Raw genomic sequence first — 50599 nt, 5'->3', positions numbered from 1 at the left:
CGGGCCCGACGGCCCGGCACGGCTCCGCTCCCGACGAGGCGGGGCACCCGCCCCCAGGAGGCAGACATGTCGCAGGTGGATGAGACGCTGGCCGCCTACGAGAGCATCGCGGCCCGCTACGACGAGCTGAACGCGCGGATGGACACCTCCAGCCTCGTGGCCCGCTTCGTGGAGGCGGTCGATCGGTACGGATCAGGCGGTCGGCGGCTGCTGGACGCCGGCTGCGGAACCGGCCGCAGCAGTGTGGCCTTCCGCGAGCGCGGGTTCGAGGTGACCGGCTACGACCTGTCCCCCGCGATGGTCGCGATGGCCCGCCGCCGGCCCGGGGCCGAGGAGATCGGGTTCCTGGTGGGACGGCTGCAGGAGCCCCCACCCGGGCTGACCGGCTTCGACGTGGTCGCCTGCGTGGACGTGCCGATGGCGTACCTGACCGGCACGGACCAGCTGCGACAGGCGCTGACGGCCGCTCGCGACCAGCTCGCCGAGGACGGGGTGCTGGTCTTCGACCTGAACACCATCGGCTACTACCGCCGCATGTTCAGCGTCCCCACGGTCGCCGACCGGGGCGACCGGTACGTGGTCTGGTTCGCACAGTCCCCGCGGATCGAGGCCGACGCGGTCGTGGTCACGCAGTTCGACCTGTTCGAACGGAACGGCGCGGGCTGGGAGCGGCTGTCGATGCGCCACGTGCAGCAGCACCATTCCGACCGGACGGTGCGCAAGGTGGCCGAGCAGTCCGGACTGCACGTCGTGGCCGCCCACGGGCTGGTGGGGACGTCGACGCGGGACCCGGCCGACGAGACCGACCACGAACGCATCCTGTACGTCGCCCGCCGGGCCGGCTGACGTCGGCCGGCAAGGCCGTCGCCGACCAGGACGAGAAGGCCGGGCTCACATCGGATCAGCTACTGCCTGCTCTCTTGACGAGGCGTCCCCAACGTGGTGAGCGGCCGAAGTTTTGAGCTATTGCCAAGCCGCTTGGAATCCTGCCTTGCTGATCGCGATTCGCCTGCGCCCATTGCCAGGCCGTGAGCTGGAGTGTGCGAGCGGGCTCCGCGCGGGATGGGGGAGTGCGTTGATGACAGTGCTTTCCCGCGTCCGTATCTGACCCACGTTGCGTGAGCATCCTGACCTGGCTCATCAGTATTTCGTACGCGCGCCGATGAGGGCGAAGCTCGGCCAGCCGGCGATCAGGCGGGCGACGAATGACGAGCATGATCCATGGCAGTGCGCCGCCACGGCGGCCGGCGCGGCTGGCCAGCAGAAGGGACATGGAGGCGACGACGATGGTTCCGTCGACCGGGAGGGGGACGAGGGCTGCTGCGATCTCGTCTTCGCCGTGCTTCAGGGCCGGCTCATGCATGTGCCGGAACGAGACGACTGCAGCTGTCGCCGCCAGCAGAAGCACGCTTGCCGTAGTCGTCTGTCGTATCCGTGACTCGAACCGGGAAGAGAGCGCACTCTTCGAGCCACCAGCCGAGGACGGAGTTGGCGCGTTCTCCGAAGTGATCTCAGGCATCCCGAGATCGCCTGCCTGCTGTGAGCCGCCCACAAGTACTGGGACCAGTTTGGGACCACACGCGCTTCACGCACCGGTACGAACGTGATGCGCTACCGGTGCTAGGCGTTTGACCAGCGGAAACCCATCGCGATCTTGAACTGGGATCGACCGCGTGTTCGGGTGCAGGCAGCGCTGGGTCGTGCTCAGCAACCCGTGACCAGCGATCTTGCGGAGCACGCGTACGGGGACACCCGCCTCGGCCATCCACGTCAGTCCGGTGTGAGGCAGATCGTGACGCCGCAGGTGCTCGAACCCGAGACTGGTGACCACCTCGTCCCAGTGCGTGGCATCCCGCAGCACGGCGGTGGCGCTGCGTCCGCCGCGAGGGCCGGTGAACAGCCTGGCGGACGGCTCGTGGTCCACCTCGGCCATGCGGCGGGCGTCGAGGTCGCCGACCCGCACGCCCGAGGTCTCACCGATTCGGGCCGCGGTGGCGGCGGTGAAGATCACGACATCACCCCAGATATGGCGTGGGACCGGGACGCTGAGGTCATCCGGACGGTGCTGCGCGAGGCAGGGCGTCGGGAGTTCAGCGAGCGCCATGGCAGATTCATGCTCCGCGAGCTATATGAGGCCTGGCAGCAGGATTCGGTGCCGGCTCTCGTAGACTCGGCGGTCATGACAGAACGATGGCCCTTCATCCACCACGTGACCTTCATCGCCGCGGACCTCGAGGCGAGCACGCGCTTCTACACCGCCGCGCTCAAGCCTCTGGGGGTTGTCGGAGAGGCGGCTGACGGCGGAACGGAGTTCTGGGAAGAGGAGGTGGACACCCCTTCCTTCGGTCTGTATCCCGTTGGCGACGCCACGGTGACACGCGGTGCGCACATCGCGTTCACCGCCCGCGACCGGGCCGCGGTCGACGCCTTCCACGAGGCCGCGCTGGCGGCAGGCGGCAAGTCCCGGCACGAACCCCGGCTCTGGCCCGAATACCGCGCCTATTGCGCGTTCGTCGATGACCCGGACGGCAACAACGTCGAGGCGGTGTACAAGGAGCAGGCGTAGGGCCGGCACCTGGCGGTATCGCGGTAGTGGCGCGGTTGGCCGAGCGGCCGAGACGAGACCGCACCAGGTACCGGCGTCACTGGAGGTCGAAGACCGCCTTCCCCTCGCGCGGCGGCCGCGCAGCGCGCCGGTCGTCTCGGTGAAGCGCTCCCAGGAGGCGCGCCGGCCGATCTCGGGCGCCAGGGTCCGGTCGGCCGTCAGCCTCCGCGCGCGACAGGCTGGGCGTGGTGGCGTGGTGGCGTGGTGGCGTGGTCGCGGTCGACCGGCGGGCGTGTGAGGCCGGCCAGCGGGTTGCGGGTGCCGACGTCGTGCGGCAGCAGGTAGCCGTACCCGGACGACACACGCGGCTATGGCGAGGTCTCTTTCGCTGGCGCGAAGTTCTCCGGTCGGCGACGTCTTCTTCACCGGCGCGACGTTCGCCGACAGCCACGTCTCCTTCACCGGTGGACGTTCTCCAGGGGCTTGCTGGACCTGTCCGCGGCCGCCGCTCGGCAGGTACCGCCGATGGGATTGCCGCAGACAGCACCGCCTGGACCGGTGCTTCCCCAGAAGCGGCCCAACGGCGGCGGACAGCAGGGCCCGGCCGGCGCCGGACGAGCGGGCGGAAATCCGGGAGAGCCAGGCAGAAATGTGCGCCAGCCGTAGTTCGGGCAGCACCCATCGAGGGCTGCGTACAACCTCCGGCATGCGGAAACGGGACCCTCGAAAGCCGCTGCTCGATTCTCACCTCCCGTAGCGCCCGATCATCGCCGGCACTGCCTCTTCGCCGCCGGCTTGGTGGAGCGCCGCGGGCGGCTCCGGCGTCGGCGTCCGGCCGCCCAGCCGACCAGAGCGGTGGCGAAGTTCAGGGCGCTGACGGCCAGGGGGATCCAGTGGGGCAGGTCCTGCATGGCGGGCTCCTTCGCTGTGGACCGTTGGAGCCTCAGGGGATCGGGGATGGCGGGGGTCCGGCAGCAGATGCGTACCGATCCGGACAAACGCCTGCACCGCTGTGATCGGAGAGAGAGGCTGAGCAGCAGAAGGTCGGCAGCGCTGGTCGTCTGCGGGGAGGCGTTCGGCATCGTCCGGAGAGGGAGCCGGACGGCCTCGCGCCGCGCATGTCAGGGGAAGGAGAGGCGATGGCCCCCGATCCGGGCCAGGTGCACACGGCGGCCGAACTCGCGCTCGCGTTGAAGGAGATGGCCGGCGGGCGCTCTTACGCCGAGCTGCACCGGGCCGCACGGCCGGACAGGCTGCCGAAGGCCACGCTGACGGACATGTTCGGCAAGGGCCGGCCCAGCGAGGAGACGCTGGAGGTGTTCCTGCGGGCCTGCGGCGTACCGCGCGAGGACCGGGCGGCCTGGCGGCAGGCGCGCCGGCGCGCCCTGACCGCGGACCCGGATCTCGACGGGCTGATCAGGGTGGCGCAGGCCGATCCGCGACGCCTGGGTGTGCATGCGCCGATCGATGCCCCGGGCGCCGCCGAGGACCTGCCGGCCTACATCCAGCGCGACGTCGACGACGGCCCGCGCGGCGTGCGAGAGCTGGTCGACCAGGCCGCACAGCGGGGCGGCCTGGTGGTCCTGGTGGGCGGCTCCTCGGTGGGCAAGACCCGCTGCGCCTACGAGGCGATCCGCGACCTGCTGCCCGAGTGGTGGCTGCTGCATCCGGCCGGCGCCCGCCACATCGAGCAGGCCGCGGCTGCGGGGCCGGAGCGGCTGGTGGTGTGGCTGGACGAGTTGCAGCGCTACCTCGACGGCTCCCGCCCGTTGACCGCCGCCACGGTCCGCACCCTGTTGCACCGCCGCGCGGTGCTGATCGCCACTCTGTGGCCCGACCGGTACACCACCTACACCCAGCCGCCCAAGCCCGACCGGCCCGACCCGCACGCCGACGCCCGCGAGCTGCTCGGCCCGGCCGAGGTCGTCCACCTCGACGCCGAGCTGAGTCCTGCTGAGCACGAACGCGCCCGTACCGCAGCCGAAGCTGGAGACGCGCGCATCACATTGGGACTGGAGTCGGACGACTACGGCCTGTTCCAGGTCATCGCCGCTGCCCCGCAGCTGATCGACCGCTGGCGCGGCGCCGACCCGTACGCGGCCGCGGTGCTGACCGCGGCCGTCGATGCCACCCGCCTGGGGGTACGCTCGCCACTGAGCGCCGAGCTGCTGCGGGAGGCCGCCCCTGGCTACTGCGACGCCCGCCAGCGCGGCAACGCCCCAGCCAACTGGTTCGAGGCGTCGCTGGCGTACCTGACCCAGGAACTCCACGGCGCGGCCGCTGTGCTGGCCCCCATCGCTGCTCCGGGGACGATGGGCCGCCCGGTGGGCTACCAGCTCGCCGACTACCTGCAACAGCACCTCGGAGAACGGCGCCGCACCGCCAAGGTACCCGCCACCACGTGGCACGCTCTCGCTTCCCACTTGACCGATCCGGACGACCAGGTCAGAACATGTGTGGCGGCCCTCAATCGGCTGTTGTACGACTACGTCCTTCAGGTCCTGCCATCGTCGCCGCACACCGGTGACTTGCCCGCCGTCGACCGGCTGGCCCACCTCTTGGCCGAACACGGGCGCATGGAAGAGGCGATAGCCCTCTTGACCAGTCAAGCCGACGCCGGTAATCGGTACGCTGCCCAGGATCTGGCCGACCTTCTGGTCCGATACGGACGGGAGGACCAACTACGTGCCCGCGCCGACGCCGGCGACCGGTTCGCCCTTCACCGACTCGCTGACCTGGTAGCCGAACAGGGACGGGAAGAAGAACTCCGAGCCCGTGCTGACGCCGGCGACCGGCACGCCGCCGAGCGGCTGGCCGAACTGCTCGCCGAGCACGGGCATGTGGAAGAGGCCATCACCATCCTGCGCACCGCCGACCCCGACGACGGGGGAGCCGCCGCGCAGTTGGCCACTCTGCTCGCCGCGCACGGCCGCGAGGCCGAACTTCGTGCCCGCGCCGACACCGGCGACAGTTCCGCCGCCCAACGTCTGATGGAACTACTGGTCGAGCAGGGACGGGAAGGAGAACTCCGCGCCCGCGCCGACACTGGCGACCAATACGCCGTCAAGCGGCTGGCCGAGCTGCTGGCCAAGCAGGGGCACGCCGAAGAGGCCATGACCGTCCTGCGCACCGCCGACCCCGACGACATGGACGCTGCCACACAGCTGGCCGGTCTGCTGCTCGCGCAGGATCGGGCAGAGGAGGCGCTTGCTCACCTGCGCGCACAAGCAGACGCCGGCCGCTGGCTCGCCCATGGACCGTTGGCAGGCCTCCTGGCCATCTGCGGACAGGAGGAGGAACTGCGTGCCCGCGCCGACGCCGGCGACTGGGCTGCCGCCGCACATCTGGCAGACCTGCTGGGCAAGCACGGGCGGTTCGAGGAACTGCGCGCCCGAGTCGACGCGGGGGACGAGCCCGCCGCCCGAAGGCTGGCCACCGCCCTGGCGAAAGCAGGACGGACAGCGGAGGCCGAGCGGGTGCGCCGCTTCGGGCTGCCGCTGGAGGACGGTTGAGACAGGCTTGTGACCGCTTGCGGGAACGAGATGTGCACGACGTCGATGGCCGAACGACGAGAGCGGGTTCATCAGCACGTACTGGGCGCCGACCTCGACGGCGAAGGAGCACAGTGCGGCGAGCTCCTCGACGTCGGTGAGTGCGTTCGGCGTCGACGGCACCCAGTCGGTCTCCAGTCCCTGCGGTGGTGCATCGACGGCAATCGGATGGCCCACCGCACGCCCGTAGGCGGTGTGCCCGTCCAGTTTCGGCGCTCGGCGGGCGACCGGAAGCCACTCCTTGGGCAGGTAGCGCGCCCAGGAGGCGACCCGCGTTCCCGACCCTCCGGCGGCGACCACGACGCGGGCCGGGCGGATGGCCGGCTCTGCCACGGCGGGCTGCGGTACGTTGCCCGGGTGCTGAAGGTACGCGTCACCGGCGTCCTGATCGAGGACGATCGCATTCTGCTGCTGGACCAGGACACCGACACCGGCCGCACCTGGTCCCTGCCCGGCGGGAAGGTCGAGCACGGCGAGCCTCTCAATGCGGCGCTGGCGCGGGAGATGCGGGAGGAGACCGGCGTCGAGGTGAACGTCGGCCGGCTGCTGTACCTGTGCGACCACCTGCCGGGCGGCGACACCCACGTTGTTCACATCACCTTCGAGGCGACGCGGACCGGCGGCAGCCTCGGCGCCATCGACGAGGGCGCGGACACCAGACCGATCCGGGGCGTGCGGTTCGTGCCCATCGGCGACCTGCCGTCGCTGGGATTCAGCCGCCGCTTCACCGAGCTCGCCCAGGCCGGATTCCCCGAAGCCGGCTCCTACATGGGCGCCAAGTCCAACATCGGGCTGTGAACCGAGCACGTCAAGAGCGCTGACGATACGGCCGTCCAGAACGGGCAGGGGCTGCTCACGCTCGGCCAAGCCGGCCATCCACGCGCGCAGCACCATCGCGATCTGATGCATCCCGCGGTCGTGCGGTTGTGGTGGCGCTCGTTCTGAGCTATTCGGTCTGGTCGCGTACGTGGGCGGCGCGCGCTCGGCCATGCTGGTCACCTAAGGCGTCGAAAATCTTCCGTGCCTCCTCGGCGAGCTCACGCGCCCGACCGGAGGCGCCCTCGGCCAGGCTGACCTCGGCCAGCGTCATCAGTGATCGCGCGTCCAGCAGGCGGTCGCCCAGGCGTGTCGCGATCCCTCGCGCCTCCTGGCTGCTCTGTCTGGCGTCGGCGATCCGGTGTTGTGACAGCCGTACCGCGGCCAGATCGAGCAGCGCGTCGGCGCGCCTGTGCCGGTCGCCGAGGTCGGCGAGCAGCGCGGCGGCGGTCTCCAGCTGGGTCGCCGCCTCGTCCAGACGGCCGGCCCTGCGCAGGACGGCGCCCAGAGCGCCGCGGGCGTCGGCGGAGCCACGCGCGTCGCCGCCGAACGCGGCGAGGCTGGCGGTGAGGCTCCGCTCGGCGTCGGCCAGCCGGCCTTGTTCCAGGTAGACCGATCCCAGCCGGCGCCTGGTGTGAGCGGCGTCCGAAGCGCTGCCCTGACGCAGGAACATGCCCAGCGCCACTTTGAGCCGGTCCTGCGCCCGCTCCCACTGCCGCTCGGCGCGGTGCAGGTCGCCCTGGTCGCGCAGCGTCAACGCCTCGCCTCGGGCGTCACCCGCTCGGCGGGCGGCATCGAGCGCGAGTTCGGCGGTCGAGTTCCAGTCGTCGAGGAACCGGTGGCGCTCGAAGAACGGCGTGAGCAGGTGCGCGAGCCGCCAGGCGCCGTCCCACAGTTCGGCCTCGTGGAGGTCCGCGACGAGGCGTACCAGGAAGGCGCGTTCGGCGAGCAGCCACTCCACCGACTGCCTGATGTCCGTGGTCGCGAAGGGAAGGGCCACGGCTGGATCGCCGGAGACCAGGGGGAAGCGCGATGCGCGCACCCGGGTCGTCACCACAGCCAGCAGATCCGCGAGAGGCCTCCTGATCCCTTCCTCTTCAAGCAGCCGCTCCCGCGCGTACAGGCGGGTCAGATCGTGCAGCCGATAGCGGAGCTGACCCGCCACGTCGACCACGTGCGTCTCCAACAGGCCCGCCTCGACCAGCGCCTCCGCCTGGGCGCCGAACAGCTCGGCCACCCAGTCGGCGAGGTCGGGCGCGGAGTGCGCGGCAAGCAGGCGCAGCGCGCGCCTGGCCGGTTCCGGCAGCCCTTCGTAGCCGATCGAGTAGACGCTGCGAACTGTCTGATCGCCGGAGTGCAGGTGGTCGAGGCGCCCGTGTTCGTCCTCCAGCAGACGGACCAGGTGGTCGACCGTCCAGCTGGGGCGCGCGGCCAGGCGGGATCCGGCGATCCGGAGGGCTATCGGCAGGCCGCCGCAGAAGCGGGCGAGCCGCTCGGTCGCCAGCGGATCGGCCTTCGCCCGCTCGGCGCCCACCAACCTGACGAGCAGATCGACGCCGGCGTCGTCGTCCAGCACGCCCACGTGCAGCCGGGTGGCGTCGGTGAGCCCACCCAGGGCGGACCTGCTCGTGATGACCGTCGCGCACGAGGTCAGCAGGGGACGGGCCTGCTCCTCGTCCGAGACGTTGTCGAGAAGCACGAGCAGCCGCCGGTTGGCCGTGTAGGCGCGCAGCAGCTGTTGCCGCTGGTCGGCGCCGGCCGGGATCGTCTGGGCGGGGCAGCCGAGCCAGCGCAGGAAGTCCTGGGCAACCGCGGCCGGAGCACTGGATTCCCCGCGCAGGTCGGCGTAGAGAATCCCGTCGGGGAAGCGTTCCTTGTGACGCCAGGCGGCGTGCACGGCGAGCGCCGACTTGCCCGCTCCGGCCTGGCCATGGATCACGATCCTGGTCCCGTCGAGCATCGCCTCGTCCAGGATGCCGAGCAGGTCCTGACGGCCCGTGAAGTCGGAGACGTCGTGCGGCACGAGCACCGGCGGCCCGACGGAGACGTGCAACGAGACATCGTCGTGGAGCATGCGGTGGTAGAGGTGTTGCAGCTCGGGATCGGGGGCTATGGCATGACCCTCGTCGAGCACCTCACGTAACCCGTGATACATCTCCAGCGCCTCGACCCTGCGCCCGCTGCGGTACAGGGCGAGCATGCACTGACCGCGAAAGCGCTGCCACAACGGGTGCTGCCCGACCAGCCGCCGCAGCTCGGCGATGACTTGACGGTGACGCCCCTCCTCCAGGTCGAGGTCGATGCGGCGCTCCACGGCGAGCAGGCGTAGCTCCTCCAACTCCTCGCGCAGCCGCGCCGTCTCACGCCAGCGGGTTCCGTCCGGATCGACGTCCTCGAACACCACCCCCCGCCACAGGGCAAGCGCCTCGCTCAGGCTCGCGCGGCGCTGAGCACCGGATCCGGTCACGCCGCGCTCCACCAGCCGCCTGAAGCGCTCCACGTCCACCTGGTCGGCATCGACGGCCAGGGTGTACGTGCCCGACACCGTGGTGATGACGTCCTTGCCGAGAAGTCGTCTGAGATGGCCGACGTACCCGCGCACAAGCGAGTCGGATCGCTCGCCGTCCTCGTGCGGCCACAGCAGCTGCCGCAACCGCGCCACCGTCATGGGCCTTCGAGCGTTGAGCACGAGCACCGCGAGGAGATCCCGATGCTTGGCCGCGGTGGGGGTACGGTTGCTCGTACCGTCACGCACCTCCAGTGCGCCCATGATCCGAAATTCCATGGCTAAATCCTCGGACGGCAAGCGGAAGATCAACGGACGACCCAGAATTTCACACATGTCGCCTGTTCCGCTCACCCCTTCGGATCCGCACCGGCTCGGCGGCTACTGGCTGGCGGGACGGCTGGGCGCGGGCGGCCAAGGCGTGGTCTACGAGGCCTACGGCGAGGCCGGCCAGCGGGTGGCGGTCAAGGTGCCCAGGTTGAGCGACGCCGCCTCGCGCGCCCGGCTGAGCAAGGAGGCGGCAGCCGCCCAGCGGGTGTCGTCGTTCTGCACCGCCCGGGTGATCGAGGTCAGAACCGACGTCGCCGAGCCGTACATCGTCAGCGAGTACGTGCCCGGACCCACCCTGCGCCAGGTGGTCGGGGAGGCCGGGCCGTACGGAGGCGACGCGCTGCGGCGGCTGGCCATCGGTGTCGCCACCGCGCTGACGGCCATCCACGAAGTGGGCGTCGTCCATCGCGACCTCAAGCCGGACAACATCATCTTGGGCCCTGACGGACCGAGAGTGATCGACTTCGGGGTGGCCCGAGAGGTCGGGCCACTGACGACGACCGGTCCGATCATGGGCACGCCCAACTACATGGCGCCGGAGGTCTTCGCGGGGAGCGGGGTCGCGGCGGCCGCCGACATGTGGGCCTGGGCACTGGTCGTCCTCTTCGCCGCACTGGGCCGCGACCCGATCCCGGGGCAGGAGCCGCTGTCGGTGGTCAACACCGTGCTCGGCTTCCGGCCCGATCCGGGCGTCCTGCCCGAGCCGCTCGGTGGGCTGGTCGCGGCGGCGACCTCCAGGAATCCGGATGAGCGGCCCTCGGCCAGAGCGGTTCTGCTCGGCCTGCTCGACGTCCGCGACGACGACCGGCTGCTGGTGGAGGGCGGCAGCGTCGCCGCGGCGGTGCGGGCGCCGCTACCGACCGAGCCAGACCTGGGCACCATCGCGGAGGAGCTGTTCGAGGAGCTCTCCGACGGGGAGCGGACCGTCGCACCCGATCTCTTCCTCCGGATGGTGGGTCTCACGGAGGAGGACGACGAGACCATCAGGCACGTCACCCGCGACGAGCTGGAGGCGACCGGCCCTGTCGAGTCACTGCTGTCCGTGTACGTCGCCGCTGGTCTCATCACCGAGGCCGACTCCGCTTACACCCTGGCCAGCCCAGCTCTGATGCAGGCATGGCCGCGGCTGCGGCACTGGGTGGCGGACAACCGCGCGGGCCTGCACATCCATCGGCGGCTCAGCGCGGCCGCCCGGCTCTGGGACGAGCACGGCCGCAAGCCCGCCGACCTGCTGCACGGCTCCAGCCTCGACAGGACGCTGCGCTGGGCTGCCACCGAGCGCCGGGACATCACGCTGCGGGCGCTGGAGCGCGAGTTCCTCGATGTCGCGGCCAAGCAGGCCAGGCGGCAGTCCAAGCGCCGTGGCCTGATCGCCGCCACGCTCGTCGTGCTGCTCGTGGCGACGCTCGGCGGGCTCGGCCTGGCGGAGCACCTGCGGGACGTCTCCAGCCGCCAGCGCGACGAGGCGACGGCTCGATCGCTCCTGCTGCGCGCGGCCGACCTGCGCCGGCGTGACCCCCGGCTCGCCATGCGGCTGAGCGTGGCGGCATGGCGGCTCAGCCCCTCGATCCCCCAGTCGCTCGGCGGCCTGTACGACTCGCTGTCGGACGGTGGACTCGACTCGTTCACCGATCCCGATGTGACCGCCGACACCGTCTACGCGACCAGCCAGGACGGGCGCACGCTGGTGAGCATCAGGGCCGGTCTGGCGAGGCTCTGGGACGTACGCGAACACCGAAAGGTCGGCGAGTTCTCGGGCGTGAGCCCTACGGCGGTGATGGGGGCGCTGAGTCCCGGTGGACGGGTCCTGGCGGTCCAGGATGACCGCCAGGTGCGGTTGTGGGACGTCCCGACCGGTACGGCGATGGGGGACGGCTTCGCGAGCGGAGCGAGCCGGGGCAACACGGACAGACTGGCTTTCGACCCCACGGGGCGGTTTCTCTCCGTCCCCGACCTCTCACGCAGCCGCACCGGTGCGCACTGGTGGGACCTGGCCACCCGTCGCCAGATCCGTGCCGGATCCGGCGCGGGCGTGGACGCGGTGAACGCCGACGGCACCCTGGGCGTCGTCTTCTCCACCGGAGACGGACGGGCGGAGCTGTGGGACCTGAAGACGAACCGAGTGCTCCCGGCGGACTGGCTGCCTCAGAAGAAGAACGTCCAAGATGCCGTGTTCGGCGATAGCGGCCGGACACTGGCCGTCACGGCATCGGTCCCTCCTCTGCCTGGTCAGGGTGGTGTGGCGGGATACAAGCTGTTGTTGAGACAGGTGCCCTCGGGAGCCGCGCTCAAGGGGGACGGAGCGGGACCGGCAGGGAAGATCTACGCCTTCGGCTACAACGACCGGTTTCTCGCCTACGGAGGTGAGGGCTCGAAGAGCCTGACCGTGCGGCGACTCACGGACGGCCAGGAAGTCGTGCGGCGCGAACTCGGCGCGCCGATCGACCAGGTCCGTTTCGATGAGCCGGACCACGTCATGAGGATCCGCCTGACGAGCACCGTGTCGACGATGGATCTGAGGAGCCTGCAAGACCGCCCCGCCCTGCCCGGAACAGCTGGGGGCAAAGCCCTCCTCGGACCGGGGGGTCGGATAGTCGCCCTGTACGGAGCCGGCCAGGTGCGGTTATGGGACGTGGCCGGTCGGAGAAGTATCGGTCAACCGATCAAGGTGGACGAAGGGGCGTTGTACCGTCCTGCGCTCGCTTTCAGCAGGGATGGGAGAAAACTCGCCATAGGCGGCATGATACGCACGGCGGAATCCCCCGGCGCCCACGCCGGGGTGGTGGTCGTGGACACGTCCACAGCCCTGCCGATCAGCTCTGTCCGGGTCGCGAGCAAGCAGGCGGACAGCGTCGCCGGTCTCGCCTTCAGTCCTGACGGCACCACGCTCGCAGTCGCTCCCGCTCATTGGACGGTGGACGGGGCCATGTCCTCCCCGCTCGAACTGTGGACTCCGGCCTCCTCCACGGTGAGGACGGTGAAGGATGTGAACGGATCGGAGAACATGGCCTACCGTCCTGACGGAAAGCTGCTGGTGGCCGGATCCGCACCCGAGATCACGCTGGTGGACCCGCTGCGCGGCGCCCGGTTGCCGCGGCCGGAAGGGGCGGGAAGCCTGCCCAGCGGGCCGTACGCGTTCAGCCCTGACGGCGGACGCGTGGCCGTCAGCATGGACGGCGAGCCACTGTCGCTCTGGAATCCGGACTTCACCGGCACCAGCGGCCTCCGGTTTCCGGCTGTGGGTGAGGGTGGGTTCTACACCCTCGTATGGTCTCCGGACGGACGGACCATCGCCACGTACGCAGCCGGCGACAGAATCCGGCTGTGGGACGCGGACACGCGGCAACCCCTCGGGATGATCTTCGACGGCCATACCGACGTGGGCTTCGAGAGCAGCGCGACGCTGGCGTTCAGCGCGGATGGCCGGACGCTGTTCAGCGCCACGCCGGACGGCGTGGTGCGCGCGCATGTCCTCGACGGTGAGCGAGTCGCCACGGCGGTCTGCGACCGGGCACGCGGACCGTTGAGTCCTGACGAGTGGAAGAGATACCTCCACGAGGTCGAGTACTTCAACACGTGCGAACAGGCCGCCGGCCGATCAGAGTAGCCGCATGCGGGCTTGACGTCGGGTGAGTGGCTGCCGGACCGCGGAAGAGCGGTCCGGACGAGGCCGTCGGGTGTGCGTACCGCTGTGCCGCTCGATGGGAGCGTCGAGGTCCGCTGCGTCGAGGTCGAGGTGGCGGACCCGTGGCGTGGCCTTGTTCCGCTGTCGCAGGCCAGGGCGAGCATGGCAAGGGTGATGTGTCGGGTGGCGCTCGCCTGAGCCGACAAGCACATGCCGAGTTCAAGGCCGGTGTCGTTCTCGAACCGATCCCATGAATCTCCCGCAGGAATTTGACATATTCGCCGTTCCGTGCTCTCTTCTTTTACCCTCAGAGCGCCTCGAATTAATTTGTCAAATCGGCTCCATGGAGGCGTGGACGCTCGAAATAGGGGGCTACCGTAAATGCATGGAATTTCGTCGACTTGGCCGCAGCGGCCTCTCCGTCAGCGCGATCTCCTACGGGCACTGGCTCTCTCACGACGCCGCGGACCAGGAAGAACGGGCGCGGGCGTGCGTCGCGGCGGCGCTGGACGTGGGCATCACCACGTTCATCACCGCGGACGCGTACGCGAACACCGCAGCCGAGTCCGTGCTCGGCCGCGCTCTTAAAGGACAGCGGCGGGAAAGTCTGGAGATATCCACGAAGGTGTTCTGGCCCACCGGGCCGGGCGGGCCGAATGACAAAGGCCTTGGCCGCAAGCACGTCATGGAGTCGGCGCGCGCGTCGCTGCGACGGCTGGGCACCGACTATCTCGACGTGTACCAGGCGCATCGATTTGACCGGACGGTCCCGCTGGAGGAGACCATGCTGGCGTTTGCCGACCTGGTCCGGCAGGGCCACGTGCTCTATGTCGGCGTCTCCGAATGGACGGCCGAGCAGATCACCAGGGGCGCCGCACTCGCCCGGGACCTGCACGTGCCGTTGGTCTCCAACGAGGCGCAGTACAGCGCGTTGTGGCGGGTGATCGAGGCCGAGGTCGTACCAGCGTGCGAACGAGAAGGGATCGGGCAGCTCGCCTGGTCCCCTCTCGCGCAGGGCGTGCTGACAGGCAAGTATCGGCCGGGGCGACCACCGCCCTCGGGATCGCGCGGCGCGGACGTGAGCGGTGCGGGCAGTTTCGTCCAGCCCTTCCTGCGTGAGGACGTACTGGCACGGGTGCAGCGGCTCTGTCCCCTGGCCGACGAGGCCGGGCTCTCCCTGGGACAACTCGCGCTGGCCTGGGTGTTGCACAACCCCAACGTGGCCTCGGCGATCATTGGGGCGTCGCGGCCCGAGCAGGTGCGGGAGAACGCCGGAGCGGCCGGCGTCCGGCTCGACGCCGGACTTCTGGGCCGCGTCGATCAGGCGCTCGACGGCGTCGTCGAAACGAACCCGGCGCTGACGACGAGCCCGTAAGGGGACGGGGGAAGATCGAGAACGGCGGCCCGATCTCCACGATCGGGCACGCGGGCCACGCACGCGCCAGCTTCAACGCCTCGTCCAGGTGCGCCATCTCGAGCTCGACGAACCCGCTGACCACCTCCTTGCCGTCGACGAAGGGACCGTCGGTGACCACCGGTTCCCCGCCGCCCAGCGGGACGGTGCTGGCGGCTTCGGCGGGTGTCAGGTGCACTCTTGTCCCGTGCCGGCCTCGGTGCCGGCGGCGCGGAGGCCGTCGATGATGAGAGCCGCGAAACGGCGTACTGCTGCGTCGCGCGTGGAGGCGGGTGCGGCGGTGAGTCCGCGGCCGGCGAGGAGGATGACGGCGAAGTCATCGAACACGAAGTCCGGACGTAGCCGACCTGCAGCCTGCGCGCGGCGGATGATGGTCGAGACGACACGGCCCAGCTTCTCGCGGTGTGCCGCGAAGTCGACGACGTCGGGGTGCGCCGACATGAACGCGTCCGTGAAGCCCTGGTTGCGCGCGTTGAGGAGCAGGACGCGCTCGACGACGTCGCAGAGCCCGCGCCACGGATCCGGGTCGGCGCTGCCGTCGTAGACGATTGAGCTGCACTCGGCGAGCTCGTCCTCGAACGCCTCCAGCACCAGGTCCTGCTTCGTCGGGAACCGGCGGTACAGGGTCGCGGGCCCGACGTCCGCACGCCGGGCGATCTGTCGCATCGTCACCTCCAGCCCGGACTCCGCGAACAGCTCCCGGGCCGCGGCGAGCACACGGTCGCGATTTTCCCTCGCGTCGGCACGCAACAGGTGAGTCATCTTTCCGGCAATCTCTCTCACATCAGCAAGTGGACGCATGCGTCCGTTACGTTCGATCGTACGGGAGCCAACCGGCTCGAACCAGTCAGGAGCGATGCATGCGAGCAGTCTCGATCCGTACCTTCGGCAGCCCGGACGGCATGGAGGTCGTCGATGTCCCGGTCCCCAGCCCGAGCGCGGGCGAGGTCGTCATCCGAACCGCGGCGATCGGGGTCGGCGGAGTCGACGCGGTGATCCGGCGCGGCACGCTGGGCGCGCTCGGCCCGGCCATGCCTCGCGACGGTCTGGTGCCGGGAAGCGAGGTGGCTGGGACGATCACGGCCGTGGGAGCGGGCGTCGAGGCGTCGTGGCTCAACCGACGTGTCTGGGCGTTCACCGGCCTCTCTGGCGGCTACGCCGAGCACGCGGTCGCGCGGATCGAGAACGTCACGCCCCTTCCCGCCGACCTGACGCCCGTCGACGCGGTGACACTCGGCAGCGCGGCCCCGGTGGCGCACTTCGCCCTGCGGCAGGCGCACTTCGCCAAGGACGAGACCGTGCTGGTACGTGGCGCGGCCGGCAGCATCGGCATCGCAGCCGTCGAGCTCGCGGCCCGAGCCGGCGCACGGGCAGTCGCGGTGACCACGTCGTCGGCCGAGCGGGGGGAGCGGCTGATGAAGTACGGCGCGACACACGTGCTCGACCGTGAGGGGAACAGTACGCGCGGTCTCGAGCCGGCCGGCTTCGATGTGATCGTCGACATCGTCGCCGGGCCGGCGCTGCCCTCGTTCCTCGCGCGGCTCGCACCCCATGGTCGACTGGTGCTGGTCGGCCTCGTCGCCGGGCCTCCCCCGGCGGACTTCGGATCGGCGCTGCTGAGCCGGTTCCGGCAGTCGGTGTCGGTCGCGACCTTCAGTCTGGACACGGTGCCGCGAGCTGACCTGGCCCGGGTACGCGCCGACCAGTTCGAAACCGCGGCGCGGGGCGACCTCAGCGCCGTCGTCCACGCCGTCCTCCCGCTCGAAGCCGCAGCAGACGCCCACCGGCGGATGGATGCCGGCGAGGTCTTCGGGCGTGTCGTCCTGACACCGTGACCTCCTGCCGCCCGGTCTCGGTCTGGTGCGCAGCCGATCGACACCGCGGTGCCGCCGGGCGCTGGGTGAGCACCGAAGTCGTCTGCCGGGCACATGCGCGCGAGCTCCTGGAGCGTGGAGCGGCTGGGCAGGACACGCGGTCGGCTACCGCTGTCGAGATCGTGATCGGTCTCCTCGATGCCGCCGGCCACGCGCCGCTCAGGCGGCCCATCCAGAAGACCTCGACTGGTCTGACGCCATCTTCGCCTGTCCCGGCCTGACGAAGTTCGCCCGGCTCGACGAGCTCGGTCTGGAAGTCACCGGGCAGCGAGTTGAGTTCGATCGTGCTGTTCTCGCCGGCCGGGTCGTCGGGGCCGATCAGTGGTGCCGCCGCTGCGGCTGCGAGGGCGTACCGCGCGACCCGGTCACTTGCCGTTCGGCGCTCCAAGCAGGGGAGAAGGTGGAGGTCGTCGCGATGGACGGGTTCACCGGGTTCAAGACCGCGGCTGCCGAGGAGCTGCCCGACGCCGCACCGGACCGGTGCCGGTACCGTCCCGGCATCTCCAGCGGCCCAACGGAGGCGATCAACGGCAGGCTCGAACACCTCCGCGGCTCTGCGCTGGGTTTCCGCAACCTGACCAGCTACATCGCCAGATCCCTGCCGGAGAAGCCAACTGCACTTCCTTCACCTGGTTGATCATGGCTCTCCATGTTGCGATCAAGGAGTGTAAGTGGTGTTCGGTCTCGTTCGACCCGAGGCATGTCTCACCGATCATGCAGCATTCGCATGGGTACCTCAGAGGGCGCCCTAGTAGTCTCAGGGAAATATCTGTCGGACGGCGCGGAGGCCATGAATGATGCGGTTGGAGCGGGGTTCGAGTCGGCTGTACGCCATGATGCTCGTGCTGGCCGCGGTGGTCCTTGTCGTGGATCAGCTCACCAAGCTCTGGGCGGTCTCCACGCTGTCCGGGAGTGAGCGCGTCGCCGTGATTCCCCCTCTGATTCACTTCCGGCTGTTCTACAACGCCGGAGCCGCGTTCTCCGTAGGTTCCGGCGCGACATGGCTGTTCGCCCTGGCGGCGACAGCCGCAGTGGTCGGCGTTCTCTACATCGCGCGTCGGCTGGCCTCCCCTGGCTGGGCGCTCGCACTGGGGGCGCTGCTTGGTGGGGCGGTGTCTCACCTGGGCGATCGGCTCTTCCGCGAGCCCGGCTTCGCCCGCGGGCACGTCGTGGACTTCATCGACTACGGCGTGTTCGTGGGTAACGTCGCCGACATCGCGCTCACCTGCGGGTGTGTTGCGATGGTACTGCTCAGCCTGCGGGGTGTGCCGCTCGCCAGGGTGCCCAGGGAAGAGCCCGCCTAGCTTCTGGCCCAGGACCATCTGCCGGCTTTGTTCGCCTGGAGTAGCAGGCATGAGGCTGTTACGCAGAACGTCGGCCCGCTCATGTCCAGCACCAGCCCGTGGACGCCGCACTCCGCCGCCGCGTCCCCATCGTCACCGGCCGGCCCTTCGCGACGGGGGCGCGCGCCGCCTCGACCGGCTGCGCCGCGACGAGTTCGAGGGCCGCTTCCCCGGTCTGCTCACTCTCGTCCTGGCCGAGGAGCCGGCCGAGACCGGCGATGGGGAGGCGGACGGCTGACGGTCTCAGAGGGGGCGGTGGTCCGGAGGAGCCTGGGAGGCGGGTGACCCGTCAGACGCCGCCGGCGGGGGAGGCAGGGTTCCCTGGCGCCGCGTGCGCGAGACCATGAGGCGGAGCGCCGGAATCGCGCCGAGGCCGCCGATGGCCGCCGCCGTGAGGAGCATCGCGCCCAGGCCGTCCAGCTGGTACGGGACGCCGAGGACGGCGACGCCCGCGGCGACGCCGACCTGCTTGGCCGTGTTGGCGATGCCCGCGGCCACGCCCGCGCGTCCGGCGGGCGCCGACGCCAGCGCCGTTCGGCCGGTGACGAGGTTGCCGATCCCGATGCTCGTCCCGCCGACCACGAATCCGGGCACCATCGCGGGCCAGGAATGCAGCTCGTAGGTGGCGGCCAGCAGGAGCGAGGAGACGGCGGCCAGCGCCGGTCCGGCCGCGACCAGCAGGGCGGAGGGGAGCCGGTGCATGATCCGTCCGAGCAGCACCGGCGCGGCCAGGGCAGGAACGCTGAAGGTGAGGAACCAGAGTCCCGCCTGGGCGGGGCGGGCGCCCATCGGCCCCTGGACGTACAGCGAGAAGTAGGCCAGGGCTCCGGCGCCGGCGGCGTGGAAGGCCAGCGCGGCGGCGGTGTTCGCCGCATACAGCCGGTCGCGCAGCAGCGACAGGTCGATCATGGGGTCCGCGACGCGGCGCAGCGCCAGGACGGCCGTGGCCGCCGTGGCCACGGCGACACAGGTGATCGTCCCGGGCGCCGTCCAGCCGATGCGCGGTCCTTCGATCAGCGCCCACATGACTCCTCCGAGTCCGGCGGTCAGGCACGCCGTCGCGACCGGATCGAGGGGGCGGGGCCGGGCATCGCGGGACTCGGCCAGCACCCGAGGGGCGATGACGAGGGCGAGCACGCCGACCGGCACGTTGAGGAAGAAGATCGCACGCCAGCCGAACACCTCGGTGAGCGCGCCGCCGAGCAGCGGGCCCGTGGCGATGGCCGCACCTGAGGCCGCCGCGAACATGCCGAGGGCATGGTCGCGCCGGCGGCCCGGTGGGTAGGCGGCTGCCAGAAGAGGCGAGGCCGTCCCGAACAGGATCGCCGCTCCGCAGCCTTGCGCGGCCCGGAAGAGGTCCAGCGCCAACGCGCCGGGCGCCAGGGCGCACGCCAGGGACCCGGCCGTGAACACGCCGAGGCCGGCCAGGAAGAGGCGGCGGCGACCCCACCGGTCGGCCAGCGCGCCGGCGGTCAGGAGCAGCACGGCCAGCGTCAGGGCGTAGGCGTCGACGGCCCACTGCACCTCGCCCAGCCCCGCGCCGAGATCGTCCCGCATGGCGGGCAGCGCGACGTTCACCCCGGTGAGGTCCAGGACGAGCAGGTAGCCGGCGGTCGCCGCCATGGCGAGGGTCCAGCCGGGACGGCGGGCGACAGGGCTGGGCAACTCCGGGCTCCTTCGGTGAGGCTCGTTAATATACGGCGTAGATATACGGCGTATATTAACGGTTAGACTGGGATCCGTGAAGACCCCGGCCCAGCGCGGTCGCGGCACCCGCGGGCTGACCCGCGACGAGGTGCTCGACGCCACCCTCGAACTCGCCGAAGAGCGCGGCCTGCCCGCGGTCAGCATGCGCGCGGTCGCCGACCGGCTCGGCGTCACCCCGATGGCGCTCTATCGCTATGTCGGCGACAAGCAGGGGCTTCTGGACGGCCTGGTGGAACGGCTCCTGCAGGAGATGCCGGACGACGATCCCGCGTTGCCGTGGCAGGACCGGCTGCGCGCGTTCGGCGCGGGTGCCCGCGAGGTGGCACGGCGTCATCCGGAGCTGTTCCTGCTGCTGTTCACACGCCCGACGGTCACGCCCGAGGCTCGGCGCCCGCGCAACTCCGTCCAGGCGATGCTGCGGGACGCCGGCGTGCCGGAGGAGATCGTCAGCCCGCTCCAGCGCCTGCTGGACACGGTCGGCATGGGCTTGGCCGCCTCCGAGGCGGGGGGCCGCTTCACCGCCGCCCCGCAGGAGATCGACGAGCTCTACGCCCTGGCCGAGGACATGTTCATCAGCGCCATCGAGGGCTACGCCGCACGCGGCCGAGATCTGCCGAGCATCGGTTCCCCAGCGGATCGGTGACTCGGTCGCGTACGGCGTCGGCGACGGCGTCGGCACCCCGCCAGGCCGCGACGCCCTCGCTCAGGCGCGGGGCCGGCACGCCCGCCGTCGAGGCGGAGGGGCTGGGGGACGGCTGGTCTCCCGGGACGGGCTTGGGCTCACCGCTGAGCCGGCTCAGTCGATGACCGCGGTGACCTCGGCCTCGACGAGGATGCCGGGCTCGAAGAGGATGTCGACCCCGATCAGCGCGGCCGGTGGCGTGGCGAGGTCGAACTCGCGCGCCGCCTGCTCGACGCCCGCGTTGAAAGCGTCGTACATCTCCCTCTTCCAGCCCGCGGCGTACCACGTGAAGCGGACGACGTCGTGGAACGTCGCCCCCGCCGCGCCGAGCGCCCTGGCCACGTTGCGGTAGACCTGGGCGACCTGCCCGGCCAGGTCGCCAGGCGCCACCAGTTCGCCGTTCTCGTCCCAGGCCACCTGGCCCGCGATGTGGACCTGTCTGCTTCCCGTCGCCACCGCGACGTGGTGGTAGATCGGCACGCGGACATGCCCGTCGGGGTTGATGAGCGTAACAGCCACGATCTCCTCCATCGTTACTCTCTTGTAGTTACTCCGGAACTGTAGGAGAGTGTTCGCTGACGTGGAAGAACGCACTTTTCAGTGACTGGGGAACCTGATGGTGACCAAAGAGCTCAGCAACCTGTCCGACGAGGCGGACCTGAGGCGCGCCGACTCCCTGGCGCGGGAGATCTTCTCGGACGTCGCCAACAAGTGGGCGTTGCTGATCATCGAGGCGCTCGGCGAGCGCACCCTGCGTTTCAGTCAGCTGCGCAGCGAGGTGGAGGGCATCAGCCACAAGATGCTCACCCAGAACCTGCGGATGCTGGAGCGCAACGGCCTGGCCGAGCGGAAGGTGTACCCCACGGTGCCGCCGCGGGTCGAATACACCCTCACCGAGCCCGGCCGGGCCCTGCGCGCCACGGTGGATCTGATCTGCGGCTGGACCCACGAGTACTTCGGTCACATCGAATCCGCCCGCCGCAGCTTCGACACCTGACGGGATCGGTTCCCCGGTCACACACACCGACAAGGGGGGTGCGGAGGATGTCGGGTGACCGGGGCCGGTGTCGCCGCACCAGGGGGCATGGATGGCACGACCTTGGTATCCCGTTTCCTGCGCGACGGCTTCGTGAAGCTGGAGGGCGCCGTCGCGCCGCGCGTGGCCGCGGCCTGTGCCCGGCTGCTGTGGCGGGAGACGGGCTGCGACCCGGACGACCCGTCGACGTGGACGCGGCCCGTGCACTGGGTGGGCGTTCGGCACGGGCCCGGCCCCGGACCCGGATACCGTCGCCCGGTTCGTGGCCGCGGTGCGGCACTTCGGCGTTCAGGTGGTGGCGATGAACCTCTTCGCCGGTGACATGCCGAAGGGTGAGCGCGGGGTGCTGTCCCACCCCCGAGAATGTCACCGCCCTCCGCCGCAGCGTCGAGACGGCCATGGAGATCGGCGAGCAGTTGGGCATCCGCCTGTTCAACGCGCCATACGGCCATCGACGGCCCGGCGAGTCCATCGAGATGCAGGACGAGATCGCCGCCGGGAGCATTGCCTTCGCGATGAAAGCCGCTCGCCATCTTGGGGGAACCATTCTTCTGATGGAGCCGCTGAGCGGTATGCCGCGGTACCCGCGGAAGAAAGCGGGCTGGACAACCCGTGTTTCATAAGGCGTTGAGCCACTCGCCGGCGAAGATCGGGGGAGACAAGGGCAGTATGTGAAGACGCCCGTACTTGACCAAGATGGGAGCTGGGATGGGCATACGTGCGCAAGTGGAGTGGGTGGACTCCCGGGAGAGATTGCCAAGGGACGGAATACCTGTGGCCGCCGCGATCACCGGCCGTTTCCCATCCGACGATGCGGACGAGCGCGATCCACATGCGGGGCAGGATTTCTGGCTGGTGAGGCCGATGTACTTCACGACCCGTCACTTCGATGAGGACGGGCGTGAGTACCACGACTGCTTCGTCGATTCCGACGGCGTCGTCCGTCCGCCCTACGGCCGAGATGGTGACAACCTGCAGGACGATGACGACCCGATCACCCACTGGGCCTATCTGCCTACTTTGCCGGGTACGACCGTGCACTACCTGACGGGCGAGGAGGCGAAGACCGCTCGCGCGAACGCCCTGGGTGATGGGGCATGACGGAAACCGCCGATTCCGGCATCCCGGACGCAAGCGGCTCGATGACCGGCTGGCTCTTCAGGGCATCTTGCCGGCCTCCGCTCGGGTCTGCGTCACCAGCCGCAGAGTAACGCGCGCTGGCGACACGTCAATGCCCCCTCGGTGCCTCGGGAACCGCACATCACCGGCATCTATGGAGCTGTCTCACGGCTGCCATGCCCAACTGTCGGCCGAGCCCGGAGGTCGCGCCCGCGAACGGGGCCGCCGCGCCATGAGGGAAGGGCGCGGCGGCCGTTGGCGGTGTCGAACGCGGCGCCTGCCAGGAGGCGAGTGGAATCGAGGGTGGGCAGCGGGGAGACGTCCGGCGTCACCAGGAGCGGAATCCCAGTGCACGCCTATGAACTCACAGGTGCCACGTCCGGTGAGTGCACATGAGCGCCTCCCAGCCAGGGCCGACAGATCCGGTTGAGGACCCGAGGTCGGTCAGCCGATGGGTCGGACGCCGGCGGGAAGCGCTCACCTACATCATCCTCTTAGGATCAGGCGCGTGGACTTCCTGCGGGTGCGTGCGGACGGGCCGCTGGAGGCGCCGGTGGCCGTGTTCGAAGAGCAGCGGCCGCGCTTGTTCGGGCTGGCCTATCGGTTGCTCGGTTCCGCCGCCGAGGCTGAGGACATGGTGCAGGAGACGTTCCTGCGCTGGAACCAGGCCGGCCCGGTCGACGTACCGGCCGCCTGGCTGACCACGGTGCTCACCCATCTGTGTCTGAATCAGCTCGCCTCGGCGCGACGGCAGCGGGAGAGCTATGTGGGGCCGTGGCTGCCCGAGCCGGTGCTCACCGGCGACGGCGCCCTCGGTCCGCTGGAAACCGTCGAGCAGCGTGAGTCGGTGTCGCTGGGCCTGCTGGTCCTGCTGGAGCGCTTGACTCCGACCGAGCGGGCCGTTTTCGTGCTGCGCGAGGCTTTTGGACATAGTCATGCCGAGATCGGGAAGATCGTCGGCATCGACGAGGCGTACTCTCGCCAACTTCACCGCCGAGCCAAGGCGCACGTCGGCGAGGCCCGCAAGCGTTTCGACGCCGACCGCGAACAGCACCGGCACATCGTCGAGAGGTTCCTGGCCGCGACCCTGCACGGCGACGTGGCAGGGCTGGAAGAGCTGCTGGCCGCAGATGTGGTCGCCTGGGCGGACGGCGGCGGATCGACCGTGGCACGACGGCCCGTGCTCGGGCGCCAGAGGGTCCTGCGCTACGTGCGCGGTCTCAGCGGCCGGCCGGAGGCGGCCGCCGTGACCGCCGCGATCGCCGAGATCAACGGCGAGTTCGCCGTGCTCCTGCGATACGGGGGCGACCTGCGCGCAGTCATGGCCGTGGAGATCAGCGACGGCCGGATCAGCGCTGTACGGACCATGGTGAATCCAGCCAAGCTGGCTTTCGCCGCCACTCAGCTCATGTGAGCACGATCACACTCATGTGAGCACGATCACATACGAGCGGTGTCACGAATCGGCCGGCCTGCCGGTTCACATGGGGACTCGATCGGAGGACCCCATGACAAAGCGCATCGTAGTGCTGGGCGCCGGCTACGCGGGGCTGGGCGCCGCCAAGCGCGCCGCGCGGCGCCTGCGCGGCACCGACGCCCAGGTGACGCTGGTGAACGCGAGCGACCGGTTCGTGGAACGGGTGCGACTCCACCAGCTCGCAGCCGGGCAATCGCTACCCGACCTGCCCCTTTCCACGCTGCTCGATGGCACCGGCGTCGACCTGGCGGTGGCCCGGGTGACGGGAATCGATCTCGGTGCACACGTTGTACGGCTCGACGCCGTCCCGTACGAACTGACCTACGACGTACTGATCTACGCCCTCGGCAGCGGCGCCGACCTGGACGTCGTACCCGGAACAGCCGAGCACGCGTTCACTCTCGCCACGGCGGGAGAGGCGACCCGCTTGCGGTCCCGTCTGGCCGAGGCCCGGTCGGTCGCCGTGGTGGGTGGCGGGCTGACCGGGATCGAGGCCGCGACCGAGATCGCGGAGGCGTATCCGCGGCTGGATGTTCGACTGATCTCCGGCGGCCGGATCGGGAACGGGCTGTCCGACAGGCCCCGCCGTCACCTCCACAAGGCTTTCGCACGGCTGGGCGTCGCCGTGCGCGAGCACACACCGGTCGCCAAGATCGGCCCTGACGGGCTGCTCCTGGACGACGGTCGCGAGGTGTCCGCCGATACGGTGGTGTGGGCAGCCGGCTTCCGCGTCCCCGGCCTGGCCGCGGCCTGCGGGCTGGCCACCGACGAGGACGGCCGCATGCTGGTCGATGCGACTCTTCGCTCCCTGTCGCATCCCGAGGTGTTCGGCGTCGGGGATGCCGCGGCGGCGCGGACCCCCGGCGGGCGCTCGCGGATGTCCTGCCAGACCGGCCTGCCGATGGGCCTGCAGGCGGGCGCTGCGGTGGCCGACCTGCTGGCCGGGCGAAAGCCGCGCCCGGCCCGAATCCGCTACGTCTGGCAGAACATAAGCCTGGGCCGCCGCGACGGTGTCACCCAGTTCACGCATGCCGACGACAGCCCGCTCGGCGTCGTACTGACCGGCCGCGCCTCAGCGCTCTTCAAGGAGGCGATCACCCGCAGCACGGTCTGGCGAATGCGTCATCCCGGGCCCTAGCCGGAGTCTCGCTTGCCGGAGGTACGGGTGACGGCTCCGCCAAGACCCTTTCCGAGATCGTTCGTCGGAGGCCGAGAACACCTTCTCAGCAGCGCGCACCTTCGTGCATGTCCAGGAGAGGCAGGCCCGCCGCGTACCGCCGGAAGAAGCCGGCGGTCGGGGTGTCCGCGGTCGCGACGGCGTCCGGGGTGCCCTCCGCGACCACCGCACCCCCGTCCGGACCGGCTCCCGGCCCAAGGTCGATCACCCAGTCCGCGGACGCGGCGACGGGGATGTCGTGTTCGGCCACGACGACGGTGTTGCCCGAGTCCAGCAGCACGTCGAGCGCGTCCACCACACGCTGGATGTCAGACGGGTGCAGGCCCGAGACGGGTTCGTCGAGGACGACGAGGCCCGCCTTGCGGCCTGCGGCGCCGCGCTGGATGGCGGAGGCCAGCCTCAGCCGCTGCGCCTCACCGCCGGACAGCTCTGTGGCGCTCTGGCCGAGCTGGAGATAGCCGAGTCCGACCTGGTTCAAGGCTCCGAGGGTTTCCGCGAGTTGCCGGGGCTGGGAGAACTGCTCCACAGCCTCGGCGACGGTCAGCTCCAGCACCTGATCGATGGCCAGCCCCTGATATCTGATCTCCAGAGCCTCCGGCTTGTAGCGCCGGCCCTCGCACGCGTCGCAGACCACCCACACATCTGGCAGGAAGTGCATGTCGACCAGCTTGCGGCCATAACCGGTGCAGGTCTCGCAACGGCCGCCGCCCGCGGTGTTGAAGCTGAACCAGGAGGCATTGACGCCGCGTCCGCGCGCCGCGTCGGTCTCGGCGAACAGCTTGCGGACCATGTCGAACGCCTTGCTGTAGGTGGCCGGGTTGGAGCGCGGCGTCCGCCCGAGTGGTTCCTGATCGACGACGGCGACCCAGTCGAACCCCTCCAGGCCGATCACCTGCCGTACCGTGTCGGTCATCGTCCCGTTCAGGGCGGCCTCCACACTCACCGCGAGCGCGCCGAGCAGGCTGCTCTTGCCGCTGCCGCTCACCCCGGTCAGGCAGGTGAGCCGACCGGCGGGGAAACGCACCAGGTCGGCGGTCACGTTGTGAGCGCGCAGGCCGTGCAGCTCCACCCAGCGGGTTCCGTCCCCGATCGGACGGCGGGTCCGACGCAGCCGCGGCCCCTCACCGGCCAGATAGCGTCCGGTCAGCGACGTCGGGTGGGCGGCCACGTCGGCGGGAGGCCCCGACACCAGAACCTCACCGCCGAGACGGCCCGCACCGGGCCCCATATCGATCACCCAGTCGGTCCGGGCGATCAGTTCAGGGTCGTGCTCGACCAGGAGCACCGTGTTGCCGGCCTTGCGCAGCTCCAGGGCGATGTCCAGCAGGTGCGCCTTGTCCGCCGGATGCAGCCCGGTCCCGGGCTCGTCCAGGACGAAGACGAGGCCGCTCAGCTCGGTGCTGAGCTGAGCGGCGAGCCGGGTTCGCTGCAACTCACCCCCGGACAGCGTCGCCGCACTCCGCGACAGCTGGAGATGGGCCAGGCCGAGCCGGTCGAGGATTCCCAGCCTGCGGCCCAGGTCCTGGAGCAGCGGCTCACCCACCTCGCGCTGCCGGGCGTCCAGGTCGTCCGCCACGCGCTTCGCCCAGCTGCGCACCTCCCGTACTTCTACCTCGATCAGGTCGGGATAGGTAAGCCCGCCGAGCCGCACGGATCGGGCCACCTGGTCGTACCCGCTGCCGCCGCAGGTGCCGCACGGCTGCTTGCGCATGTACGGCAGGTAGCGCTGCTTGGCGCTGGAGGTCTGGGCGTTCACGAACACCCGCTCCACCTCGGCGAGCGCGCCCCGCAGCGGCTGGCTCGAGGTGTAGGTCACCGAGACCGTCTCCTTCTTGTTCGACATGTCGACGGTGGCCTCGACCTTCTCCTCCCCGGTGCCGTACAGCACACAGCGGCGGAACTCCTCAGGCAGCGACTGCCACGGCCGGCCGAGGTCCACTCCCCGCTTCTTGGCAAGGGCCGGCACGAACGCGTGCTCCCCCGACCGCCACTTCGCGTACCAAGGGGAGGCCCCCTCGAAGAGCGGAAGCTCCGGATGGGTGATGACCAGGTCCTCCTGCGCCTGCCACCGCCCGCCCACCCCGTGGCAGTCCGAACAGCTCCCTTCCGGCGTATTGCGGTCGAAATGAGCGGTCGTCAGATGGCCGTCCCCGTTCTCCGCCGCCGGGTCCGCGCCGATCGCGGGAAGGCGCGAGTACAGCAGCCCCAGATGCCCGTCGATGCCGGTGATCGTCGCGACCGTGGACCGGGGGTTGCGGTTCAGACGGCGCTGGTCGACCGCGAGCGTCGGGCCGAGTCCCAGGATGCGGTCGACCTTCGGCCGATTGCGCTGGGTGATGTACTGCCGCACGAACGGCGAGAGTCCCTCCAGGTACCGCAGCTGGGCCTCGTTGTGCAGGGTTTCGATGGCCAGCGAGGTCTTGCCGCTGCCGCTCACTCCGGTGAAGGCGATGAGCCGCCCCTTGGGGATGCTCACCGACACGTCCCGCAGATTGTTGGTACGAGCTCCCACCACCTCGATGGCGTCGTACTCCATACTCACAACGTCCCGTACGAACGCAGTCAACCTTCGTCCTTCCTCTCGCAACACAGCAGGACATGGGCGGACCCGCATCCCGCCCATGCCGAACAAACCGATCAAGCCGCGGTGAGCCTGTCGACGTCGGGGGCGTAGACGGTCATCCCGTGCGGACGCAGCCGGTCGACCACGTCGTTCTCCCAGTCGAAGAAGTAGTCGTCGTCGTAGAAGTCCTTGAGGCTGCTCCGCCGTCAGTGTGCGCTCGGTGTTGACGATCGAGCGCAGGTGCGAGGTGGAGCGGGAGAGCGAGGCGTCCAGGAGGGCCTGAAGCTCCTTGAGATCTTCTGGTGTTTCGCGCATTGCGGTCCTTGTCCGTCCGTGGTGCCCGGCCCGCGCCCCGTCGGTGCCGACCGGTGAGCCCATGATCGGTCTGAAACCCGACGTCCTATGTCATGTTTTTCATTCGTCCTGGGGACGCCGCCGAGCCGCCCACCGGCGTCCTCGCCTGAGCTCGTCCTCAGCCGCACAGATTGGCGAGCGGTCGGTCACATGGCCTCGATGACGGTTCCCCGGTCTTGTGGCTCGTCAGCAACGCCGGCTCGACCTGCACCTGATCGGCCACGCAGTCCACCCCTCACCCTGCCGTGCCGGGGCGTCAACCAGGGCGACTTCACCGCCGACGGATCCCTCTTCCTGGCCGGCCGCGAGCTCTCCGGGCAGCTCGTGGCGATCGGCTGGAGGCGCGCCCGGGTGCGGAAGGTGATCGGAGTCGGGGCGGGGAACATGCCGAAGGACGTCAAGCTCTCGCCGGACGGCCGGGCTCTGCCGAGGCCCCGACCCTGCTGAGACCTCGTCGCGCAGGAAGATTTCCTGGGCGTTGATGGTATTCCTCGCGTGGCCGTCACCCCAGGCGCGCGAAGATGCCGCATGCCGAACACGCAGGCCACGAGCCGTTTCATGGCCGAACTAGGGCGAACCGGGCGGTTGATCGTGGCGGCGCGGGCGGTGCGCACCTTCGGGTACGGCTGCACCAGCGTGCTCCTGGCCGAGCTGCTCGCCCAGGACGGCGACAAGCCCTGGCAGACCGGCCTTCTGCTGTCCCTCGCGTCCGCGGGATCGGTGGCAGCCAGCCTGACGCTCGGCCTGTTCGCCGACAGGTGGGGGAGGCGGCGCACACTGATCGTCTGCGGCTGTCTGATGGCAGTCGCCGGCGTCGCGTTCGCGCTCAGCGAGTCCTATCCCGTCCTGCTCGCCGCCGCCTTCATCGGCACCATCTCACCGTCCGTCAACGACAACACGCCGTTCTCGGGCGTGGAGCAATCCATCCTCGCCCAGACCTGCGCCTCCGACCGGCACACCGCCGTCTTCACCTGCTACAACGTCACGGCGATGGCGGCCGGTGCCCTGGGCGGGCCGGCCGCCGCCGCGCTCGCGCTCCAGCCGTGGGTGTCGGCCGCCGACGCCGCCTTCGCGTTGTACGCATTCCTCGCCGTGTGCACCGTACTGCTGTTCCGGCGCCTCTCGCCCGAAGCCGAGGCGCCTCTGTCGCCACGCCAGTGCCAGGGCGCTCACCGCGTACGGGTGCCTGGACCGGTCCGCCGCCTGGCCGCCCTGTTCGCGCTGGACGCCTTCTCCGGAGGGCTCGCCGTCCAGTCCCTGCTCGCCTGGTGGCTCGCCCAGCGCTACGGAGCCACCAGCGCACAACTCGGCCTGGTGTTCTTCGCCGCCAACCTGCTCCCGGCCTTGGCGCAGCTCGCCGCCCCCCTCCTCGCCTCCCGGCGCGGGCCGCTGGCAGCCATGCTGCTACCCCATCTCGCCGCCAACCTGCTGCTGGCCGGCATCCCGTTCGCCCCGACCCTCGGCAGCGCGGTCACCCTGCTCCTGCTCCGTCAGGCCCTCTCAAAGATCGACGTCCCGGCGAGGCAGGCATTCACCGCCTCAGTCGTGCCCCCGGCGCACCGGACAACCGCGGCCAGCATGACCAGCGTGGCGCGAAGCGTCGCCGTGTCCGTCAGCCCTCTCGTGGCCACCACCCTGCTCACGGGCGCCCTGCTGACGCTCGGAGCGCCTCTCCTGGTCGGCGCCGCCTTGGGCATCGGCTACGACATCACCCTATGGCGCGCGTACCGGACCGCACCCATGGACGGCTGACCAACATCCAGCTCATCCACGTCTGAAGTCTGCTGCGCCGTGTCGGTGTGCGGGCACCCGCCCGCACCGTCGCCGAAGCCGCCGGCCGCCAGATCGGCCGCCCTGTCGCCCACCCCGAAGACAAGATCGAGTACGCCTGGCTCCTCAAGGCCCAAGGCGACTCCCTCGGCGTCGTCGCCGCCAAGACCGGCCTTCCCAAGACCTCCCTGCGCCCGCGCTTAGGGTTGGCTCACCCCCCGGACGCCAACGACGACGGGCGGGCCGGATGTCCTTCACCGCGCTGCACCCGACGCACTGAGCGGCAGGAGAGCGGCCGCGTGTATGAGCGACAGCGTGATCTTCGTCGCGGCGAGGGCTCCCAAGCGTCTCCGCCGTCATCACTCGTGAGCGGGCCACTCCTCGGCCAGGAGCGCGTAGGAGAGACCGTCGAGCCATCCCTTGGTGCGGTGGAGGGAGTCTCTCACCGTGTGCTGTTCGCGGCGCATCCCGACCCGCTCCATCAGCCGCCATGAGGGTTCGTTGTCGTAGAAGCAGTCCGCGTGCAGGCGGCGCAGGCCAAGACGTTTGAAGGAGATGTCGATGAGGGCGCGTACCGCTTCGGTGGCGTAGCCCTTGCCGCCGTAGGAGGGATCGAGCGTCCACCCGAGCTCTCCTTGGACGCCTTTCGCCTGGTCAGCAACCTCTTCCTGGGCCCAACAGTCCTGGACCTTCAGTGACAGGTCGCCGATCACCCGGCCGTCCAGTTCGATGATGAGCAGGTCTACGAGCCGCTCCTCGCTGAGGAAACGCTCACGGTAGTCGTCGTAGGTCTTTGTGGCGGCCGTGACCCATTCGTGAGTCTCCGGCAGTTGCCGGAAGGTCCAGGTCGCGTCCACGTCGTCGGGGGTGGCCCGGCGCAACAGCAGCCGCTCGGTGGAAATCGGCCAGTCCAGCGTGTCAAGAGGGTGACGCATGGGCCCTCATATTGACAGCGGGCTGTGGTGATGCACAAACGGATTACTGCGGACGACGCCTCCGACAATGGCATCGAGCCCCTTCGGCCAGGAGGGGCGATCGAAGATCCGCTGACGCGCTCCGTCATTCGCTTATCGGCCGCCGTGACAGGCGGATCTCCTCGATGTCGAGGGTGGCTTGGATCTTGGCGCAGCACGATGTCGTCGATGCGGTGTTCGTCGCCCAGCCGTAGCACGGTGGCGCGGTTGTGGGCGATGTGCGCCAGGCGCAAGGAACCCGGACACGCCGCTGACCACCCGGGCGCGGGTGCTGACACGCAGCTGTCGTGGCTGCGGGCGGCGGTCCAGTAGCCGGATCGTGTACGCCGCGGCGAACAGGAAGACGAAGCGCCCGGCGACGAGCACCGCGACGACCAGGGCGACGGCGGTCAGGGCCACGGTCAGGGCGAGCCTGGTCAGGCCGCGCACCGCCGGTTGCAGTTCGAGCCCGACCAGGACGAACAGCGAACCCCTTCGACTCACCGCTGCGGCGCGGCGGCTTCGTCGAGATCACCGGCACCGAGGCGACACTCGCCACGCCCGAGCTTCGACGGTGACGTGCGCGTGCAGAGTGCCGACAACTGGACGGTCATCCCCGCCACCGGAGCGGACGCTGGCCGCGGCCTCGGCGTCCTGGACCTGGCCGGGCGATCCGCAGTGGCGGTCGGTCGCGCGCCGGCGCCCGAACCGCGCGCATCACGCGAGCTGGCGCAGCACGTCCTCGACGTGGTGGAGGCGATGACGGCCCCGCCGACACAGGGAGCTTCGTGCCGGTCCGGACAACCTTCACCGCCCCCGACGTGCTGGAGGCAGAGTGCGATCCGCCGGCTCGCACCGTTTGAGCAGGAGGATGAAGACGAGTGTCACCCAAGACGGAAAAACCGGTCCTCGCGTGGGCATGGCCGGCTACGCGTTCATGGGCGCCGCTCACTCACAAGCCTGGCGTACCGCGGCGCACGCCTTTGTGCACCCGGGGTGACTCGCACGCTGAGATCACGGTCGCCGCCCCGGACGCCGGCGAACACGTCCTGTGCCGCTCGATGGCCGGATTCAACTACCGCAGGTGCCCCCCAGGTCCATGGGCGGATCGAAGCGGCGGTGAGCGCCTCGGGCGTGCACGCCACCTGGGCTGGGTTCTGCCGGCTCTGACCGTGCCTGTTCTGACCAAGGCGGGGGCAGACGAAGGGCCAGGGAGTCGACGGGGAACGAAGCGGATCTATGCCGGTATGGAGACAGCGGCGACGCCGGGTAAGCGGCTATGAGCAGCTCTTCGTTCTCACCGAGCAGAGCTTGACCTCGGGGTAGCGTGCCGAGGGCTTGTTCAAGGAAGGCTGGGGCTTGTTGCGCAGGTGCTGTTCGAAGAAGGCTCGGGTGTAGGCGCGGGTGATCTCCACCGCGCGGGTCGCGGTCAGGTGGGGGTTGCGGTAGATGCCGAGTTGTTCCACCAAGAGTGCGGTGTCGGTGAAGGAGGCATGTTCTGCTCCGGCCACCACGAGCCAGCGCTTCCATCCCGTCAGGTGCGCCCAGTCGCGCTCCCAGGTGGTGTCCTTGCCGCCCGGGCTGTGCATGGCCTGGGTGCCCAGGAACAGGAACGGGTGGGACAGCCCGCTGTCGGGGATCGGGGTGAGGGTGGTGCCGTCCATGTCGACCCCGGCGTGTATGCGGGTGTCTTTCAGCATGGCGGTGATGGTGCTCCCGCCTCCGGCGGACTGGCCCGCCATCGCGATCCGCTCCTTGTCGATGAAGGAGGCGCCTCTCCACTTGGGGTGGGCGCCGGTGAGCTCGTCCAGGACGAAGGAGACGTCGGCCGCCCGGCTCTGGCCGAGCTTGGTCCAGAACGCCTCGCCCTTGCCGTCCTGGCAGGCGGCGCAGGTGGCGACCCGGCCGCCGGGAAAGCTGGTGGCCAGGCTCTCATAGGTGTGCTCGATCCCGGCCACGACGTACCCTCTGCTGGCCAGGTCCTCGGCCAGGGCGGTGAGGGAGCTGCGGGGCTCGGTGAAGCCGGGTGAAAGCACCACCAGGGGCAGGCTGCGCTTGCGTCCCGCCGGCTTGGCGTCGAGGAAGGCGTTGGTGCGCGTCCTGCTCAGCGCGTCGTACGGGACGCCGGTGATCTCCGCTCCTTTCAGGATGAGCTCGGACTCCTTGGCCGTCATGTAGGGCGCGCGCCGCCCGCTCGGCGTCTTGGCCGGGTACCACAGCGAGACCATGAGCTCTCTGTTCTTGGCCGTTGAGACCCAGGGGTCGGGGCGAGAGGCGTCCTGCAGGTGCAGGGAGACGGTGCCGACCGGATGGGGGCCGGTCGGTTCGGGCAGCTCCGGTGTGCTGTTGGACGTGGTCGCGGCGCTGGTCACCGGGCCGGTGGACGACGCGGTCCCTGCCGGGGCGTGTACGGTGCAGGCGGACAGGGCGAGGATCAGGATCCCGGTGACAGTGGTCGTGCGCTTCATGGAGATGTCCGTTTCTGTTTCCGGCAGCGCGAGATGGCCGCCGAGGGGAGGGCTTCGACTGGCGTGGGCCATGGGGCCGACGGCCGTCGCAAGAGGGCGAGCCGGCAGCGGCCGGTCAGGTCAGGCGGTGGCGGGTCCACCAGAAGCACAGCCTGGCCAGCAAGGCGGACAGCGCGAGGAAGAGCGTGGTCTCAACCCCTTGCAGAACCCAGAAGCGGTCGGCGGGCTGGTATGTCACCCGTTGCCGGTATCCGAGGTCGGCGAACTTGGCGAAACACGCCTGGGCGGCAGGCGCGTTGGGCCGCGAGCGGGCCTGCCCTGGTGGCGGTGGCATGCAGTCGGCCGTCCATGCGGGCAGGACGGCGACGGCGTGGCCGGTGGAGTCGATGGTCTCGTTGGACAGGACCCAGGCGCCGGGAGGGCCGGCCACGGTCAGTTCCTGCGGTTGGCCGGAGTTGTTGGCCCTGAAGGACTGGACGTTCGTCCGGCCGATCGTGACCGTTTGCTCGGCCGCGGGGATGATGTGGGAGCGCACCGCGAACGGGACGGCGAACTGGACGGCGGCGAAGACGGCCAGGGTGATGGCCATGGCGGCCACGGTCCGACGCGCCAGGAGCCCGATGGTGACGCCGAGGATGAAGGCGAAGGCGGCGTAGCCGATCGGGACGATCCCGCGTGCGCCGAAGATCAACGGTGAGATGAGCGCGGGGAAGGACTCGCCTCCGCTCGCGCCGGCTGCGGCGTCGATGGGGCCGGCCCACCAGGTGACCGCGAGGCTGAGCAGCCCGGACGCGGCCATGGCGGCCAGACCGGCGATGCCGAGCTTGGTGGCCAGCCACCGGGTACGGGTGATCGACTGGTTCCACACCAGCCGATGGGTGCCCAACTCCAGTTCGCGCGTGACCAGCGGCGCGCCCCAGAAGACGCCGATGGCGGCGGGCAGCAGGTGGACCAGCGCCGTGCTGCCGTAGTACAGCACGCTGTCGGCGGCGCTGACGCGGGTCAGGAATGGATTGGCCCCAGCGGAGGAGAGGACGGCCAGGCGCGGGCCGGTGATCGCCAGGATCGCGGCGACGACGACGAGGGCGGCAGCCACCGTGGCGGCCTGGGTACGGAACTGGCGCCAGGTCAGCCAGATCATCGAACGACCTCCCGGGCGGGACGGTGGTCGTGGCCGGGCTCGGCGGGCCTGCTCAGGTAGGCCAGGACGAGATCTTCCAGGCTGAGCCTGCCGACGCTCCAGGCGGGATCCAGGATCGGGTCGTCGGTGCGGACGAGAAGGGTCGTCTGACGGTCGGTGTGACTGGCGGAGATGACGTGCTGGTTCGCGGGGAGGGTGGACAGGTCGCGGCGCGGGCCGCTGAGCCGGTGGTGGACGGCCAGCAGGTCCTCGACCTCTCCGGCCACCTGAACCTTCGAGCCGACCAGCACGATGAGGTGATCGCAGACGCGTTCCAGGTCGGCGATCAGGTGGGAGGAGAGCACGACGCTGAGCCCGTATTCGGCGACGGCGTCCATGAGGTCCTGCAGAAACTCTCGGCGGGCGAGCGGGTCGAGTGCGGCGACCGGTTCATCCAGCATCAGCAGCTCCGGGCGTTTGGCGATGCCCAGGGTCAGGGCGAGCTGGGCGCGCTGGCCGCCCGACAGCTTCCCGGCCGGCCGGGCGGGGTCGAGGGCGAGCCGCTTGATCCGGTGCCGGGCCAGGGCGTCGTCCCAGCCCGGGTTGAGCCGGGCGCCGAGCTGCAGGTGGTCGGCGACGGTTAGCCCGGGGTAGGTGGGGGTGTCCTGGGCGACGAAGCCGACCTTGGCCAACTGGGCGGGGCCGCTGCCGGGGCGGCCGCCGCACACCTCGATCGTGCCGGACGTGGGTGTCAGCATCCCGGCGGCCAGGTTCAGCAGCGTCGACTTACCGGCGCCGTTGGGGCCGACCAGGCCGGTCACGTGGCCGGCCGGGATGTCCAGCGTGCAGCCGGTCAGCGCCCAGCGCTGCTTGTACATCTTGCCCAGAGCTCGGGCCCGCAGAACCGGGGTCACGCTATGTCCTCCTGAGTGGCGCTCTGAAAAGTGGTCATGAACAGGGCTTCGATGTCCTCGTCGGCGAGCCCGGCCAGCCGGGCCTTGGCCAGCCAGCGCCGCAGGTCCTGGCGCAGCGGGCCGTAGGCGGCGGTAAGCGTGGCGTCGGCCAGCGTCGCCGTCACGAACGTCCCGGCGCCCGGACGGGCGGTGACCAGCCCAGCGTGTTCCAGCTCCCGGTACGCCTTGAGCACCGTGTTGGGATTGATCGTCACCTGGGCCACCACGTCCCTGACCGTCGGAAGCCGATCCCCCTCACGCAGCAGCCCCAGCCGCAGCGCTCGGCGTACCTGCTGGACCAGTTGCAGGTACGGCGAGACGCCCGACCTGTCATCCAGATGGAACTCGATCACACTTGCTCCATTCATCTAATGTCATAAGACAATAGCCTAAGGAACGGTCGTTGTCTGGCGGACGTCCACCGCTCGGCTGCGGCCGCGCCTGCTGGGCGGGCACCCGTGGACGCTGCACCGACTGCGTCACAGCACGCTGACCCACGCCGCCGAAGACGGCGCGGTGCGCCGCGAGCCACCCCAGTGGCCACCGGTCATCGCCGATCGGATGCCCCGGTGCGGCCGGCCGGGTGCCGCCCCCGTGGGGATCTCGTCCTGGTCGTTCAAGATGAGAGAGGCGGTGTCCCAGGGGACACACGCGTGACCCTTGGAGGAACCCGAGGGGGCCGACCACGAAGACCAGCCGTCCCGAGCCGGGAGAAGCTACGCATCAAGGCTGTCCGTCGCTCATCAGGCGTCCGTGGGGAATCTGGCCGAGCAGGATATGCCTGAGGGACGGAGGTCGAGGCGGAAAAACTGGGAGACGGCTGGTCGCCCGGGACGGGCTTGGGCTTGCCGGACACACACGAGTCGACGAAGCACCCCTTCACCTGCGCTTGCCACTCGATGGTCTTCGAAGCATCTGTCGGCTGCCGTCGACCAGCTGCGGGCCCAGGGCGTACCGGTCAAGGGCTCGGCGAGGTCCCCGACCTGCCCGATGGCGAGGGCGCGGTGGAGGAGGAGGGTGTTTCGGCATCGCCGGCCCACCTCACACCGCCGACGACATCGGCAGACGACTGGCCACCGGACGGCACGGGGCCTTTCGCATACGGCCCTACACCAGCATCGGCGCGGCCGAACAGGCAGTGCGGAACCGAGAGGTGGTCGCTGCCCTTCGCGCAGGTTCCAACCGCCCTCACCGCCTTCATCGCCGGCGGCGAAGGGCCAAGGACACTGCTCGGGTCGCTGCTCATACCGGGCATCGTCGGCATCATCACGGTCGCCGTCATAGCCGAAGCACTTCCCCTGACGGCGCGAGCTCTGCTCGTCCCGGTAACGGCCATCGTCGCCGGACTCGCGGCCTTCACCATGCTCGGCCCCGGGTTGAACATCCTTTCGGGCGGCTCCTGGCAGGTAGCCGGGTTGTCGATGCTCTACCTCGTCGCGATCATCGGCGCGGGGCTTGGCCTGGTTTGCGCGTTACTCCCGCCGAACGCGTTCATGGCCGCCGGACGCAGCGTGCTGTACTTCGACGGCGCCGGCGTGACCCAGCCGATCGCCGTACTGCTCGCGTGGGCGGTGGGAGGGTATCTGCTGATCGTGTTCGGCAGGGTGCGTCAAGGATGGCGTTGATCCCGCTCACCCGGACCGGGCAGCCAAGCGGCAACAAGCGTCTCGACATGCTGGTCGTCGCCCGATGTCGCGGCCCCGGGCCGCCCACGTCCACGACCGTTGTCGCAACCGGCCCAGGACCGCTGGCGGCCCGCCGATGGGTCGACGGGCCTTTCCGCCGCCTGAGAGCTCCTCGCAGGTGACGACCTGAGCGAGGACCTACTTGGCCAGGTGCCTGCTGATGACGAGGCGCTGGATCTGGTTGGTGCCCTCGAAGATCTGCATGATCTTCGCCTCGCGCATGTAACGCTCGACGCGGAAGTCCCGCGTGTATCCGTAGCCGCCCAGCACCTGCACGGCGTCCGTGGTGACCTTCATGGCGGTGTCGGTGGCCACGAGCTTGGCGACGCTCGCCTGCCTGCCGTACGGAAGGCCGGCGTCGCGGCGGCGGGCGGCGTCGAGGTACGTCGCGCGGGCCGCGTCCACGCCCGCGGCCATGTCGGCGAGCAGGAAGCCGAGCCCCTGATGGTCGATGATCTTCTTGCCGAACGTCTCCCGCTCCTTGGCATAGGCGACGGCCTCGTCGAGCGCGGCCTGGGCCAGGCCGGTGGCGCAGGCGGCGATGCCGAGCCGTCCGGAGTCCAGGGCGCTGAGGGCGATGTGCAGGCCCTGCCCTTCCGCGCCGATCAGGCGGTCGGCTGCCAGGAACGCGCCGTCCCAGTGGGCGCTGGTGGTGGGGACGGCGTGCAGGCCCATCTTGTCCTCGGGCCGGCCGAAGGTGAGGCCATCGGCCGCGCCGGGCGCGAGGAAGCAGGAGACGCCACGTCGCCCCTCGCCGGTGCGGGCGAACAGGGCATAGACGTCGGCCTTGCCGCCGTGGGTGATCCACGCCTTGGTGCCGGTGACGCGGTAGCCGCCGTCGGCCCGGTCCGCCCGGCACGTCAGGGCGGCGGGGTCGGACCCGGCCTGCGGCTCCGAGAGGCTGTAACCGCCGACGAGCCGGCCCGCCAGCATGCCGGGCAGCCACCGCTCCCGCTGCTCCGGCGTCCCGTGAGTGGCCAGGGGGAAGCAGGCCAGCGTGTGCACGCTGGTGGCCACGGCCACGGCCGCCCAGCGGGCCGCCAGCTCCTCGATCACCTGCAGGTACACCTCGTACGGCTGCCCTCCGCCGCCGTACTCCTCCGGGTAGGGCAGTCCGAGCAGCCCGGCGGCGCCGAGCGTGGCGAACAGCCCTTCGGGGTAGGTCTCGGCCCGCTCGTGCTCGTCGGCCCGGCGGGCCAGCTCCTTGTCGGCGATCTCCCGGGTGAGGGCGATGAGGTCCCTGGCGTCCTGGTCGGGCAGCAGGCGTTCGACGGTCATGGCGTTCTCCTGGGTACGGGTCAGGCGGGCTTACTCCTGGGTACGGGTCAGGCGGGCTTGCCGAGCCCGGCCGGGCCAGCCCCGGCGGGTTCGGCGGACAGCCGGGCGAGTGCGGTCGCGGCGCGGTCGCGGAACTCCGCGACCCGGGCGAGCTTGATGTCCTCGTAGCCGCGGATCAGCTCCGGCAGCGCCGCGACGGCGGCCACGTCGTCGGCCGTGCCGGGGGTGAGCCGGTCCAGTGCCTTCCGCACCAGGTCGCGGTACTCGCCGACGAGCCGGCGTTCGACCCGGCGCACCTCGGCGTGGCCGAACACGTCGAGCACGGTGCCGCGCAGCACCCTGGCCGCCCGCAACCCGCGGAACAACGCCCCCGCGCCGCGGCGCAGCCTGATCTTCCGCTTCATCCCCAGGGCGCGCAGCAGCGGCGGGTGCAGCAGCACCGACACGACGGCGTCCGGGCCGAACTCCCGTTCACGGCGGGCCCGCTCGGCCGGGTCGAGGTGCAACCGGGCCACCTCGTACTCGTCCTTGTAGGCCATGAGCTTGTGCAGCCCGCGGGCGTAGGCCAGGGCGATTCGCTCGCCCGCTTCCTCTCCCGCGCGCTCGGCGGCGAGCGCGGCGACGCGGCGCACGTCCTCGGCGTACGAACGGGCGTAGGCGGCGTTCTGGTAGCCGGTCAGGTCGGCGATCCGGACGTCCAGCGCGCCCTCCAGGTCCGCGGCGGCGGGACCGGGGGCCGGGGGGAGCACGGCGCCCAGCACCGCCTCACGGTCCAGGACGGCCGCACGGCCCCACCGGAAGGCGGCCAGGTTCTGCTCGGCGGCGGCCTTGTTCAGCCGGATGGCCCGCTCGATGGAACCGGCCGAAACGGGCAGACAGCCGTGCTGGTAGGCGGCGCCGAGGAGGAGCATGTTGGCCGGCATGTGGTCGGCGAACAGCGCCTCGGCCAGGCCGTGGGCGTCCAGGTAGAGGTTGTCGGCGCCGCGGGTGGCCGACTCGACGCGCACGATCGCGTCGGCGGGCGAGCCGGGCAGCGTGGCCCGGCCGGTGACCATGGCGGCGGTGGGCACCAGGGCCGTGTTGACCACCGCGATCGTGCGTTCGGCGGAGGCGACGGCGAGGTTTCCGTCGGCGGCGGCTCCGAGCAGGTCGAAGCCGATCAGGACGTCGGCGGCGCCGTTCGAGGCGCGCACCGCCCCGGTGACGGGCCGCGGCGAGATGCGCACGTCGCTGACGACGGGGCCGCCCTTCTGCGCGAGCCCCGTCTGCTCCAGCCCGGCGGCGTGCAGGCCGTCGAGGTGCGCGGCCATCTGCAGGATCTGCGAGACCGTGACGACACCGGTGCCGCCGATGCCGGGCATCCGCAGCAGCACCGGCCGGTCGGCGAACCTGGGCACGGGTTCGGTGAGCTCCACCGGCAGCGGCGGCACGGGGCGGGCTCGGCGCGTGCCCGGCTCGACGAGCAGGAACGACGGGCAGTCGCCCTTGAGGCAGCTCAGGTCGGAGTTGCAGGACGGCTGGTGGATGCGGGTCTTGCGGCCGAACTCGGTCTCCACCGGCTGCACCGACAGGCAGGACGAGACGTCCCCGCAGTCGCCGCAGCCCTCGCAGACGCGCTCGTTGACGACGACCTTGGCCGTGGGGGCGGGAAGCTCGCCCCGCTTGCGCAGCCGCCGTTCCTCGGCGGCGCAGCGGTCGTCGTGGACCAGCACGGTGACCCCGTCGAGAGCGGCGAGCTCCCTCTCCGCCTCGGGCAGGTCGTCGCGGTGCCGCACGGTGGCGATCGGCGCGAGCCGGACACCCCGGTAGGCCTGCGGCTCGGCCGTGGTGACGATGACGCGGCGGACACCCTCGACGGCCAGCGCCCGCGTCAGCGCGGGCACGTCGAGACGGCCCTCGGCGCGCTGGCCTCCGGTCATGGCGACGGCGTCGTTGTAGAGCAGCTTGTACGTGATGGACACGCCGGCGGCGACGGCGGCGCGGATGGCAAGGGAGCCGGAGTGGTGGAACGTGCCGTCGCCGAGGTTCTGCACGAAGTGCCGGTCGTCGGTGAACGGCGACAGGCCGATCCACTGAGCGCCCTCACCGCCCATCTGGGTGATGCCGACCTGGGTGCCGCGTCCCGCCCCGTCGAGGGCGATCATGGTGTGGCAGCCGATGCCGACGCCGACGAGCGTGTCGTCGGCGGTACGGGTGGAGGCGTTGTGCGGGCAGCCCGAGCAGAAGTACGGGGCGCGCGCGGCGACCACCGGCAGCAGGCGGCGCGCTTCCTCGGGGCGTGTCAGGCGCACGGCCGTGCGGGGCAGCCGGCCGGGCGCGACGCAGGCGGCCAGGGCCTTGGCCACGTCGTCCGCGCCGAGGGTGCCGCGGGCGGTCAGCAGCTCCCGCCCCACCACGGCGGGCCGGCGTTCGGCGGCGTACAGGGCCTGCTTGAGCTGGCCCTCCAGGAAGGGCACCTTGTCCTCCACGACGAGCACGCGGTCCAGGTCGCCGGTCATCGCGGCCAGTTCGTCGTGGTCGAGGGGGAACGGCATCGCGATCTTGATGAGCCGCAGCCCGAGGTCGTCCATCGCCGCCTCGTCCAGGCCGAGATCGTCCAGGGCGCGCCGGACCACCGCGTAGCCGGTGCCTGAGGCGAGGACCCCGAGCGTGGCCCGCCCGGCGTCGAACGTCACCCTGTTGAGGCCGTGCGCGCGGGCGTAGGCGCGGGCGAGGTCGAGCCTGCGGGTGAGCATGTCGTGCTCGGCGTCGAGCGAGTTCGGGCCGACCAGCACGGCCGCCTGCCCGCGCCCGCCGCGGCCGGTCCGCTCGGGCGCGGGGACGCCGTCGCGCAGCGGGCCGAGGTCGACGGTGGCCGAGGCGTCCGCGACGTCGGCGACGATCTTCAGACCGGTCCACAGGCCGGTGGCCCGCGACAGGGCGACGGCGTGCAGGCCGAGCTCGACGATCTCCGCCACGGAGCCGGGAGAGAGCAGCGGCATCGACAGGCTCTGGCACATCGGCTCGCACGAGCTGGGGACGGTCGAGGACTTGCTGCCCGGGTCGTCGCCGATCCAGGCCACGGCGCCGCCGAGGGGCGCGGTGCCCGCCAGGTTGCCGTGCCGGATGGCGTCGGCGGCCCGGTCCAGGCCGGGGTTCTTGCCGTACCAGAAGCCGGTCACCCCGTCGTGCCGCCGCCCGGGCACCCGGTCGAGGAGCTGGGTCCCGGCCACCGCGGTGGCGGCCAGCTCCTCGTTCAGCCCGGGGCGGAAGACCACGCCCGCCGCGTCCAGGAACGCCGCGGCCCGGCCCATCTCCAGGTCCACCCCGCCCAGCGGCGAGCCCTGGTAGCCGGACACGAAGACGCGGGTGTCGAGGCCGCGCTCCCCGTCGAGCCGCCGCTGCTCCAGCGTCAGGCGGACGAGGGCCTGAATGCCGGAGATCAGCACGCGGCCGTCCGGGGCCGTGTACTTGTCGTCGAGCGACACGGTGGCGGGATTCGCGCTCACGCGGCGCACCTCCTGGCTGGTATGTGTGACCCCAAGCACAGCAACGACGGCCGAGCAGGCGCAAGCATCGAAGGACAAACTGCGACTCCTGCGCAAAAGCTTTGCACGAAATCCGCGACAGGATAGTTTTGTTTGTGTGCCATGGAGGAGGATCCCATGAACGAGCCGGCCGTGGACGCCACCGATCACCGGTTGCTGCGCCTGCTGCGCGAGGACGGGCGCAGGACCTTCTCCGAGATGGCCACGGAGGTCGGGCTGTCGGTGGCGGCGGTCAAGCGGCGCGTGGACCGGCTGCGCGAGATCGGGGTGATCACCGGATTCGCCGTGCAGATCGACTACGCCAAACTGGGATGGGGCATCGAGGCGTTCACCGAGCTTCGCTATCCGGGCACCACCCCGGTCAGCGAGATCGTCCGCACGGCCACCGACGCGCCGGAGGTGCAGGCCGTCTACACGATCGCCGGCGACCCGGACGCGCTCATCCAGATCCGCGTCCGTGACCTCGGCCATCTGCAGCAGGTGATCGACCGGCTGCGCCGGGCGGGCGACGTCACGGGGACGAAGACCCTGCTGGTGCTCGGGTCGTGGACCCGCGACAGCCTCACGTCGCCTCGCCGCCGCACACCATGACGGCCGCAGATTCGAGGTGGGCGCGACGCTGACCAGCGCCTGCTCGGCCCGCCGCCTGCGTTCGAGCAGTCAGTCCGGAAAGTACGAGCCCTGACGCAGCTTCGGGAGTGCCAGGTTTCTTGTCTCGATCTGCTTCGCCGGCCACTGCCCAGGCGCCACACTGTTGTCCACGGCCATCGCCTCTCCTTTGATCTCGGATAGCACTCAAAGGATCACGCGATGGCCGTCCCTCTTTCACGGCCGTCACATCGCTCGCCGGCGGCGGCCAGGGCTTGCGGCGCCGGCTGTTCTGCTGATCCTCGGTGCGGCGTGTACGTGCTGATCGGCATCGGCGGGGTCGTTCTCCGCCTCCAGCTCGCCCGACGGGCACCAGCCCCGCCATCAGAGGATCAGAGAAGGAACCTGAACAGCGGGCTCCCGGTCTCGATGCGCTCGATCCGCGGCGGTGCCTCGTCCATGCGGGCCAGCAGGCCGGGCAGGTCGGCGGGGCTGGCCAGCTCGATGCCGACCAGCGCGGGCCCGGTCTCGCGGTTGCTGCGTTTGATGTACTCGAACAAGGTGATGTCGTCGTTGGGGCCGAGGACCTCGTCGAGGAAGCGGCGCAGTGCGCCCGGCTCCTGCGCGAACTCCACGAGGAAGTAGTGCTTGCGCCCCTCGTGGACGAGGGAGCGTTCGACGATCTCGGCGTAACGGCTGACGTCGTTGTTACCCCCGGACAGCACACACACCACGCTGGCCCCGGCCGGGATGTCGACCGCCTCGGGAGAGCCGAGGACGGCCGTCGCCAGCGCCCCGGCCGGTTCGGCGATGATCCCGTCGGACTGGTAGAGCGCCAGCATCTCGCTGCACACCCGGCCTTCGGACACGGCGACCATCTCCACCTCTGCGGCGGCCACGATCGGCACGGTCACGTCGCCGGCTCGGCGCACGGCCGCGCCGTCGACGAAGGTGTCGATCTCCGGCAAGGTGACCGGGTGGCCGGCAAGCAGGGCCGCCGCCATGCACGCGGCTCCGGCCGGCTCCACCCCGATGATCCGGGTCTGCGGGTGATGCTTGCCCAGCCAGGCCAGTGTGCCGGCCAGCAGACCTCCTCCGCCGACGGGGACGATCACCACGTCGGGGGCATGGCCCAGTTGAGTCACGGCCTCGTGGACGACCGTGCCCTGGCCGGCGATGGTCCGCGGGTCGTCGAAGGCCGGGACCAAGGTCGCGCCTGTGCGGGCCACGTCCGCGGCGGCGGCGGCGGACGCCTCGTCATAGGTGTCGCCTTCCAGCACGATCTCGATCGCCGAGCCGCCCAGAGCCGCGATCCGGTCCCGCTTCTGCCGGGGCGTGGTGCGCGGCAGGAAAACCCGGCCGTGGACGCCCAGCGTCGCACAGGCATAGGCGACGCCCTGGGCGTGGTTGCCCGCGCTGGCGGCCACCACGCCCGCCGCGCGCGCGGCGTCATCGAGCTGCGCGATCAGGTTGTACGCGCCGCGGACCTTGTAGGAGCGCACGGTCTGCATGTCCTCGCGCTTGAGCCATACGTGCGCGCCTCGCAGCGCGGACAGCCGCGGACTGCGCTCCAACGGCGTCGTCGTCACCACGCCGGCCAGCCGCTGCGCCGCCGCTTCCACCGCCGCCGCGTCGACCAGCGAAGCCTCTACCGTCATGTTTCCTGTTCTCCCAGTTCAGAGCCCACGCGCCGGAGCGGCAGCGGTCAGGGTGTCCCGCAGCGTTCACCGAACCGCACCTGAAGGAACGCAGACAGTCACAGGCCGGACGTCATCAGCAGCCCAGACCAACCCTATTAGCCCGGAACAACTGCTCTGTTGAGCCGAAGGCCGTAGTCGCAAGGTGCTCACGACAAGGGGTGGCATGACGATCGTCCCGGGCCGCCCTGTCCTCCTCGATGGAGGAGCATGCGCGCTTCGGCGGGGTGGGCTTGAGATCGAGGAGCTGATCGAGCTGGTCGAGCCGTTCCGGGTCCATGCTGTCCGGCGGGGTGAACAGGAGGTCGGCCCGGTGGAACGGAACGGATGTTTTAAACGGTTGTTGGTGGCCTTGGTAGGATCGCCCGCGTGGGAGTTCCTGAGGATCTGCTGGCCGCGGCCAAGCAGTGCCTGTCCGAGCGTGGGTACGCACGCACAACCGTCCGGGACATCGTGGCCGTGTCCGGCAGCAACCTCGCCGCGATCAACTATCACTTCCGCTCCAAAGACGCCCTGCTCACCCAGGCGATGATCGAAGTGACCGGCGAAGCCGTCGCGGAGGTCCTCAAGGCGTTCCCGGACGACTCCACAGCATGGTTCGAGACCTTCTGGGGGGAGCTGATCGCATCCTTCCAGGCCAAGCCGATGGTGTGGCGGGCCAACGTCGAGACGCTGGCGCAGGCGCCGCATCTCCCCGACGTGCGAGCCGGCCTGGCCGAAGGGCAGGCGCTGGCCCAGCGCGAGCTGGCGCAGCGCCTGCCGCGCCAGGACGAGGCGGGCGCGCAGGTGCTGCTGACGCTGTTCATCGGCCTGCTGGTGCGGTGGCAGATCGATCCGGACCACGCCCCCACGGCTCACGAGCTGGCCGCCGGTATCCGGTCGGTGGCCGCGGCGGCCGCCGGCTAGCGCATCGCGTGCCGCCCGGAGCGATCCGGGTCAGGTCGCGGCCGGCTCGCCCGCCGTACGGAACGCAGCAGGACGGGCGCGACCAGCGCCATCAGGCACAGGCCGGCGGCCGCGGCGATCATGGCGTGGTGCTGGCCCTGCGTGAAGGCCGCGCGGGCGGCGGCGGCGAGGGCGGTCGCGTCCGGTTCCGCCAGCTGCCGCGCCGTCTCCAGGGCGCCGCCGAGGGTGTCGCGGGCCGATGCGGGGGCGCCGGCGTCGCTGAGGTGTCCCCGGTAGACGGCGGTGCCGATACTGCCCAGCAGCGAGATGCCGAGCGCACCGCCGAACTCGGTGGCCACCTGCGACAACCCGGCGACCGACCCCGCGCTCTCCGGCGGCGCGGTGGCGATGATCAGGTCGGCGGAGACGGTCAGGACGAGGGTCACACCGCCGGCCATCAACATGATCCCGGCGATGAGCAGGCCGCCCTGGCCGGTCACGTCCAGCCTGGACAGCAGTGCGAAGCCGCTCGCGCCGACGAGCAACCCGGCGCAGACCACCAGCCCGGGACGGATCCTGCGCACCAGTACCGGGGCCAGCCCGGCGGCGAGCATCGCCGTCCCCGCCGAGGGCAGCGCGTACAGGCCGGCGATCAGCGGCCGGGCGCCCATGACCATCTGCAGGTACTGGGTGGTGAAGAGGCTGGAACCGACCATGGCGAAGACGCCGAGCGTGTTGGTGCCGATGGCGGCGGTGAAGGCGCGGCTGCCGAACAGGCGCACGTCCAGCATCGGCCGGGCCGTCGCGCGCTGGCGGCGGACGAAGGCGACGCCGAGGCAGAGCCCGGCGACGACGCCCAGGACGGGCGGCAGGCCGAGGCCGTCCTGGGCGATGTGCTGGATGCCGTAGATCGTGGGGAGGATCGCGCCCAGCGACAGGGCCACGCTGAGCAGGTCGAACCGGCTCGGGTGCGGATCACGGAATTCGGGCAGCAGGAGCGGCGCCAGGATCAGCAGCAGCGCCATCACCGGCAGGTTGGCCAGGAACACCGAGCCCCACCAGAAGTGTTCCAGCAGCGCGCCGCCCATCAGCGGCCCCAGCATGGCGCCGCCGGCGAACGCGCCGGTCCAGATGGAGATGGCGATCCGGCGCTGGCCGTCGTCGTGGAACATGTTGCGGATCAGCGACAACGTCGAGGGCATCAGGGTGGCGCCGCCCACCCCGAGCAGGGCCCGGGTGGCGATCAGCAGGTCGGCGCTGGGGGAGAACGCGGCGACCGCCGAGGCCCCGCCGAACGCGGCGGCGCCGGCCATCAGCAGCCGTCGCCGTCCCACCCGATCGCCCAGCGCGCCCATCGGCAACAGCAGCCCGGCCAGCATGAACGGGTAGATGTCAATGATCCACAGCAGCTGGGAGCCGCTCGGCGCCAGGCCGGCGCTGATGAACGGCAGCGCGTACGACAACACGTGCAGGTCGACGGAGATCAGAAGTACGGGCAGGACCAGGACGGCCAGCCCGATCCATTGCTTGCGTCCGGCTCTCATGGGCGGCCTTTCTCGCGGAGGGGAGCACCGGCGTGGTGCAGGTGGCGGAGGGCCTCGCCGTGCGAGGCCAGGAAACCGACTTCGTGGTACGGCAGGCCGAGCCGGCGGCAGTAGGCCCGCACGATGGGTCGCGCCTTGCGCAGGTTGGGGGTGGGCATATGGGGAAACAGGTGGTGCTCGATCTGGTAGTTGAGTCCGCCCATGGCGAGGTCGACGAACCGGCCGCCGCGCACGTTGCGGGTGGTGAGCACCTGCTTGCGCAGGAAGTCCAGGTCGGCCTTCCCGGTCAGCGTCGGCATGCCCTTGTGGCCCGGGGCGAAGACGCAGCCCATGTAGAGGCCGAAAAGTCCTTGGTGTACGGCGAAGAAGACCAGCGCCTTGCCCGGCGACAGGACCCAGGCCAGCGCGCCCAGATAGAGGACGAAGTGGGCGAGCAGCAACGCGCCCTCCACGACGCGGTGTCTCAGCCAGGGCCGGCGCAGGGCGCGGAGGCCGCTCACGTGCAGGTTGAGCCCCTCCAGCAGCAGCAGCGGGTAGAACAGCAGCGCCTGCCTGCCGCCGATGAGCCGGGCCAGGCCGCGGCTGACGCGTGCCTGCTCCTGTGAGCACACCAGGACGTCGGGCACGACGTCCGGATCGAGGTCCTCGTGGTTGGGGTTGGCGTGGTGGCGGGTGTGCTTGTTCATCCACCAGCCGTAGCCGAGCCCGATGGCGAGGTTGCCGCCGAGGAGCCCGAGGACCTCGCTCGGGCGCCGGCCGGTGAAGATCTGCCGGTGGGCCAGATCGTGCAGGACGAGCGCGACCTGCGCGAAGACGATCGCGAGGAGGGCGGCCAGCGGCACCTGAAGCCAGGAGTCGCCGAGCAGGAAGAACGCCGCCACACCTGCCAGGTGGAGACCTGTCACGGCGCTGAGCCGTACCAGGTAGTAGCGGGGGCGGCGGTCGAGGAGTCCGGCTTGCCTGATGCGTCTGGACAGGCGGCTGAAGTCGCTCACGGCCGTGGCCGTTGCGGGTGCTTGTGCCATGCCGCCGAACATACACACGTTTGGCACGATCGTACAAAACACTTGTTTGTGACGCTTGTTTGGATAGAGTGACCGCATGAAGGAGCGAGACAAGCTGATCGAAGGCGCCAAACGCTGCCTGCAGGAACGCGGCTACGCCCACACCACGGCACGCGACATCGCCAGGGCCAGTGGCGCCAACCTGGCATCCATCGGTTACCACTTCGGCTCGAAGGACGCTCTGCTGGTCGAGGCCATGATCGAGGCGACCGCCGATTGGGCCGACAAGCTGCGCCAAGCCCTGGTGGAGGACGTGCCGGAGTCCGTGTGGCAGCGGGCGATCGAGCTGCTCGACCTGCACCGCCCCGTCTTCGTGGCCGGCATCGAGGTCTTCGCCCAGGCCGAGCGCCGGCCACAGCTGCGGCAGGCACTGGCCGACGCGCAGGAGACCGCCCGCCTGGAGCTGTCTCACTGGCTGGCCGAGGCGGCGTTGCCGCAAGCCACGCGGCGGGCGATCGGGGCCTTGTGCCTGACTCTGCTGACGGGGCTCGTCCTGCAGCACCTCATCGATCCCGACCGCGCCCCCACCGCTGAAACGCTGACGGAGGCGCTGCGTGCCGTACGGGTCGGCGCCGGCGGATGACCACGATGCCGCCGCTCACCCTGCGTCAGGGCCTGCTGATCGTGGATGCGGTGAACGGGCTGGGCGCCGCGGAACGCACGGCCAAGGCGCGGCTGCTGGAGCGGGAAGTGGCCGCGGTGATCGCGCTGGGCTCACCGGAGATCTGGGCGGCCGAGGGGCGCGCCTTGCTGGACATGATCGCAGCCTGGACCACAGGCCGGCGGCTGGTGGTCGTCGATGCCGCCGAGCGATTCTGGACCTGCACGGAGGGCGGATACGAGGAGGGGCTCAGGGAGGTGGGGCTGCTTTCGGAGGGGGCTTCCGCGCCGGTCCTGTCCCGCCGGCGACGATTCCGCACGACTCGCCGCCGGTGTGACAGTCGCCGTTCGGATCATGCCCCTCCGAGGTAGGCCTCGACCACACGGGGGTCGGAGCGCAGCGCGTCAGCGGTGCCCGACAGGGTGCCCTGGCCGCTCTCCAGCACGTAACCCCGATGGGCGATCTTCAGCGCGGCGGAGGCGTTCTGCTCCACCAGCAGCACGGCGGTGCCCGAGGCGTTGATGTCGGCGATCAGCTCCATCACCTGGGCGACGACCAGGGGCGCCAGGCCCATCGACGGCTCGTCGAGCAGCAGCAGGCGAGGGCCCGTCACCAGCGCACGGCCGATGGCGAGCATCTGCTGCTCGCCGCCGGACAGCGTGCCGCCCTGCTGGGCGCGGCGCTCCGCCAGGCGCGGCAGCAGGTCGTACACGCGGTCGATGCGCTTCCTGACCTCCGCCTGGTCGCGCACGAGGTAGCCGCCGAGCAGCAGGTTGTCGTGCACGGTCAACGTGCTGAAGATCCTGCGGCCCTCGGGGCAGTGGACGAGCCCGCAGCTGGTGATCTTGTGCGCGGCGAGGCCGGTGATGTCCTTGTCCTCGAAGACGACCTTGCCGCCGCTGGGCCGTACCAGGCCCGAGATCGCCGACAGCGTCGTCGTCTTGCCCGCGCCGTTGTTGCCGAGCAGAGCGACGATCTCGTGGGCGGCGATGGTCAGCGACAGGCCGCGCAGCGCGTGCACGCCGTCGTAGTGGACGTCGAGGTCACTGATCTCAAGCATGGGTATCGCTCCCCAGGTAGGCCTCGATGACGGCGGGGTCGCGGCGCACCTCTTCGGGGCGGCCGTCGGCGATCTCCTTGCCGAAGTTGAGGACCACGATGCGTTCGGAGACCTGCATGACCAGCCCCATGTCATGCTCGATCAGCACGATCGCGATGCCGAGGTCGCGGATGCGCCTGATCAGGTCGAGCATCTCGGTCTTCTCCGCGTGGTTGAGCCCCGCGGCGGGCTCGTCGAGCAGGAGCAGGCGCGGCTCGCGGGCCAGCGCGCGGGCGATCTCCACGCGGCGCTGCTCACCGTACGGCAGGTTGCGGGCCTCGGAGTAGCGGTCGCCGCGCAGGCCGACGAAGTCCAGCCAGTGGTTGGCCTCGGCGGTGCATGCGCGCTCGGTGCGGCGGTAGCGCGGGGTGTGCAGGAGCGCGTCGAAGACGCTCTGCTTCAGCCGCAGGTGGCTGCCCGCGCGGACGTTGTCCAGCACGGACAGCTCGCCGAAGAGCCGCAGGTTCTGGAACGTCCGGCTGATGCCGGCCGCCGCCACGGCCGAGGGCCGCTTGCCGAGCAGCGACTGACCGTCGAAGGCGATGGTGCCGCCCGTGGGCCGGTAGAAGCCGGTCACGCAGTTGAAGGCGGAGGTCTTGCCCGCGCCGTTCGGGCCGATGACCGAGACGATCTCAGCCTCGCCCACCGAGAAGCTGAGGCCGTCGATGGCCACCAGCCCGCCGAAGGCCAGGCGGAGCTCGCTCACCTCCAGGAGCGTCACTTGAGGGCCTCCTTCGATCGAGCGGGCCACAGCCCCTGCGGCCGGACGAGCATCACGATGATCAGCAGCACGCCGAAGACGAAGTACCGGTAGTCGGCCACGCCGCGCAGCAGTTCGGGCAGCAGGCTGATGACGATCGCGCCGAGCACGACGCCGGGCACCGAGCCCATGCCGCCGAGGACCACGGCCATCAGGACGAGGGCCGACTGCAGGAAGGTGAAGCTGTTGGGCGAGATCGCCGACAGGTGGCCGGCGAACAGCACGCCCGCGAGGCCGCCCCAGACCGCGCCCGCGATGTAGGCGGCCAGCTTGACCCGGTAGGTGTGCACGCCTGTCGCCTCGGCGGCGTCCTCGTCCTCGCGCACGAAGCGCATCGCCCTGCCCAGTCGCGACCGGCCCAGGCGCGAGGCGCCGATGATCGCGACCGCGACGATCACCACGGTGACGTAGTAGAAGGTCACCGGGCTGTCGGTCAGGCTCGGGATGCCGTAGATGCCGGAGGGGCCGCCCGTGACGGGCAGGTTGTT

Annotated in this window: 42 protein-coding genes and 2 pseudogenes (1 of these 44 running past the window's edge); 21 read left to right on the top strand and 23 right to left on the bottom strand. The window is 70.6% G+C overall.

Annotated elements, in window-relative coordinates:
- The first annotated feature begins 66 nt into the window (after nucleotides 1-66).
- Complete coding sequence (locus HT134_RS05475) at nucleotides 67-846, top strand: class I SAM-dependent DNA methyltransferase (RefSeq protein WP_175599103.1); 780 nt, start codon at nucleotides 67-69, stop codon at nucleotides 844-846.
- Between the two features lie 55 nt (nucleotides 847-901).
- On the opposite strand, the gene HT134_RS05470 is transcribed toward HT134_RS05475, so the two are convergent.
- Together HT134_RS05470 and HT134_RS05465 are read right to left on the bottom strand one after the other, a co-directional pair.
- A complete protein-coding gene (locus HT134_RS05470) occupies nucleotides 902-1519 on the bottom strand; it encodes a DUF2637 domain-containing protein (protein WP_281387372.1) in 618 nt (205 codons plus the stop codon).
- A 66-nt stretch (nucleotides 1520-1585) separates the two neighbouring features.
- The gene (locus HT134_RS05465) at nucleotides 1586-2104 is read right to left on the bottom strand and encodes a tyrosine-type recombinase/integrase (RefSeq protein ID WP_175599102.1); all 519 of its coding nucleotides are present in this window, start codon (nucleotides 2102-2104) and stop codon (nucleotides 1586-1588) included.
- A gap of 75 nt (nucleotides 2105-2179) precedes the next feature.
- On the opposite strand from HT134_RS05465, the gene HT134_RS05460 reads away from it, so the two are divergent.
- On the top strand, nucleotides 2180-2566 hold the full coding sequence (locus tag HT134_RS05460; protein ID WP_175599101.1) for a VOC family protein: 387 nt from the start codon (nucleotides 2180-2182) through the stop codon (nucleotides 2564-2566).
- Nucleotides 2567-2763: 197 nt separating this feature from the next.
- Here HT134_RS05460 and HT134_RS05455 read toward each other — a convergent pair whose 3' ends face one another.
- Together HT134_RS05455 and HT134_RS05450 are read right to left on the bottom strand one after the other, a co-directional pair.
- On the bottom strand, nucleotides 2764-2907 hold the full coding sequence (locus HT134_RS05455; protein WP_175599100.1) for a hypothetical protein: 144 nt from the start codon (nucleotides 2905-2907) through the stop codon (nucleotides 2764-2766).
- 402 nt (nucleotides 2908-3309) lie between these two features.
- Nucleotides 3310-3456 carry a hypothetical protein gene (locus tag HT134_RS05450; protein WP_175599099.1) on the bottom strand — a complete coding sequence of 49 codons (147 nt, stop codon included), beginning with the start codon at nucleotides 3454-3456 and terminating at the stop codon, nucleotides 3310-3312.
- A 228-nt stretch (nucleotides 3457-3684) separates the two neighbouring features.
- Between HT134_RS05450 and HT134_RS05445 the strand changes: the two genes are divergently transcribed.
- On the top strand, nucleotides 3685-6057 hold the full coding sequence (locus tag HT134_RS05445; protein WP_175599098.1) for a tetratricopeptide repeat protein: 2373 nt from the start codon (nucleotides 3685-3687) through the stop codon (nucleotides 6055-6057).
- A 396-nt stretch (nucleotides 6058-6453) separates the two neighbouring features.
- Complete coding sequence (locus HT134_RS05440) at nucleotides 6454-6894, top strand: NUDIX domain-containing protein (protein ID WP_312887983.1); 441 nt, start codon at nucleotides 6454-6456, stop codon at nucleotides 6892-6894.
- A gap of 148 nt (nucleotides 6895-7042) precedes the next feature.
- On the opposite strand, the gene HT134_RS05435 is transcribed toward HT134_RS05440, so the two are convergent.
- On the bottom strand, nucleotides 7043-9772 hold the full coding sequence (locus tag HT134_RS05435; protein ID WP_175599097.1) for an AfsR/SARP family transcriptional regulator: 2730 nt from the start codon (nucleotides 9770-9772) through the stop codon (nucleotides 7043-7045).
- Between HT134_RS05435 and HT134_RS05430 the strand changes: the two genes are divergently transcribed.
- Nucleotides 9753-13355, top strand: a complete 3603-nt coding sequence (locus HT134_RS05430) for a WD40 repeat domain-containing serine/threonine protein kinase (protein ID WP_175599096.1) — start codon at nucleotides 9753-9755, stop codon at nucleotides 13353-13355. The genes HT134_RS05435 and HT134_RS05430 overlap by 20 nt on opposite strands.
- Nucleotides 13356-13758: 403 nt before the next feature.
- Nucleotides 13759-14748 carry an aldo/keto reductase family protein gene (locus HT134_RS05425; RefSeq protein WP_175599095.1) on the top strand — a complete coding sequence of 330 codons (990 nt, stop codon included), beginning with the start codon at nucleotides 13759-13761 and terminating at the stop codon, nucleotides 14746-14748.
- A gap of 61 nt (nucleotides 14749-14809) precedes the next feature.
- On the opposite strand, the pseudogene HT134_RS46750 reads toward HT134_RS05425, so the two are convergent.
- Nucleotides 14810-14965, bottom strand: a pseudogene (locus tag HT134_RS46750) (YciI family protein); the annotation flags it as partial.
- Nucleotides 14956-15570: a TetR/AcrR family transcriptional regulator gene (locus HT134_RS05415; RefSeq protein WP_217707191.1), complete on the bottom strand. Its 615-nt coding sequence runs from the start codon at nucleotides 15568-15570 to the stop codon at nucleotides 14956-14958. The gene HT134_RS05415 and the pseudogene HT134_RS46750, both read right to left, overlap by 10 nt.
- Before the next feature lie 119 nt (nucleotides 15571-15689).
- Here HT134_RS05415 and HT134_RS05410 point away from each other — a divergent pair, with 119 nt between their 5' ends.
- The 3 genes and pseudogenes from HT134_RS05410 to HT134_RS05400 all read left to right on the top strand — a co-directional run bounded on the left by HT134_RS05410 (nucleotide 15690) and on the right by HT134_RS05400 (nucleotide 17965).
- Nucleotides 15690-16622 (top strand): zinc-binding dehydrogenase, encoded by a 933-nt coding sequence (locus HT134_RS05410; protein ID WP_246363544.1) that lies wholly within the window; start codon nucleotides 15690-15692, stop codon nucleotides 16620-16622.
- Nucleotides 16623-17151: 529 nt separating this feature from the next.
- A pseudogene (locus HT134_RS48010) lies at nucleotides 17152-17298 on the top strand (transposase); the annotation flags it as partial.
- 196 nt (nucleotides 17299-17494) lie between these two features.
- Nucleotides 17495-17965 carry a signal peptidase II gene (locus HT134_RS05400; RefSeq protein ID WP_217707190.1) on the top strand — a complete coding sequence of 157 codons (471 nt, stop codon included), beginning with the start codon at nucleotides 17495-17497 and terminating at the stop codon, nucleotides 17963-17965.
- Nucleotides 17966-18247: 282 nt separating this feature from the next.
- Here the strand turns inward: HT134_RS05400 and HT134_RS05395 are convergent, their stop codons facing one another.
- Entirely contained in the window at nucleotides 18248-19669 is a 1422-nt protein-coding gene (locus HT134_RS05395) for an MFS transporter (protein ID WP_175599092.1), read from the bottom strand.
- 76 nt (nucleotides 19670-19745) lie between these two features.
- Between HT134_RS05395 and HT134_RS05390 the strand changes: the two genes are divergently transcribed.
- Nucleotides 19746-20354 carry a TetR/AcrR family transcriptional regulator gene (locus HT134_RS05390; protein WP_217707189.1) on the top strand — a complete coding sequence of 203 codons (609 nt, stop codon included), beginning with the start codon at nucleotides 19746-19748 and terminating at the stop codon, nucleotides 20352-20354.
- Between the two features lie 153 nt (nucleotides 20355-20507).
- On the opposite strand, the gene HT134_RS05385 is transcribed toward HT134_RS05390, so the two are convergent.
- Nucleotides 20508-20912 (bottom strand): RidA family protein, encoded by a 405-nt coding sequence (locus HT134_RS05385; protein ID WP_175599091.1) that lies wholly within the window; start codon nucleotides 20910-20912, stop codon nucleotides 20508-20510.
- A gap of 97 nt (nucleotides 20913-21009) precedes the next feature.
- Between HT134_RS05385 and HT134_RS05380 the strand changes: the two genes are divergently transcribed.
- The 5 genes from HT134_RS05380 (at nucleotide 21010) to HT134_RS05360 (ending at nucleotide 25163) form a co-directional block, all read left to right on the top strand.
- On the top strand, nucleotides 21010-21390 hold the full coding sequence (locus tag HT134_RS05380) for a winged helix-turn-helix transcriptional regulator (RefSeq protein WP_175599090.1): 381 nt from the start codon (nucleotides 21010-21012) through the stop codon (nucleotides 21388-21390).
- A gap of 437 nt (nucleotides 21391-21827) precedes the next feature.
- The gene (locus HT134_RS05375) at nucleotides 21828-22052 is read left to right on the top strand and encodes a hypothetical protein (RefSeq protein WP_175599089.1); all 225 of its coding nucleotides are present in this window, start codon (nucleotides 21828-21830) and stop codon (nucleotides 22050-22052) included.
- Nucleotides 22053-22125: 73 nt separating this feature from the next.
- On the top strand, nucleotides 22126-22530 hold the full coding sequence (locus HT134_RS05370; protein ID WP_312888075.1) for an AQJ64_40280 family protein: 405 nt from the start codon (nucleotides 22126-22128) through the stop codon (nucleotides 22528-22530).
- 526 nt (nucleotides 22531-23056) lie between these two features.
- On the top strand, nucleotides 23057-23962 hold the full coding sequence (gene sigJ, locus HT134_RS05365) for an RNA polymerase sigma factor SigJ (RefSeq protein ID WP_312887982.1): 906 nt from the start codon (nucleotides 23057-23059) through the stop codon (nucleotides 23960-23962).
- 94 nt (nucleotides 23963-24056) lie between these two features.
- Nucleotides 24057-25163: an NAD(P)/FAD-dependent oxidoreductase gene (locus HT134_RS05360; protein WP_175599086.1), complete on the top strand. Its 1107-nt coding sequence runs from the start codon at nucleotides 24057-24059 to the stop codon at nucleotides 25161-25163.
- Between the two features lie 85 nt (nucleotides 25164-25248).
- Here the strand turns inward: HT134_RS05360 and HT134_RS05355 are convergent, their stop codons facing one another.
- On the bottom strand, nucleotides 25249-27825 hold the full coding sequence (locus tag HT134_RS05355) for an excinuclease ABC subunit UvrA (protein WP_246364116.1): 2577 nt from the start codon (nucleotides 27823-27825) through the stop codon (nucleotides 25249-25251).
- Between the two features lie 822 nt (nucleotides 27826-28647).
- Between HT134_RS05355 and HT134_RS05345 the strand changes: the two genes are divergently transcribed.
- On the top strand, nucleotides 28648-29871 hold the full coding sequence (locus HT134_RS05345) for an MFS transporter (RefSeq protein ID WP_175599085.1): 1224 nt from the start codon (nucleotides 28648-28650) through the stop codon (nucleotides 29869-29871).
- Between the two features lie 377 nt (nucleotides 29872-30248).
- Here HT134_RS05345 and HT134_RS05340 read toward each other — a convergent pair whose 3' ends face one another.
- The 5 genes from HT134_RS05340 to HT134_RS05320 all read right to left on the bottom strand — a co-directional run bounded on the left by HT134_RS05340 (nucleotide 30249) and on the right by HT134_RS05320 (nucleotide 35736).
- Nucleotides 30249-30824: a GNAT family N-acetyltransferase gene (locus HT134_RS05340; protein WP_175599084.1), complete on the bottom strand. Its 576-nt coding sequence runs from the start codon at nucleotides 30822-30824 to the stop codon at nucleotides 30249-30251.
- A gap of 1295 nt (nucleotides 30825-32119) precedes the next feature.
- A complete protein-coding gene (locus HT134_RS05335) occupies nucleotides 32120-33310 on the bottom strand; it encodes an alpha/beta hydrolase family protein (RefSeq protein ID WP_175599083.1) in 1191 nt (396 codons plus the stop codon).
- Between the two features lie 115 nt (nucleotides 33311-33425).
- Complete coding sequence (locus tag HT134_RS05330) at nucleotides 33426-34451, bottom strand: ABC-2 membrane transporter-related protein (protein ID WP_175599082.1); 1026 nt, start codon at nucleotides 34449-34451, stop codon at nucleotides 33426-33428.
- The gene (locus HT134_RS05325; protein ID WP_175599081.1) at nucleotides 34448-35344 is read right to left on the bottom strand and encodes an ABC transporter ATP-binding protein; all 897 of its coding nucleotides are present in this window, start codon (nucleotides 35342-35344) and stop codon (nucleotides 34448-34450) included. Before HT134_RS05325 ends, HT134_RS05330 begins: the two co-directional genes overlap by 4 nt.
- The gene (locus HT134_RS05320; protein WP_312887981.1) at nucleotides 35341-35736 is read right to left on the bottom strand and encodes a GntR family transcriptional regulator; all 396 of its coding nucleotides are present in this window, start codon (nucleotides 35734-35736) and stop codon (nucleotides 35341-35343) included. The genes HT134_RS05325 and HT134_RS05320 overlap by 4 nt, the downstream gene beginning before the upstream one ends.
- 546 nt (nucleotides 35737-36282) lie before the next feature.
- On the opposite strand from HT134_RS05320, the gene HT134_RS05315 reads away from it, so the two are divergent.
- Entirely contained in the window at nucleotides 36283-37008 is a 726-nt protein-coding gene (locus tag HT134_RS05315) for a hypothetical protein (protein ID WP_175599079.1), read from the top strand.
- A gap of 198 nt (nucleotides 37009-37206) precedes the next feature.
- On the opposite strand, the gene HT134_RS05310 is transcribed toward HT134_RS05315, so the two are convergent.
- Entirely contained in the window at nucleotides 37207-38346 is a 1140-nt protein-coding gene (locus tag HT134_RS05310) for an acyl-CoA dehydrogenase family protein (protein ID WP_175599078.1), read from the bottom strand.
- 47 nt (nucleotides 38347-38393) lie between these two features.
- Entirely contained in the window at nucleotides 38394-41834 is a 3441-nt protein-coding gene (locus tag HT134_RS05305) for an indolepyruvate ferredoxin oxidoreductase family protein (protein WP_175599077.1), read from the bottom strand.
- A gap of 156 nt (nucleotides 41835-41990) precedes the next feature.
- Between HT134_RS05305 and HT134_RS05300 the strand changes: the two genes are divergently transcribed.
- Nucleotides 41991-42464 carry an Lrp/AsnC family transcriptional regulator gene (locus HT134_RS05300; RefSeq protein ID WP_175599076.1) on the top strand — a complete coding sequence of 158 codons (474 nt, stop codon included), beginning with the start codon at nucleotides 41991-41993 and terminating at the stop codon, nucleotides 42462-42464.
- Nucleotides 42465-42853: 389 nt separating this feature from the next.
- Here HT134_RS05300 and ilvA read toward each other — a convergent pair whose 3' ends face one another.
- Complete coding sequence (gene ilvA, locus HT134_RS05295) at nucleotides 42854-44119, bottom strand: threonine ammonia-lyase IlvA (protein ID WP_175599075.1); 1266 nt, start codon at nucleotides 44117-44119, stop codon at nucleotides 42854-42856.
- A 408-nt stretch (nucleotides 44120-44527) separates the two neighbouring features.
- Between ilvA and HT134_RS05290 the strand changes: the two genes are divergently transcribed.
- Nucleotides 44528-45064: a TetR/AcrR family transcriptional regulator gene (locus tag HT134_RS05290; protein ID WP_175599074.1), complete on the top strand. Its 537-nt coding sequence runs from the start codon at nucleotides 44528-44530 to the stop codon at nucleotides 45062-45064.
- Here HT134_RS05290 and HT134_RS05285 read toward each other — a convergent pair.
- Together HT134_RS05285 and HT134_RS05280 are read right to left on the bottom strand one after the other, a co-directional pair.
- Nucleotides 45061-46587 (bottom strand): MFS transporter, encoded by a 1527-nt coding sequence (locus HT134_RS05285; RefSeq protein WP_175599073.1) that lies wholly within the window; start codon nucleotides 46585-46587, stop codon nucleotides 45061-45063. The genes HT134_RS05290 and HT134_RS05285 overlap by 4 nt on opposite strands.
- Nucleotides 46584-47612, bottom strand: coding sequence for a fatty acid desaturase family protein (locus tag HT134_RS05280; protein ID WP_175599072.1), 1029 nt, complete (start codon nucleotides 47610-47612; stop codon nucleotides 46584-46586). The genes HT134_RS05285 and HT134_RS05280 overlap by 4 nt, the downstream gene beginning before the upstream one ends.
- 76 nt (nucleotides 47613-47688) lie before the next feature.
- Between HT134_RS05280 and HT134_RS05275 the strand changes: the two genes are divergently transcribed.
- The gene (locus HT134_RS05275; protein ID WP_175599071.1) at nucleotides 47689-48234 is read left to right on the top strand and encodes a TetR/AcrR family transcriptional regulator; all 546 of its coding nucleotides are present in this window, start codon (nucleotides 47689-47691) and stop codon (nucleotides 48232-48234) included.
- Nucleotides 48231-48623 carry a hypothetical protein gene (locus HT134_RS05270; protein ID WP_175599070.1) on the top strand — a complete coding sequence of 131 codons (393 nt, stop codon included), beginning with the start codon at nucleotides 48231-48233 and terminating at the stop codon, nucleotides 48621-48623. Before HT134_RS05275 ends, HT134_RS05270 begins: the two co-directional genes overlap by 4 nt.
- Here HT134_RS05270 and HT134_RS05265 read toward each other — a convergent pair.
- The 3 genes in view from HT134_RS05265 to HT134_RS05255 are tightly spaced (each overlapping or abutting the next) and all read right to left on the bottom strand, a layout consistent with a single transcriptional unit that may run on beyond the window.
- A complete protein-coding gene (locus HT134_RS05265) occupies nucleotides 48605-49312 on the bottom strand; it encodes an ABC transporter ATP-binding protein (protein WP_175599069.1) in 708 nt (235 codons plus the stop codon). The genes HT134_RS05270 and HT134_RS05265 overlap by 19 nt on opposite strands.
- A complete protein-coding gene (locus tag HT134_RS05260; protein ID WP_175599068.1) occupies nucleotides 49305-50072 on the bottom strand; it encodes an ABC transporter ATP-binding protein in 768 nt (255 codons plus the stop codon). The genes HT134_RS05265 and HT134_RS05260 overlap by 8 nt, the downstream gene beginning before the upstream one ends.
- On the bottom strand, nucleotides 50069-50599 hold the 3' portion of the coding sequence (locus HT134_RS05255) for a branched-chain amino acid ABC transporter permease (RefSeq protein ID WP_175599067.1). It continues 447 nt past the right edge of the window; the window shows 531 of its 978 coding nt (coding positions 448-978); the start codon falls outside the window, past its right edge; it ends in the stop codon at nucleotides 50069-50071. Before HT134_RS05255 ends, HT134_RS05260 begins: the two co-directional genes overlap by 4 nt.

Source organism: Nonomuraea rhodomycinica (assembly GCF_013363995.1).
In the GTDB taxonomy this organism is placed as follows: Bacteria; Actinomycetota; Actinomycetes; order Streptosporangiales; family Streptosporangiaceae; genus Nonomuraea; species Nonomuraea rhodomycinica.
The sequence above is the reverse complement of the archived record's forward strand: the minus strand, read 5'-3'. Positions and strand labels throughout refer to the sequence as shown.

Coding starts and splice junctions, on each gene's coding strand:
- HT134_RS05355 (WP_246364116.1), bottom strand. CDS start 27,825: ATGGGCGGGATGCGGGTCCGCCCATGTCCTGCTGTGTTGCGAGAGGAA.
- HT134_RS05445 (WP_175599098.1), top strand. CDS start 3,685: ATGGCCCCCGATCCGGGCCAGGTGCACACGGCGGCCGAACTCGCGCTC.
- HT134_RS05280 (WP_175599072.1), bottom strand. CDS start 47,612: ATGGCACAAGCACCCGCAACGGCCACGGCCGTGAGCGACTTCAGCCGC.
- HT134_RS05275 (WP_175599071.1), top strand. CDS start 47,689: ATGAAGGAGCGAGACAAGCTGATCGAAGGCGCCAAACGCTGCCTGCAG.
- HT134_RS05360 (WP_175599086.1), top strand. CDS start 24,057: ATGACAAAGCGCATCGTAGTGCTGGGCGCCGGCTACGCGGGGCTGGGC.
- HT134_RS05375 (WP_175599089.1), top strand. CDS start 21,828: ATGGAGATCGGCGAGCAGTTGGGCATCCGCCTGTTCAACGCGCCATAC.
- HT134_RS05335 (WP_175599083.1), bottom strand. CDS start 33,310: ATGAAGCGCACGACCACTGTCACCGGGATCCTGATCCTCGCCCTGTCC.
- HT134_RS05265 (WP_175599069.1), bottom strand. CDS start 49,312: ATGCTTGAGATCAGTGACCTCGACGTCCACTACGACGGCGTGCACGCG.
- HT134_RS05330 (WP_175599082.1), bottom strand. CDS start 34,451: ATGATCTGGCTGACCTGGCGCCAGTTCCGTACCCAGGCCGCCACGGTG.
- HT134_RS05270 (WP_175599070.1), top strand. CDS start 48,231: ATGACCACGATGCCGCCGCTCACCCTGCGTCAGGGCCTGCTGATCGTG.
- HT134_RS05315 (WP_175599079.1), top strand. CDS start 36,283: ATGGTCTTCGAAGCATCTGTCGGCTGCCGTCGACCAGCTGCGGGCCCA.
- HT134_RS05470 (WP_281387372.1), bottom strand. CDS start 1,519: ATGCCTGAGATCACTTCGGAGAACGCGCCAACTCCGTCCTCGGCTGGT.
- HT134_RS05430 (WP_175599096.1), top strand. CDS start 9,753: ATGTCGCCTGTTCCGCTCACCCCTTCGGATCCGCACCGGCTCGGCGGC.
- HT134_RS05475 (WP_175599103.1), top strand. CDS start 67: ATGTCGCAGGTGGATGAGACGCTGGCCGCCTACGAGAGCATCGCGGCC.
- HT134_RS05460 (WP_175599101.1), top strand. CDS start 2,180: ATGACAGAACGATGGCCCTTCATCCACCACGTGACCTTCATCGCCGCG.
- ilvA (WP_175599075.1), bottom strand. CDS start 44,119: ATGACGGTAGAGGCTTCGCTGGTCGACGCGGCGGCGGTGGAAGCGGCG.
- HT134_RS05310 (WP_175599078.1), bottom strand. CDS start 38,346: ATGACCGTCGAACGCCTGCTGCCCGACCAGGACGCCAGGGACCTCATC.
- HT134_RS05400 (WP_217707190.1), top strand. CDS start 17,495: ATGATGCTCGTGCTGGCCGCGGTGGTCCTTGTCGTGGATCAGCTCACC.
- HT134_RS05285 (WP_175599073.1), bottom strand. CDS start 46,587: ATGAGAGCCGGACGCAAGCAATGGATCGGGCTGGCCGTCCTGGTCCTG.
- HT134_RS05345 (WP_175599085.1), top strand. CDS start 28,648: ATGCCGAACACGCAGGCCACGAGCCGTTTCATGGCCGAACTAGGGCGA.
- HT134_RS05465 (WP_175599102.1), bottom strand. CDS start 2,104: ATGGCGCTCGCTGAACTCCCGACGCCCTGCCTCGCGCAGCACCGTCCG.
- HT134_RS05370 (WP_312888075.1), top strand. CDS start 22,126: ATGGGAGCTGGGATGGGCATACGTGCGCAAGTGGAGTGGGTGGACTCC.
- HT134_RS05380 (WP_175599090.1), top strand. CDS start 21,010: ATGGTGACCAAAGAGCTCAGCAACCTGTCCGACGAGGCGGACCTGAGG.
- HT134_RS05410 (WP_246363544.1), top strand. CDS start 15,690: ATGGAGGTCGTCGATGTCCCGGTCCCCAGCCCGAGCGCGGGCGAGGTC.
- HT134_RS05300 (WP_175599076.1), top strand. CDS start 41,991: ATGAACGAGCCGGCCGTGGACGCCACCGATCACCGGTTGCTGCGCCTG.
- HT134_RS05340 (WP_175599084.1), bottom strand. CDS start 30,824: ATGCGTCACCCTCTTGACACGCTGGACTGGCCGATTTCCACCGAGCGG.
- HT134_RS05425 (WP_175599095.1), top strand. CDS start 13,759: ATGGAATTTCGTCGACTTGGCCGCAGCGGCCTCTCCGTCAGCGCGATC.
- HT134_RS05450 (WP_175599099.1), bottom strand. CDS start 3,456: ATGCAGGACCTGCCCCACTGGATCCCCCTGGCCGTCAGCGCCCTGAAC.